General features: G+C 68.2%; 54 protein-coding genes, 1 tRNA gene and 2 pseudogenes (1 of these 57 only partly in view). 25 read left to right on the forward strand and 32 right to left on the reverse strand.

Annotated elements, in window-relative coordinates; all coding sequences use genetic code 11:
* The 4 genes and pseudogenes from E1H18_RS23460 to E1H18_RS23475 form a co-directional block, all read left to right on the forward strand.
* Nucleotides 1-345: pseudogene (locus tag E1H18_RS23460) on the forward strand (P-type conjugative transfer protein TrbL); the annotation flags it as partial.
* Nucleotides 346-348: 3 nt separating this feature from the next.
* The gene (gene trbF, locus E1H18_RS23465) at nt 349-1,032 is read left to right on the forward strand and encodes a conjugal transfer protein TrbF (RefSeq protein ID WP_172273692.1); all 684 of its coding nucleotides are present in this window, start codon (nt 349-351) and stop codon (nt 1,030-1,032) included.
* On the forward strand, nt 1,029-1,892 hold the full coding sequence (gene trbG / locus E1H18_RS23470; protein WP_172273695.1) for a P-type conjugative transfer protein TrbG: 864 nt from the start codon (nt 1,029-1,031) through the stop codon (nt 1,890-1,892). The genes trbF and trbG overlap by 4 nt, the downstream gene beginning before the upstream one ends.
* Nucleotides 1,889-3,043: a TrbI/VirB10 family protein gene (locus E1H18_RS23475; protein ID WP_172273698.1), complete on the forward strand. Its 1,155-nt coding sequence runs from the start codon at nt 1,889-1,891 to the stop codon at nt 3,041-3,043. The genes trbG and E1H18_RS23475 overlap by 4 nt, the downstream gene beginning before the upstream one ends.
* Here the strand turns inward: E1H18_RS23475 and E1H18_RS23480 are convergent.
* Complete coding sequence (locus tag E1H18_RS23480) at nt 3,040-3,990, reverse strand: LysR family transcriptional regulator (RefSeq protein ID WP_172273701.1); 951 nt, start codon at nt 3,988-3,990, stop codon at nt 3,040-3,042. The two genes, E1H18_RS23475 and E1H18_RS23480, sit on opposite strands and share 4 nt — an antisense overlap.
* A gap of 140 nt (nt 3,991-4,130) precedes the next feature.
* Here E1H18_RS23480 and E1H18_RS23485 point away from each other — a divergent pair, with 140 nt between their 5' ends.
* The 7 genes from E1H18_RS23485 to E1H18_RS23515 all read left to right on the forward strand — a co-directional run bounded on the left by E1H18_RS23485 (nt 4,131) and on the right by E1H18_RS23515 (nt 13,480).
* Nucleotides 4,131-5,045, forward strand: coding sequence for a HEPN domain-containing protein (locus E1H18_RS23485; protein ID WP_172273704.1), 915 nt, complete (start codon nt 4,131-4,133; stop codon nt 5,043-5,045).
* 192 nt (nt 5,046-5,237) lie between these two features.
* Nucleotides 5,238-5,801, forward strand: coding sequence for a hypothetical protein (locus tag E1H18_RS23490; protein WP_172273707.1), 564 nt, complete (start codon nt 5,238-5,240; stop codon nt 5,799-5,801).
* Nucleotides 5,798-7,153 (forward strand): DNA sulfur modification protein DndB, encoded by a 1,356-nt coding sequence (locus E1H18_RS23495; RefSeq protein ID WP_172273710.1) that lies wholly within the window; start codon nt 5,798-5,800, stop codon nt 7,151-7,153. Before E1H18_RS23490 ends, E1H18_RS23495 begins: the two co-directional genes overlap by 4 nt.
* A gap of 92 nt (nt 7,154-7,245) precedes the next feature.
* Nucleotides 7,246-8,418, forward strand: coding sequence for a cysteine desulfurase family protein (locus tag E1H18_RS23500; protein ID WP_172273713.1), 1,173 nt, complete (start codon nt 7,246-7,248; stop codon nt 8,416-8,418).
* Nucleotides 8,419-8,427: 9 nt separating this feature from the next.
* The gene (locus E1H18_RS23505; protein WP_172273716.1) at nt 8,428-9,339 is read left to right on the forward strand and encodes a DUF4007 family protein; all 912 of its coding nucleotides are present in this window, start codon (nt 8,428-8,430) and stop codon (nt 9,337-9,339) included.
* Nucleotides 9,336-12,644 carry an ATP-binding protein gene (locus tag E1H18_RS23510; RefSeq protein WP_172273719.1) on the forward strand — a complete coding sequence of 1,103 codons (3,309 nt, stop codon included), beginning with the start codon at nt 9,336-9,338 and terminating at the stop codon, nt 12,642-12,644. Before E1H18_RS23505 ends, E1H18_RS23510 begins: the two co-directional genes overlap by 4 nt.
* Nucleotides 12,641-13,480 carry a phosphoadenosine phosphosulfate reductase family protein gene (locus E1H18_RS23515; protein WP_172273722.1) on the forward strand — a complete coding sequence of 280 codons (840 nt, stop codon included), beginning with the start codon at nt 12,641-12,643 and terminating at the stop codon, nt 13,478-13,480. The genes E1H18_RS23510 and E1H18_RS23515 overlap by 4 nt, the downstream gene beginning before the upstream one ends.
* A gap of 6 nt (nt 13,481-13,486) precedes the next feature.
* On the opposite strand, the gene E1H18_RS23520 is transcribed toward E1H18_RS23515, so the two are convergent.
* On the reverse strand, nt 13,487-14,020 hold the full coding sequence (locus tag E1H18_RS23520; protein ID WP_172273725.1) for a GNAT family N-acetyltransferase: 534 nt from the start codon (nt 14,018-14,020) through the stop codon (nt 13,487-13,489).
* Between the two features lie 856 nt (nt 14,021-14,876).
* Between E1H18_RS23520 and E1H18_RS23525 the strand changes: the two genes are divergently transcribed.
* The 4 genes from E1H18_RS23525 (at nt 14,877) to E1H18_RS23540 (ending at nt 22,010) form a co-directional block, all read left to right on the forward strand.
* Nucleotides 14,877-15,425, forward strand: coding sequence for an RNA polymerase sigma factor (locus tag E1H18_RS23525; RefSeq protein WP_172273728.1), 549 nt, complete (start codon nt 14,877-14,879; stop codon nt 15,423-15,425).
* Nucleotides 15,422-16,414, forward strand: coding sequence for a FecR domain-containing protein (locus E1H18_RS23530; protein WP_172273731.1), 993 nt, complete (start codon nt 15,422-15,424; stop codon nt 16,412-16,414). Before E1H18_RS23525 ends, E1H18_RS23530 begins: the two co-directional genes overlap by 4 nt.
* 124 nt (nt 16,415-16,538) lie before the next feature.
* Entirely contained in the window at nt 16,539-19,550 is a 3,012-nt protein-coding gene (locus E1H18_RS23535) for a TonB-dependent receptor (RefSeq protein WP_241736179.1), read from the forward strand.
* Between the two features lie 15 nt (nt 19,551-19,565).
* Nucleotides 19,566-22,010: a prolyl oligopeptidase family serine peptidase gene (locus tag E1H18_RS23540; protein ID WP_172273734.1), complete on the forward strand. Its 2,445-nt coding sequence runs from the start codon at nt 19,566-19,568 to the stop codon at nt 22,008-22,010.
* Here E1H18_RS23540 and E1H18_RS23545 read toward each other — a convergent pair.
* From E1H18_RS23545 to E1H18_RS23555, 3 genes are all read right to left on the reverse strand, one after another.
* Entirely contained in the window at nt 21,914-23,674 is a 1,761-nt protein-coding gene (locus E1H18_RS23545; protein WP_172273742.1) for an asparagine synthase C-terminal domain-containing protein, read from the reverse strand. The genes E1H18_RS23540 and E1H18_RS23545 overlap by 97 nt on opposite strands.
* An 11-nt stretch (nt 23,675-23,685) precedes the next feature.
* Entirely contained in the window at nt 23,686-24,291 is a 606-nt protein-coding gene (locus tag E1H18_RS26995; RefSeq protein WP_206679126.1) for a lasso peptide biosynthesis B2 protein, read from the reverse strand.
* A 489-nt stretch (nt 24,292-24,780) separates the two neighbouring features.
* Nucleotides 24,781-25,413 carry a GntR family transcriptional regulator gene (locus E1H18_RS23555; protein WP_172273753.1) on the reverse strand — a complete coding sequence of 211 codons (633 nt, stop codon included), beginning with the start codon at nt 25,411-25,413 and terminating at the stop codon, nt 24,781-24,783.
* Nucleotides 25,414-25,729: 316 nt separating this feature from the next.
* On the opposite strand from E1H18_RS23555, the gene E1H18_RS23560 reads away from it, so the two are divergent.
* The gene (locus E1H18_RS23560) at nt 25,730-26,314 is read left to right on the forward strand and encodes a hypothetical protein (RefSeq protein WP_172273756.1); all 585 of its coding nucleotides are present in this window, start codon (nt 25,730-25,732) and stop codon (nt 26,312-26,314) included.
* Here E1H18_RS23560 and E1H18_RS23565 read toward each other — a convergent pair.
* The 12 genes and pseudogenes from E1H18_RS23565 to E1H18_RS23615 form a co-directional block, all read right to left on the reverse strand.
* Nucleotides 26,309-28,135: a DUF3363 domain-containing protein gene (locus E1H18_RS23565; RefSeq protein WP_241736180.1), complete on the reverse strand. Its 1,827-nt coding sequence runs from the start codon at nt 28,133-28,135 to the stop codon at nt 26,309-26,311. The two genes, E1H18_RS23560 and E1H18_RS23565, sit on opposite strands and share 6 nt — an antisense overlap.
* 94 nt (nt 28,136-28,229) lie before the next feature.
* Entirely contained in the window at nt 28,230-28,829 is a 600-nt protein-coding gene (locus E1H18_RS23570) for a lytic transglycosylase domain-containing protein (protein WP_172273759.1), read from the reverse strand.
* Entirely contained in the window at nt 28,826-29,329 is a 504-nt protein-coding gene (locus E1H18_RS23575; protein WP_172273762.1) for a S26 family signal peptidase, read from the reverse strand. The genes E1H18_RS23570 and E1H18_RS23575 overlap by 4 nt, the downstream gene beginning before the upstream one ends.
* The gene (locus E1H18_RS23580; protein WP_172273765.1) at nt 29,326-29,796 is read right to left on the reverse strand and encodes a DUF2840 domain-containing protein; all 471 of its coding nucleotides are present in this window, start codon (nt 29,794-29,796) and stop codon (nt 29,326-29,328) included. The genes E1H18_RS23575 and E1H18_RS23580 overlap by 4 nt, the downstream gene beginning before the upstream one ends.
* Nucleotides 29,793-30,020, reverse strand: a complete 228-nt coding sequence (locus E1H18_RS23585) for a hypothetical protein (protein WP_172273768.1) — start codon at nt 30,018-30,020, stop codon at nt 29,793-29,795. The genes E1H18_RS23580 and E1H18_RS23585 overlap by 4 nt, the downstream gene beginning before the upstream one ends.
* The gene (parA, locus tag E1H18_RS23590; protein ID WP_172273771.1) at nt 30,017-30,655 is read right to left on the reverse strand and encodes a ParA family partition ATPase; all 639 of its coding nucleotides are present in this window, start codon (nt 30,653-30,655) and stop codon (nt 30,017-30,019) included. Before parA ends, E1H18_RS23585 begins: the two co-directional genes overlap by 4 nt.
* A 227-nt stretch (nt 30,656-30,882) precedes the next feature.
* Nucleotides 30,883-31,701, reverse strand: a pseudogene (locus E1H18_RS23595) (replication initiator protein A); the annotation flags it as partial.
* A gap of 2 nt (nt 31,702-31,703) precedes the next feature.
* Nucleotides 31,704-31,976 (reverse strand): AlpA family transcriptional regulator, encoded by a 273-nt coding sequence (locus E1H18_RS23600; RefSeq protein WP_172273777.1) that lies wholly within the window; start codon nt 31,974-31,976, stop codon nt 31,704-31,706.
* Nucleotides 31,977-32,217: 241 nt separating this feature from the next.
* Nucleotides 32,218-32,847: a DUF2285 domain-containing protein gene (locus tag E1H18_RS23605; RefSeq protein WP_172273780.1), complete on the reverse strand. Its 630-nt coding sequence runs from the start codon at nt 32,845-32,847 to the stop codon at nt 32,218-32,220.
* Nucleotides 32,780-32,980 (reverse strand): transcriptional regulator domain-containing protein, encoded by a 201-nt coding sequence (locus E1H18_RS27435; RefSeq protein ID WP_370526583.1) that lies wholly within the window; start codon nt 32,978-32,980, stop codon nt 32,780-32,782. The genes E1H18_RS23605 and E1H18_RS27435 overlap by 68 nt, the downstream gene beginning before the upstream one ends.
* Before the next feature lie 108 nt (nt 32,981-33,088).
* Nucleotides 33,089-33,355, reverse strand: a complete 267-nt coding sequence (locus tag E1H18_RS23610) for a DNA -binding domain-containing protein (protein ID WP_172273783.1) — start codon at nt 33,353-33,355, stop codon at nt 33,089-33,091.
* A 113-nt stretch (nt 33,356-33,468) separates the two neighbouring features.
* On the reverse strand, nt 33,469-33,831 hold the full coding sequence (locus tag E1H18_RS23615) for a DUF736 domain-containing protein (protein ID WP_172273786.1): 363 nt from the start codon (nt 33,829-33,831) through the stop codon (nt 33,469-33,471).
* 297 nt (nt 33,832-34,128) lie between these two features.
* On the opposite strand from E1H18_RS23615, the gene E1H18_RS23620 reads away from it, so the two are divergent.
* Nucleotides 34,129-34,530 (forward strand): helix-turn-helix domain-containing protein, encoded by a 402-nt coding sequence (locus E1H18_RS23620; RefSeq protein WP_206679128.1) that lies wholly within the window; start codon nt 34,129-34,131, stop codon nt 34,528-34,530.
* A 46-nt stretch (nt 34,531-34,576) separates the two neighbouring features.
* Here the strand turns inward: E1H18_RS23620 and E1H18_RS23625 are convergent, their stop codons facing one another.
* Complete coding sequence (locus E1H18_RS23625) at nt 34,577-34,891, reverse strand: DUF736 domain-containing protein (RefSeq protein ID WP_172273792.1); 315 nt, start codon at nt 34,889-34,891, stop codon at nt 34,577-34,579.
* A gap of 238 nt (nt 34,892-35,129) precedes the next feature.
* On the opposite strand from E1H18_RS23625, the gene E1H18_RS23630 reads away from it, so the two are divergent.
* Nucleotides 35,130-35,510 (forward strand): DUF736 domain-containing protein, encoded by a 381-nt coding sequence (locus E1H18_RS23630; RefSeq protein WP_172273795.1) that lies wholly within the window; start codon nt 35,130-35,132, stop codon nt 35,508-35,510.
* 97 nt (nt 35,511-35,607) lie between these two features.
* Here E1H18_RS23630 and E1H18_RS23635 read toward each other — a convergent pair whose 3' ends face one another.
* Nucleotides 35,608-37,680 carry a ParB N-terminal domain-containing protein gene (locus E1H18_RS23635; RefSeq protein ID WP_172273798.1) on the reverse strand — a complete coding sequence of 691 codons (2,073 nt, stop codon included), beginning with the start codon at nt 37,678-37,680 and terminating at the stop codon, nt 35,608-35,610.
* A gap of 495 nt (nt 37,681-38,175) precedes the next feature.
* On the opposite strand from E1H18_RS23635, the gene E1H18_RS27000 reads away from it, so the two are divergent.
* Nucleotides 38,176-40,191 carry a hypothetical protein gene (locus tag E1H18_RS27000; protein WP_172273801.1) on the forward strand — a complete coding sequence of 672 codons (2,016 nt, stop codon included), beginning with the start codon at nt 38,176-38,178 and terminating at the stop codon, nt 40,189-40,191.
* A 68-nt stretch (nt 40,192-40,259) separates the two neighbouring features.
* On the opposite strand, the gene E1H18_RS23645 is transcribed toward E1H18_RS27000, so the two are convergent.
* From E1H18_RS23645 to E1H18_RS23660, 4 genes are all read right to left on the reverse strand, one after another.
* Nucleotides 40,260-41,009 (reverse strand): HIRAN domain-containing protein, encoded by a 750-nt coding sequence (locus E1H18_RS23645; RefSeq protein WP_172273804.1) that lies wholly within the window; start codon nt 41,007-41,009, stop codon nt 40,260-40,262.
* A 1-nt stretch (nt 41,010) separates the two neighbouring features.
* A complete protein-coding gene (locus tag E1H18_RS23650; protein WP_172273807.1) occupies nt 41,011-41,955 on the reverse strand; it encodes a HipA domain-containing protein in 945 nt (314 codons plus the stop codon).
* 80 nt (nt 41,956-42,035) lie between these two features.
* A complete protein-coding gene (locus tag E1H18_RS23655) occupies nt 42,036-42,335 on the reverse strand; it encodes a hypothetical protein (RefSeq protein ID WP_172273810.1) in 300 nt (99 codons plus the stop codon).
* 277 nt (nt 42,336-42,612) lie between these two features.
* Nucleotides 42,613-42,689, reverse strand: a tRNA-Arg gene (locus E1H18_RS23660).
* Between the two features lie 233 nt (nt 42,690-42,922).
* Between E1H18_RS23660 and ggt the strand changes: the two genes are divergently transcribed.
* Entirely contained in the window at nt 42,923-44,668 is a 1,746-nt protein-coding gene (ggt, locus tag E1H18_RS23665) for a gamma-glutamyltransferase (protein ID WP_172273813.1), read from the forward strand.
* Here ggt and E1H18_RS23670 read toward each other — a convergent pair.
* The 6 genes from E1H18_RS23670 to E1H18_RS23695 are packed head-to-tail and all read right to left on the reverse strand — an operon-like array spanning nt 44,665 to nt 49,049.
* Nucleotides 44,665-44,883, reverse strand: a complete 219-nt coding sequence (locus E1H18_RS23670; protein ID WP_172273815.1) for a hypothetical protein — start codon at nt 44,881-44,883, stop codon at nt 44,665-44,667. The genes ggt and E1H18_RS23670 overlap by 4 nt on opposite strands.
* 14 nt (nt 44,884-44,897) lie before the next feature.
* Nucleotides 44,898-46,388 carry a sensor histidine kinase gene (locus E1H18_RS23675; protein WP_172273817.1) on the reverse strand — a complete coding sequence of 497 codons (1,491 nt, stop codon included), beginning with the start codon at nt 46,386-46,388 and terminating at the stop codon, nt 44,898-44,900.
* A gap of 9 nt (nt 46,389-46,397) precedes the next feature.
* Nucleotides 46,398-47,147, reverse strand: coding sequence for a TVP38/TMEM64 family protein (locus tag E1H18_RS23680; protein WP_172273820.1), 750 nt, complete (start codon nt 47,145-47,147; stop codon nt 46,398-46,400).
* Nucleotides 47,144-48,202, reverse strand: a complete 1,059-nt coding sequence (locus E1H18_RS23685) for a quinone-dependent dihydroorotate dehydrogenase (protein WP_172273823.1) — start codon at nt 48,200-48,202, stop codon at nt 47,144-47,146. The genes E1H18_RS23680 and E1H18_RS23685 overlap by 4 nt, the downstream gene beginning before the upstream one ends.
* On the reverse strand, nt 48,199-48,543 hold the full coding sequence (locus E1H18_RS23690; protein WP_172273826.1) for a DUF952 domain-containing protein: 345 nt from the start codon (nt 48,541-48,543) through the stop codon (nt 48,199-48,201). The genes E1H18_RS23685 and E1H18_RS23690 overlap by 4 nt, the downstream gene beginning before the upstream one ends.
* Nucleotides 48,540-49,049, reverse strand: coding sequence for a histidine phosphatase family protein (locus E1H18_RS23695; protein WP_172273829.1), 510 nt, complete (start codon nt 49,047-49,049; stop codon nt 48,540-48,542). Before E1H18_RS23695 ends, E1H18_RS23690 begins: the two co-directional genes overlap by 4 nt.
* A gap of 75 nt (nt 49,050-49,124) precedes the next feature.
* Between E1H18_RS23695 and E1H18_RS23700 the strand changes: the two genes are divergently transcribed.
* From E1H18_RS23700 to E1H18_RS23710, 3 genes are read left to right on the forward strand one after another with little or no spacing between them, the layout of a single operon-like run.
* Entirely contained in the window at nt 49,125-50,279 is a 1,155-nt protein-coding gene (locus tag E1H18_RS23700) for a homoserine O-acetyltransferase (RefSeq protein WP_172273832.1), read from the forward strand.
* 5 nt (nt 50,280-50,284) lie between these two features.
* Complete coding sequence (metW, locus tag E1H18_RS23705; RefSeq protein WP_172274465.1) at nt 50,285-50,944, forward strand: methionine biosynthesis protein MetW; 660 nt, start codon at nt 50,285-50,287, stop codon at nt 50,942-50,944.
* Nucleotides 50,941-51,720: an endonuclease/exonuclease/phosphatase family protein gene (locus E1H18_RS23710; protein WP_172273835.1), complete on the forward strand. Its 780-nt coding sequence runs from the start codon at nt 50,941-50,943 to the stop codon at nt 51,718-51,720. The genes metW and E1H18_RS23710 overlap by 4 nt, the downstream gene beginning before the upstream one ends.
* On the opposite strand, the gene E1H18_RS23715 is transcribed toward E1H18_RS23710, so the two are convergent.
* From E1H18_RS23715 to E1H18_RS23725, 3 genes are all read right to left on the reverse strand, one after another.
* A complete protein-coding gene (locus E1H18_RS23715; RefSeq protein WP_172273838.1) occupies nt 51,677-53,188 on the reverse strand; it encodes a phospholipase D-like domain-containing protein in 1,512 nt (503 codons plus the stop codon). The genes E1H18_RS23710 and E1H18_RS23715 overlap by 44 nt on opposite strands.
* 111 nt (nt 53,189-53,299) lie before the next feature.
* Nucleotides 53,300-53,644 carry a P-II family nitrogen regulator gene (locus E1H18_RS23720; RefSeq protein WP_172273841.1) on the reverse strand — a complete coding sequence of 115 codons (345 nt, stop codon included), beginning with the start codon at nt 53,642-53,644 and terminating at the stop codon, nt 53,300-53,302.
* 124 nt (nt 53,645-53,768) lie between these two features.
* Nucleotides 53,769-54,560 carry a class I SAM-dependent methyltransferase gene (locus E1H18_RS23725; RefSeq protein WP_172273844.1) on the reverse strand — a complete coding sequence of 264 codons (792 nt, stop codon included), beginning with the start codon at nt 54,558-54,560 and terminating at the stop codon, nt 53,769-53,771.
* Between the two features lie 67 nt (nt 54,561-54,627).
* On the opposite strand from E1H18_RS23725, the gene gloB reads away from it, so the two are divergent.
* The gene (gloB, locus tag E1H18_RS23730; protein ID WP_172273847.1) at nt 54,628-55,377 is read left to right on the forward strand and encodes a hydroxyacylglutathione hydrolase; all 750 of its coding nucleotides are present in this window, start codon (nt 54,628-54,630) and stop codon (nt 55,375-55,377) included.
* A gap of 2 nt (nt 55,378-55,379) precedes the next feature.
* Nucleotides 55,380-55,677: the 5' portion of a cupin domain-containing protein gene (locus tag E1H18_RS23735; RefSeq protein WP_241736181.1), read on the forward strand. It continues 167 nt past the right edge of the window; the window shows 298 of its 465 coding nt (coding positions 1-298); the start codon lies at nt 55,380-55,382; the stop codon falls past the right edge of the window.

Consider the following 55,677-nt stretch of genomic DNA (forward strand, 5'->3'; position numbering starts at 1 on the left):
GGGACCGCCCGGGGCGCCGCCAGTCTGGCCGGCGCCACGGTCGGGGCGGCCCAGAGTGGCGGGGCGGCGGGCGTGGCCAAGGCCGCCGGCGGCGCGGCTGTCAGCCCCCTGCGCCGCATGGCCCAATCCCTGGGTCAACGGTTCGAGTCCGCACGCCAGCAACACACTTCGTCGGGCGCGCCGCAGCCAAGCCCCGAGGCCCCGCCGCCGGCGCAAGGCCAACCGGCCTGGGCCCAGCGCCTGCAGCAGCGCCAGGCCATCGCCCACGGCGCGACCAGCCTTGGCCATGCCGCCGCGTCCGGCCAAGCCGGCGGCGGCGCCTCGGTCGATCTTTCGGAGGAGTAAGCGATGTTTCGACGGCCGGAGATCCGCTACGGGACCACGCCCGAGCCCGACACACCTTACCGCCGGGCGCGGCAGGCCTGGGACGACCGCGAAGGGCGCCTAGCCGTGACCGGCCGGCGCGCCTGGGCGGTGGCGCTGGTGCAGGGCGGGGTGATCGCGGTCCTGGCGGGCGCGCTGGTGTGGCAGGGCGCCAGGGGCCAGGTCGTGCCCTGGGTCGTGGAGGTCGACCGGTTCGGCGAGGCGCGCACGGTGGGTCCCGCGACGGCCGATTTCAAGCCCAGCGACTTCATGATCGCCGCCCGGCTCGAGCGCTTCATCGAGGAGGTTCGGTCGGTGTCGTCTGATCCGGTGGTGGTCACCGACAACTGGCTGTCGGCCTACCGCTTCACCACCGACAAAGGCGCGGCGGCCCTGACCGCATACGGCAAGACCAACGACCCGCGCGAGCGCGTGGGCAAGGAGCAGGTGTCGGTCGACGTCACCAACGTCCTGCGCGCCTCGCCGACCAGCTTCCGCATCGCCTGGACCGAGCGCCACTACCAGGACGGGGCGCTGGCTTCGACCGAGCGCTGGTCGGCGATCCTCACCCTGGTCGACCGGCCGACCAAAAACGTCGACCGACTAAAGGCCAACCCCCTCCACCTCTATGTCGACGCGATCGACTGGTCCAAGGAGATGACCCCATGACCGCCGCCGTCCGGGGGGCCGCGGTCGCCGCGGTCCTGTCGCTCATCACCGCCAGCAGCGCTGCGGCGGCCCCGTCATCCGGGCCGCCCACGCCGGTCGCCAAAGCCAACGCCGCCGCCCGCGTCCAGCCCCGGCTCGACAGCTTCCTGGGCGCGATGCAGCGCTTCGCCTGGAGCGAGGGCGGCCTCTACCAGATCTACACCGCGCCGGGCCGGGTCACCGACATCGTGCTCGAGCCCGGTGAGCAGTTGGCGGGGCCGGGTCCGATCGCCGCCGGCGACACCGCCCGCTGGGTGATCGGCGACACCGAGAGCGGCCAGGGGCAAGCCCGGCGCGTGCATGTCCTGGTCAAACCGACCCAGGCGGGCCTCGCCACCAACCTCGTCATCAACACCGACCGCCGGACCTATTATCTCGAGCTGCGGTCCGGGGCGGCCACCTACATGGCCTCGGTCGCCTGGACCTATCCCAGGGACGCATTGATCGCCCTGGCCAAGCCCATCGGCCAGGCCACGCCACAACCACCGACACCACCAACCCCGCCGACGCCGCCTGCCGCCGATCTGGCCCGCCTCAACTTCGATTACCGGATCTCCGGCGACAAGGTCGGCTGGCGTCCGCAGCAGGTGTTCGACGACGGCGCCAAGGTCCACCTGGTGTTCCCCGCCCAGATCGGCGCCGGAGAACTGCCGCCGCTCTTCCTGCTCGACGCCGCCGGCAAGGCCGGCCTCGTCGACTACCGCATCAAGGGTCGCCAGATCATTGTCGACCGCCTATTCGACCGGGCCGAGCTTCGGCTCGGCGACAAGCGCTCGGCGCGGCGGGTGCGGATCGAGCGGGTCGGGAGCCCCGCGCCATGAGCGGGCCCGACCCGACCGAAGCTGCGGCCAAGGCGGCCGTGCGCCTGCGCGCCGCCCCGCCCAGGGTCGCGCGCTTGTCGCGGGTGGCGGTCGCCGGCCTCGCCGGGCTCGGCGCGGCCGGGATCGGCGCGGCCTTGGCGCTGGCGCTGCAGCCCCGTGCGCCGAAGCCGGTGGTCATCAAGGCCGACGAGACCGACGGGCGTGCGCCCCAAGCCGTGATCACCGGTCCCAGGACCTATGCCGACGTGCCCAAGCTCGGCCCGCCGCTGCCCGGCGATCTTGGCCGCCCGATCCTGTCGGCGCAGCAGCGCGGCGAGGTGATCGCGCCGCCGCCGATCGGCCAGGCCCCCGCTGATCCAACGGCCGACGCAAGCCGCCAAGCCCTGGTCGCCGCGCGCACAAGCGCCGTCTTCAGCCGCACCAGCCCAGCCGCGACGCCGGCCATGACTCAGCCTGCCCCCATGCCGCCGCCGGCTATCCCAGCCCCGGCGTCGATACCGCCCCTCATCCAGCCCGCGACCACCGATGCGCGCCGGGCCTTCCTGGACGCCCGAAACGCGGCGCCGACCACCAGCGCCTTTCGACCGCAGCCGCCAGCCGGGCGACGCGTGCTGCTGGCCCAGACGATCATCCCCGCCGCCCTGCTGACCGCCGTGAGCTCGGACCTTCCCGGCGCCGTCTCGGCGCAGGTGACGCGCAACGTCTATGACAGCCTGACCGGGCGGGCCGTGCTGATCCCGCAGGGCGCCAAACTGATCGGGAGCTATGACAGCCAGGTCGCGTTCGGCCAGAAGCGGGTGCTTCTGGCCTGGGACCGGGTGATCTTCCCCGACGGCCGGTCGCTGCAGCTCGACCGCCTGATCGGGGCCGACGCCACCGGCCGCTCGGGCCTCGTCGACAAGACCAACGCCCATTGGGGCGCCATGGGCAAGGCCGCGCTGCTCTCCAGCGTGTTGGGCGTGGGCGCGGCGCTGGGCCCCGAAGACGACAGCGACATCGCCCGGGCCTTGCGCCAGGGCGTACAGGACACCGTCAACCAGACCGGCCAGCAGGTGGTGCGCAAACAGCTCGACGTCCAGCCGACCCTGACCCTGCGCGCCGGCCTGCCGCTCACGATCCTGGTGACCCGCGACATCGTCTTCGACGATTAGGCCACGCCGGGAAGTAGGGCCAGGAGCTGGCGCACGACCGGCTTCTCCGGCCGCCGGCCCAACACCGCATCAAAGCCCAGGAAGCTCCGGGCCAGCGGCCGGTAGACCACGCCGGTGGCGCGGCAGGCGTCCCCCTCGCCGACGAGGCCAAGACCTTGGCCCAGCGCCACCAACCGCGCCAAGCTGGCCGGCGCGCCCGCCCGGCCAAGCATCGCCGCCGATCCCAGACGCCGCGCGGCGAGGTCTCGAACAAGGCCGGCGATCGGCTCGACGACCAGAAGCCGACGCCCGGCCAGGTCGGACCAGCAGAGGGACGTGGCCTCGGTCATCGGATCGCCGATCGGCACGGCGATCACCAGGCGCTCGCGCCAGGCCGGCGTCGACACCAGGCCGGCGGGCGGGGTCAGTAGAAAGGCGAGATCGAGCCGCCCCTGACCCAGCGCAGCCGCCAGAACCTCGGCGCCGCCCTCGACCAGGTCGAGCGCCAAGTCCGGTTCGACCGCCACCAACTGGCGAAGGAGATCCTGGAGGACGCCGCCCCCGAGGCCAGCCAGTATGCCGACGCGCAAGGTCGCGTGGTCGGCGCGTGCGGCCTCGGTCGCGCGATCGACGGCCAGGTCCAGTTCGCCGACGGCGCCCTGGGCGCCCCGCACGAAATCCTCGCCGGCCGACGTCAGGCGCACGCCCTGGGGTCCGCGTTCGAAGATTGGCGCCCCGAGACGACCTTCCAATTCCTGGATGCGGCGCGACACGGCCGACTGCTGGACACCCAGCCGTCGCGCCGCCCGCCGAAATCCGCCCTGCTCGGCTGCCGCCAGCACATAGCGCAGGTGGTGCAGGCCAAGCCCGGCCCGGGCGCTGGCCTCACCCTGGTCGATGGCGGCAAGATCCGGCGCGGGCATCGACACGCAGAGCTCGGGCTGGCGGCCGAACTGGCCGCAAGCCATGCAAGCGCGCCAACCTGCGCACCGCCACCCTATAGAACGAATATAGACAGAATATTCGCCCGCCCGATGCAACGAACAGTGGCGCCAACCCAGCCCGACGCCCTAGACTCCCAGCCTTATCGCCAAACGACCACGGCCCCATGAAGACCTCGCTCGACCACCTGCCCGCCGCCAAACGTAAGGAACTGGACTTCGTCGTCCAGACCCTCCGCGACGGCTTCGCGCAGGCCGTCAGCCGACGAACAATGCCGCGGTTCCGGACCGGCAAAATCCTCAAGATCATCCTCTTCGGAAGCTATGCGCGCGGCGACTGGGTCGAGGATCCCAAGGGCCGATACTTCTCGGACTACGACATCCTGGTCGTGGTCAACCACGACGACCTGACGGACCTGGAGAAGTTCTGGGGCGCACCGGACGAAATCCTTTTGAGGGAGCTGGCCTCCGGCGAGCGCCTGCGCACTCAGCCCAACTTCATCATCCACAGTCTCGACGATGTGAACCAGCAACTCCGCCTCGGCCGCTACTTCTTTACGGACATCCTGAGAGACGGGATCACGCTTTTCGAGGAAGACGGTTTGCCGTTCGTTAGACCTGAGGCTCTATCGCGGCAGGACGCCTATCGCGAAACTAAGAGCTATTTCGAAAAGTGGTCTGTGCGTTCGGAAAACTCTCGTCTTCTAGCCCAAGATGCCCAAGCCAGAGAGATGCCAAACGATGCGGCTTTCCTTCTGCATCAGGCAGCCGAGCGAGCCTACCATGGCCTGATACTGACGCTCACCCTATACAGCGCTAAGACACATCGGCTGAACCTTCTGCGTGATCGAGCAGAGGCGATGGATCAGCGGCTAGTTGGCATTTGGCCCGGTTCGAATAAGTTCGAGCGCCAAGGCTTCGATTTGATCCGCCGAGCATATGTTGAAGCGCGCTATTCCGACTTCTACGAGGTTTCGGCCGAGCATCTTGCCTGGATGAACGATCGAATCATGAAGCTGCAGGACGTCGTCCAAACGGTTGCCGCCGAACGGATCGAAGCACTCCGTGACGCCGCAACGTAACCTAGGTGGCGCGGAATGACTGGAGCCATGCCTACACCACCCAACGCAGGCACCAGAACTCAAGCTGCGCTCGATCCTGCCCGGTTTCGCCTTGCAAGGTGAAGCTATGTAACGATAGTGCAGGGCAACGCTTAGTTGTGGTAAGGGGATGGGGGAGGCGATTTGACGAGTGCCCAAGTGGTTCGAGAGGCATTGGCGCGCCATCGCGATCAAGACTCAATCGCACTCAACATCCAGTTTCCAATAAACTGGCAGTTAGATGCCGATCTATGTGGCGTAATTCAGGGTGATCTAGATCGTATCGGCCCTTGGGAAAGCTACAAGGCGACGCCGACCCTGACGAACCACATTCCTGCGGTGTCGGGTTTGTACATGTTTGTATTTCGCTCACATTTCAAACTCTCGCTGGCGGCCGAAACAGCTCATACGCCACTTTGGGTGATGTACGTTGGCCGGGCCGGGGATGGGTCTAGCAAGCAAACGCTTAGAGACCGCTACCGAAATGACTACGCCAAGCATGTCGGGGGCGATCCGGAACAACTTTGGGATGACGCGCCGAAGTTGAACCGCGCAGCAGCGCTGAAGAAGTATCTCTCCCTTTGGCCGCTTGAATACTGGTTCCTGCCAGTCGAAGACCGCACGGCCATTCCCGATCTTGAAAAACGGCTCATCAGGCTCTTCGCCCCGCCACTCAACAAGATCGGGCGCCTACGAGTCCGCACAAGAGAAATGCCAGCCTTCAAGGTGCCACAATGACAAACAAGACCTTCATACCAGCATTTAAGGCTAGCGTTGGGGACTGGGAGTATTACATTTGCATTATGAAATATGCAGAGGTTGCCCGCCAAGTCGATTTTGCCTACGAGCTGGGAGGCAATTCAGATCTAAATACAATGATTCAGCGCGGCCTTGGCGATAGAACAGAGGCAATCAAGAAATATCTTCTGAATTCCGAGCATCGTTTTCTCGGCGCCCTGATCGTAGCGGCGTGGGGCGGGGCGCCATCGTACCTTGAAGTGTCGATGGAGGATTCCGACGGTGTACTTTCTGGAATTGATCGACAGTTCGGCGTCCTGACTTTTGACGGAACCCAGCAGTATTTTGCGCTCGACGGTCAGCACCGACTGAAGGCGATCAAAGAGTCTATTAAAGTAAATCCAGAACTTGGGCGCGAAGATATTTGCGTAATCATGGTCTCTCACTTCGACTCTGCAGAAGGGAAGATCCGCACCCGACGCCTATTCACTAACATCAATAGAAATGCCAAAGCGACGTCAAATGCAGAGAATATCGTGCTTGACGAAGACGATGGTGCCGCGATTCTGACCCGACGGCTCCTCACGGAGCACCCGTTCCTTTCACGGAAGGGCGTCGTGAAGGTATTCACCAGCGTTGGCGATGAAGGCGTTCTGAAGCTCGCAGCCGGGAACGTCCCTCAAGGCGACAAGCTGGCCTTCACCACAATTGCCAACCTCTACGACATTGTGCGCACGCTGAGCTTTGACCTTGACCCCTCAATGAAGAAGCCTCAGGCCCGCCCGTCTGATGAGGTTCTTGAGGCCTCCTACAGCGTTATCGCCTCTCGACTCGACGACATCATTAAGGCCGCGGGCGATGTGCGCACGCCACTCGATGCAGAGACGAGCGCCAAGGATCTCCGCGCCCCCAAGGGCAAAGAGGCTACCGGATCTCCATTTATGCGGCCGGTAGTGCAGAAGGCCGTCGCGCGGGTCGTGTCGGAGATTGCCTCCCAAGGCGCCCTTGCATGGCCCGAAATAATGAAGCGCTTGGCGGGCCTGAAATGGCGCATTGGTGAAGGCCCCTGGCTCTCAGTCTTCAATGCAACCAACGGCAAGATGATTTCTGCGAAGGAGAACGCAGAGCTCCTGCGCGACCTCCTGTATGTCCACCTGGCCGCGCCGAGCAAACAGGCCATCGTCCGGGCGCGCAAGCAGTATAAGGAGCTGAAGGGCTCGGCCTATTCAGTGAGCGAGGAAGAGCTCTTGAAATCGCTGACCCCGCACACTGAGGGAAAGATCGAGGTCGCCTCGCTCGTGCCCGAAGCCGCGCCTGCCGGCGCAAGCGATGAAAGTGAGGGCGAAGCCTAGGCCGTCACGTTCATTGACTGACCTGATGGCATTGGCCGGCCGGCGCGTTCGACCTAGATATGGGTTTTCCGCGTCGGCCGGGGTTTCGTCGAATGAGTTCCACCGGAATTTTCCTGGATGCGCATGCCACAACGCCGATCGCCAAGGAGGCGCTAAGCGCTCTAGTTACGCAGCTGGGCCAGCCAGGCAATCCACACTCCCCCCACGCCGCCGGCGCCGTGGCCCACGAGGCTATCGAAACGGCGCGTAAGGCCGTGGCTGAGTTGATTGGGGCTGCGCCAGGCGAGATCGTCTTCACCTCCGGCGCCACTGAGGCGAACAACATCGCGATTATCGGTCTTGCCAGAGCTTCACGCCACAAGAGCTCCCGCCGAACTATCGTCACCAGCGCAATAGAGCACCCCTCCGTCCTGGAAGCCTCTGAGGCGCTGACGAAGGAGGGCTTCACGCACCTCATCGCTCCAGTCGGTGAAGATGGACGCCTGGACTTGGACGCGTTCGGGAACATGGTCGGCGACGACGTTCTGCTGGTCAGTGTCATGGCCGCCAACAATGTCAGCGGCATTATCCAACCCGTGCAGGAGGTGGCCGCAATCGCGCGAGCTGCCGGCGCTATGATCCACTGCGACGCCGCCCAAGCTGGCGGTCGGCTCGCTCTCGATGTGTTCGATCTCGACGTCGACCTCTTGAGCCTCTCGGCTCACAAGATGTATGGGCCGCCAGGCGTAGGCGCGCTCTATGTTTCGGCTGCGATCCCCACCCGCCCCGATCCCATCGTTTTCGGCGGAGGTCAGGAGCAAGGACTTCGATCTGGAACTGCACCGGCGGGCCTGATAGCCGCCTTCGGCGTGGCCGCGCGACTCGCGCTCGCTCAGCGCGAAGAGGACGCACTTCGTCTTGCCACCCTCACAAATCGCTTCACCGCGGGTTTGGAAGCCCTGCAGGTCCGCTATCGGCGGATCGGGACCGACGACCGACGATTGCCTGGAAGTTTGAATATTGCCTTCGACAACTGCGACGCTCAGGAACTAACCGAGCGGCTTTCAACGATTGTAGCCATATCCACTGGCTCAGCATGCTCATCAGGCCAAATATCCACATCCCCAGTTCTCGATGCTATGAGACTACCTCAGTCACTCAAGCGATCATCAGTACGAATTTGCTTCAACAGATATTCTACAGAAGCCGACGCTGACAATTCAGCGCTCGCCCTATCGAGGGCGCTTCGCGAGATCGAGGTTGCAACTGGGAGCATCGCCCAGTAGCATTCCCGTATGAGGGACGCCTTTACAGAATCCGACACGCGCGGCGCGTTCGCGGGGCATGAAACGTTCCCACTGCGCCTGCTATGGCTCAAGAAGGCCTACAACGTCGCTGAAGACGGCCTGCCGTCAAGAACATTTCAAGAACCCGATGCCATTGGCCGGTTCGGCGTTGGCAAAAACATGGCTATGTCGATACGCTTTTGGGCCCTTAGCGCCGGGGTTCTAGAGGAATACCAAGGCCGGCTCAAGCCAACGGAATTTGGCCAACTCATACTCTCCGACAAGGGATTGGATCCCTATCTGGAAGAGCCGGCGACAATCTGGGCGTTGCACGCTCACTTGGCAGGGCAGCCTCTGCCGTCGACGACGACCTACTTCGCGTTCAGCGGTCTGAATTTGCAGGAGTTTGACGCCGCCACCCTCGTTTCGGAGCTTGAAGCCGTCGTGGCGAAGAGGGGTTGGCGCGCGACATCCGGCACCTTGAAGCGTGACGTGGAGGTTCTGCTGCGAGGCTACGTTTCCCGGACAGACGCCAATGAAGACGCCGTCGAGCCGCTGATGGCAGAACTTGGCCTCATCCGAGAAACGCGATCGGGAGGGTACTTCGAGTTTGTCAGAGGGCCCAAACCCTCCTTGCCTGACGGCGTGTTCGCCTATGCCTTGGCCCGCTTCTGGGAACGGCGACATCACGCTTCACCGACACTCTCGGTCGAACAAGCGTCCTACGGTCCTGGCTCACCCGGCAGGATCTTCAAGCTTGGCGAAGACGACGTCGCCGCACGCATGTCCCGTGTCGAGGCTTATACGAATGAGGCCTGGCGCTTCACCGACACCGCCGGCCTTCGGCAAATTCAGAAGATCAAAGATATCGACCTCATGAGCCTTCTGCGGTCAGCCTATCACCCAAAGGGCACGGCGTGAGCCGCCTAAGCGACATCGTTCGCGTCGATGGGCGCTTCCAGAGGTCGGCGCGGATCGACGCCGACCTCAAGGGTTTTCCGCCCCTCGAAGGCTACGTGCTGCAGGCAAGCGTCGAAAAGGCCTTGGATGGCATGGCGGCCTCCATTGCGGAGGCTGGCCGGACCGCCTTTACTTGGACGGGCCCCTATGGTGGGGGTAAGTCCAGCGCCGCCCTATTGGTCGGCAGCCTTGTGGCTGGCGACTGCGAAGCGAGACAGCTTGCGCGCTCACTCGCTGGCCAAGCGCTGACCCAAGCCTTCGAGCGCGCATTCGTTGAAACGCATGGCCCATGGTCGGTTGTCGCCGTCACCGGCCGGCGCGCGAACCTGCGTGAGGAGCTCGCATTGGCCGCCGGCGAAGCGCTCGGCTGGTCTAAGGCCGAGGCGGCGGCTGCATTTAAGGACGACCGCGCCTTGGTCGATAGCCTCGCCAAAAGCGCGACGACGCGCGGCGGCGTGCTGCTGATCATCGACGAACTAGGTAAGTTTCTGGAATACGCGGTCGCCGACGGTGGTGACGTCCACTTACTACAGGATCTGGCTGAACGCGGCGATCGCAGCGATGGTCGCCTCGTCACCATCGGCGTCCTTCATCAGAGCTTCGCGCAGTACGCCGCGCGGGCCGGGCGTGACGCTCGCGAAGAGTGGGCCAAGATCCAAGGGCGCTTCAAAGACATCCCTTTCCTCTCGGCGACTGACGAAACGGTCAGCCTGCTTGGGCGGGCCATCCGTTGCGACGACGACAGGCGTGATGATGGTTTGGCGCACTCGGTCGCCGAAGCGATCGCCCTGCGACGGCCGGTGGACCCTCAAGCGCTCGGCAAGGCTTTGCATGAGGTTTGGCCGCTTCACCCCATCACCGCCCTGCTCCTCGGCCCACTCTCCCGACAGAGGTTCGCCCAGAACGAGCGCAGCGTGTTCGGCTTCCTCAGCTCAGCCGAGCCCAAGGGATTCCAAGAGCACCTAGCGACTGTTGATGGGAAAGCGCCAGACGCGCTCTATGGCCCAAACCTGCTTTGGGACTACCTGATCGCGAATTTCGGCGTCGCCCTGACGGACGGCGCCGATGGCCGACGCTTCTCCTTGGCGTTGGAGGCGATAGAGCGCGCTGCGGTTCGTGGCGCGGCGCTGCACACTCGGCTCATCAAGACGATCGCCCTAATCGAGTTTTTCCGAAACGGCAGCGGTCTCGCCGCCGCCGATGACATCCTTGCGCTCTCCTCCCCCAATGACAGCCCCGCAGCGGTGAAGTCGGCGCTGACTGATCTCGTTGAGTGGGCGATCCTGATCCGGCAACCGCGTCTGGGGGGCTATGCGCTTTTCGCCGGCAGTGACTTTGATCTGGAAGAAGCGATCGAGCGCGTGCGCGCTCCACTCGACCGAGACACCGCCGCGAGCCTCCCGACTCGGGTGGGGTTTGGCGCCGTACCGGCCAAACGTCACTACTTCGACACCGGGGCGCTGAGGAGCTTCGAGCCCCGGATCCTTTTGGTGGGCGAGAGCGAAGTCGGCAAGGGCGGGGATCATTCCCGACTTATGGCCGAGATCAAGCGAGGCGGTGACGGGCATCGCCTTTTGTTGGTGATGTCGGACGAGAGCGCCTCGTCACAGGAAGTCGAAGCCGTGGCCAGCGCCTTGGCCCGAAAACTGTGGGACGACGACGTCGTTGTCGCCATCGGCGCGGCCACCAGTCCTGTTCCTTTGAGAGCCGCCGCCACTGAATTGGTGGCGATCGACAGGTTAGCGCGTGACCATCCCCAGCTCGAAGGCGACCGGATCGCTCGGCGCGAAATCGCGGCAAGACGCTCTGCCTTGTTCGATGACGTTAACCGACAGCTCACTTCAGCGTTCGAGACGGCGAAGTGGAAATTCGGCCCTGGTCCGCATAAGGCGCTGGACAAGCAGTCGCTATCTTCGTTGGCCTCGGCGGTTTGTGACCTGGCCTACAGGGATGCGCCCAAGCTTCACAGCGAACTGTTGCAGCGAGAGCGTCCATCTTCCAGCGCCATGGCCGCAGTGCGCGACCTCGGCCACGCGATGATCCTCCACGCCGATGCGGCGCACTTGAACATCGATGGATATCCCGCTCACCGCGGCCTCTACATGACAGTTCTGGAGCCATTCGGCCTTCACCGACACCTGGAGTCGGGATGGCGGTTCACGGACCCGAACGTCGATACCGCAGCGGGAAGAAGTCTACTTCCAGCTTGGGATGTCGTCGCCGAGACCCCCGAGTGCAGTCTAGATGAGATCTTCGACCTCTGGGCCAAGCCGCCCTTTGGCTTGAAGCGCGGGGTCATGCCGATCTTGGCGCTGGCATATATCTTGGCCAAGCGCTCAGCGTTGGCCGTCTACGTCTCGGACATCTTCCAGCCTGGTATCGAGCCGCTCCTATTCGATCGGATCCTGCAGAACCCCGCCGAGATCCGGATCAAACACATCGACCGCACTCAGGACGATGTGAAGGTCCTGAAGGTGTTGGGCAAGGGCTTGAGCTTGAAAGTCGGCGCCTCGTCCTTGGAGGTCGCCGCCGGCCTTTATCAGCGGTTCGAGGCGCTGCCCCTCTACAGCAAGCGCACACTGCGCTTGCCTGCTGAGGTGCGCGCCGTGCGCGACGTAGTGTTGAAGGCCAGCGACCCCGAAGCCCTGCTCTTCCGCGACCTCAAGCCTATTCTCGCCAAGAATCCAGCCGTCGCCCTTTCGGCGCTGGAAGCCTGCGAAGCCGCATATGGCCGCTTGCGCTCGGACTTGGTCTTGGCGCTGCAAACCGCCCTGGCGGCGCCAGCCGATTTCGCGGATCTTGGCGCGCGCGCGGCCAACGTCGTCGATCGCACAGGTGATCTGCGCTTTGACGCCTTCGCCAATCGGGCGGCGGCGTTCGAAGGTGGGTCAGGCGACATCGAAGGTCTTGCCAGCTTGCTGGTCCACAAGCCCGCCCATAGCTGGACGGACCGTGAGCATGATCAGGCCTTGATGGAGCTTTCAAAGCTTGGGCGGCTGTTCCGGGAGACCGAGGCCGTGGTGGCAGTGCGCGACCGTCGAAAGGGCGGTGAAGCCCTTGCCGTGGTGGTCGGCTTTGACCCGGAAGTCCCCACGCTCGTAAGGTCCTTCGAGATTACGGCGGCGCAGAGCCAAGAGGCCGATGAATTGGCTTCACAGCTGATCGGCCTTCTCGGCCAGGTCGAACGCTCTGGTGATGTAAACCTCGCGGCTCTCGCCCGCGCCGTGCAGCGGTTGAACCTGATCCCAGAGACGGAGGCCGTATGATTGAGCGGCATATCTTGGGCGTATCGGGGGGCCGTGACAGCGCGGCCCTGGCTGTTTGGATGCGTGAAAATCGCCCGGACGTCGACCTTGAGTACTTCTTCACCGATACGGGCAAAGAGCTTCCAGAAGTCTACGATTTCCTGGACCGGTTGGAAGGCTTCTTGGGCAAGCCCATCGCCCGGCTGAACCCCGACCGAGATTTCGATTTCTGGCTGAAGGAATACGGCAATTTCCTTCCATCGCCGCGCACGCGCTGGTGCACCAGGCAGCTGAAGCTGCGCCCCCTTGAACAGTGGCTCCGCGACGACCTCGAGGCCGGGCAGATCATCAATTCCTACGTTGCAATTCGCGCTGATGAACCTTCACGAGAGGGCTACCAATCGACCCACGAGAATATGCGCGTGCATCTGCCACTACGCGATGCCGGCATTGACAGACGTGGTGTGATCGAATTGCTGGAGAGCGCTGGCGTGGGCGAGCCGGCCTACTATCAATGGCGCTCGCGGTCGGGCTGCACGTTCTGCTTCTACCAGCAGAAGATCGAGTGGGTGCGCTTAATGCGCCAACATCCCGAAGCCTTCGCCGACGCCAAGAATTACGAAAAGACCGCACACGCCAACGGCACACCGTTCACCTGGAGCCAAGGCGAGAGTCTCGAGGAGCTGGCACAGGCCGAACGCGTCGCCGCCATCGAGTCAGACTTCAAGAAGCGGCAAGAGCGCTACCTGGCGCGGCGCCCGCGCAATCCCCTGGCCAGCAAAACACTAGAGCCAAGCATCGACGACATATTCGGCATCGATGAGGCGTCAGCCGGCTGCGTCATTTGCCACAAGTAGATGGGCTCACTGGGCTTTGTGTAGGTCGAGATACATGACCGGCTCGAGCCGCGCACGGTTCTCGCCAGTGTCGACCAAGGTAAAGCCGCATCGCTCGTAGAACTTGATGGACTCAGCCTTGGAATCCACCACGACAAAGCGGCAACCAATGGCGGGACAGATCTCCGCCTTGGCGATGCCCTGAGCGAAATTGACAAGATGCACGCCAAGGCCCTGACCGCGGTAGCGATCATCGACCAGAAGGCGCGCGATCTTCACAGCTGGATAGGTATCGTAGGGAAAATGCAGGCCATCCTCGCGGACCAACTCCGGACCAGAGGTAACCTCACTGCAGACAAGTGTAACGTAGGCGGCCGACCGCTTGTGAACCCTGTCATGGACTACGTAGGTCCGAGCCAAGTTCTCAGCCTCATACTTTTTGGCGTTCTTGCGGGCGAAAAGCTTCAGCGGCGTGAATCGTTCGTGGCCGGCTCTCATCGACGTGAAGGAGTCGTCGGGCTGCAGAGCGCGTAGCTCGAACGCGTCCTCAGCCTCGTCCACAGCTCAACGTTACTTCGTCTTCACGGTGTTGAACGTCAGCTTACCGCCCTGGCTCCGGAAAGACTGGACCAGCTCAACCCCGCGCTCGACATTGTCCTTCGCATTGGCCTTAGGCCGGCCAAAGGTCACTTGGCGTTTGAACTTCTTCGCATCGTCCCCGGTCAGAGACACCCGACCAAATGCGTTTGAATGAATAGCCATAGGATGCCTCCTTTCTACGGCGCGACCGTGCAGATCAACGGCTGAAGTGTCAACGCCCATACAAGCCGCCAAGTGCCAACTTGGGGTTAAATCGTGCGAATTTAAGAAGCCTGGGTTGAAACAAAATTCCAAATTTATCGCGCCTGGGCTGGAATAATTTTCCCTTGGCGAGCTTCACGAGAACAGCCCGGTCACGCGCCTTGGCAAGCCGGGCATCAATCGTGCACATGACGCGACAGCTTGCCGCTGCCGTCCGCCAAACCTAGGCTCGTTTTGCGGGCGCCGCCCTATAGGCGCCGATCTGGAGCCGGGGGTCATCGGCGGCGGTCGGCGCTGAAGTCGGCGGGCCTTCGCCATCGCAAGGTTTCCAACGCCCGCCCCTTTTCCTCCTGGATGGCATTTTCGCCTAACAGCGATCTGCGCCTTGCGCCGCTGGCCCGATTGATTCACGCTTCCAGCGCCGGCGCCGATGCGCGCGGGTGGGGCGTGGAAACCCCGTGCGATGTCTAAGAGCCATAGCGGCGCGCCGATCACAGCGGCGCGTCGATAGCGCCCATGCCCCCGGGTCGCGTCCCCGTGTCCGCAGACTGCGGCCACGCGCCCTTGTCCGCCCCTGCGTTTCCGAAACCGCCCCGTTGCACCGACGGAGTAGGCGATGGACCCCAAGCTTCCGCGCGTCGCGACCCAGCCCGAGGGCGGCTGGGACGAGCGCGACGACCTGGATCGGCTCTACCGGCGCTATGCGCCTTGGCTGGGGGCGATGCTGCGCCGGCGGTTCGGTCGCGGGATCGAGGCCGACGCCGATGACCTGGTGCAGGAGACCTACGCCCGGCTGGCGCCGCACGACACGGCCCGGATCGAGCGCCCGCAGGCGCTGCTGATGCGCGTGGCGTCCAACCTCGCCACTGATCTCCTACGCCGGCGGGCGGTCCGCACCCGGCACGCCCAGCAGGTCCAGCGCGAACCAGATACCGCGCAGGCGGCGGCCAGCGCTCTGGACATCCTCTTGGCCAAGGAGGCGATCCTGCAAATCCCCGAGCCCTATCTCGACGTCTTCGTCTTGAGGCGCTTTCATGGATTGACCTATGAACAGATCGCCACACGCTGCGGTTTAACCGTAAAGAGCGTAGAATGGCGTCTGGCGCGGGCGGTAGAATACGCCCTCGCAGCGCAGGCAGGACTGAGCGGAAGAAGCGACAGATGAGTCTTTCGACTGTCCCGACGGACCAGGCCAGGCGGGAGGCGACCGAGTGGTTCGCCCGCCTGAACAAGCGCGACGTCCCGCTCGCCGAAATGCAGGCCTGGAAGCTCTGGCTTGACGCGCCGGGCAATAAGGCCGCCTACGACGAGGTCGATGCGTTCTGGCGCAAGAGCGAAGGGCTCAAGGACGATCCTGACATCAAGGCCGCCGTCGCCCGCGCCCTTGGCCGCGCCGCGCCGCCCGCCGCCAAGCCGTATCCGCGGGGCTTGGCCGCAGCGCTCGCCGTCGGGGTGGTGGCGGCTGTCGCCGGCGGCTACGCGCTCTTTGCCCCTAAAGTCTATTCGACCGGCGTGGGCGAGCAGCGCACGATCCAGTTGGCCGACGGCTCGACCGTCGTGCTCGACACCGACAGCCAGGTCGCCGTCCGGCTGACGGGCGCACGACGCGACATCCGCCTTGGCCGCGGCCAGGCTCTGTTCGACGTAGCCCACGACCGCCGCCGGCCTTTCGTCGTGACCGCCGGCGCCACCTCGGTCACGGCCCTGGGCACACGCTTCGACGTCCGCCGCGAGGCCAGCGGCGCCACCGTGACCCTGGTCAGCGGGTCGGTGGAGGTCCGACAAGGGTCGGCGGCGCAGGCCCAGCAGATCTGGCGCCTGACGCCCGGCCAGCGCGTGGCGACGGAGGCCGCCGCCGAACGACCCAGTTCCGTGGATGTCGACACCGCCACCAGTTGGGCCTCAGGCCGGCTGGTCTTCCGCGCCGTACCGCTGCGGGCGGCCGTGGCGGAGTTCAACCGCTATGAGCGCCACAAGATCGAAGTCGCGGAGGGTCCCGTTGGCGACGCGTTGATCAGCGGGGTCTTCGCGATCGGTGACAGCGACAGCTTCGTCGGCTCGGTGGCCGACCTGCACGACCTCACCGTCGTGCGGTCCGACAAGGACGGGACCGTCCGTCTGGCCCGTGCGGGAGAGAATGGCGGCGCCCGGTAAGTTTTTTCGTCGCATCGCCAGGGAAGCGGCCGGGGTGACGCGTCAATGCCCTGACGTCTTGCGCCGTGCACAGAAGATCCGTCCCACGACGGACGCCGCCGCAGCGTCAAAGGGGGTCCCTTTCATGCTGCAGCCTTCCCTTCGCCGCCGGTTGCTGGTCGGCCTGGCCACCACCGTCTTTCTGGCGCCGGCGCTGATCGCGCCCGTCTCGGCCGCGCCCCAGGAGGCGGCCCAGACGATCGTCTTCGACATCCAGCCCGGCACGCTGGACGCCGCCCTGATCGCCTTCGCCACCCAGAGCGGCCGCACGCTCGCCTATGCGCCCTCGCTGGTCGCCGGACGCCCCTCCGAGGGCTTGCGCGGGCGCTTCACGCCCGAAGCGGCGCTCGACCGGCTGATCGCCGGGGCCGCCATCGACGTCCGCCGCCGCGGGGTCAAGGGCTTTGTGCTGAAGCCCCGAAGGAGCGGCCTTTCACCGATCGCTGCCCCGGAGGCGCCCGCGCCGATCGAAGGCGTCACCGCCGAGGAGCCGAGCCAGCTCTCCGAGATCGTGGTGACCGGGTCGCTGATCCGCGGCCCGGCCCAAGGGGCCTCGCCGCTAGTGACCGTGTCGCGCGACGACCTTGACCGCACCGGCAAGTCCACCGTCGCAGACATGCTGACCGACCTGCCCCAGGCTTTCGGCGCCGCCGCGTCCGCCGACACAAACCTCGCCAATACCGACGGCACCGGCGCCAATCCGTCGGTCTCGACCGGCGTCAATCTTCGCGGCCTGGGCGCCTCGGCGACCCTGGTCCTGGTCAACGGCCGACGGATGGCCGGCAGCGGACTGATGGGCGACTTCGCCGACGTCTCCACCCTGCCGACCGCCGCCGTCGACCGCGTGGAGATCCTGCTCGACGGGGCCTCTGCGCTCTACGGCTCCGACGCGGTCGGCGGCGTGGTCAACGTCATCCTGCGCAAGGATTTCGACGGGGCCGAGACGCGGCTGCGCGTGGGAGGTGCGACGGCGGGCGGCGCATCCGAGCGGCAGTTCGCCCAGACCCTGGGCAAGACCTGGGGCTCTGGCCACGCGCTGATCAGCTACGAACACTGGCGTCGCGACCGGGTGGCGAGCGCCGATCGACCCTATGCGGCCGACGCGGACCTGCGCCCCTTGGGCGGGACCAACCGCCGGTTCTTCTACAGCCACCCGGGCAACGTCCTGCAACTGGTCTCCGGCAGCTACGTGCCGACCTGGGCGATCCCGTCTGGTCAGCCAGGGACCGGGCTCACGCCGTCCAGCTTCCAGGCCGGCGCGGTGAACTACGAGAACCAACGGGCTCAGACCGACATTCTGCCCGAGCAGAACCGTGACGCGGTCTACGCCGCCTTCGGCCAGCAGCTCGCCCCGCGTCTGGAGATCGGCGGCGACCTTCGCCTGGCCCGTCGCCAATTTTCCTTCGCCCTGCCCGGCACGGTGAACATCTTCACGGTCAGCCGCGCCAATCCCTATTTCGTCTCGCCCAACGGCGCGACCTCCAACGCCATCGGCTACAGCTTCACTGACGAGCTTGGCCCGCTGCGCGTCCGCGGCGACTCCACCGGCGTGGCCGCCTCGCTCGGGGCCGAGATCGATCTGGGGCGATCCTGGCGCGCCAACCTCTACGGGGCCTATGCCGAGGAGGTCGCGCGCCGCGATGGCACGCACCGGCTCAACACCCGGTTTCTGGCCGAGGCCCTGGGCAATATCGCCGATGATCCGGCGACCAGTTACAGCGCCGCCCGCGACGGCTACTTCAATCCGTACGGCGACGGCGGCGCCAACAGCCGGGCCGTGCTCGATTTCATCGGCAGCGGCTATCTGCTCACGCGCTACGTCAGTACGGTCAAGACGCTGAACGGCCAAGCCGACGGCACGCTGCTGACCCTACCGGGCGGTCCGGTCAAGCTGGCCGTCGGCGGACAGTATCGCCGGGAGCATTTCGACACCCGCACGATCTCCTTGAGCTCGCGGGCGACCCCGACCACCACCCTGACCGGTCCCTTCGACCGCGAGATCCTGGCCGGCTTCGCCGAGTTGCGCGTTCCGCTGGTCGGCCCCGAGAACGCCCAGCCCGGCGTGCGGCGTCTCGATCTGTCCCTGGCCGGTCGCGTGGAGCGCTATGACGACGTCGGCACGACCCGCAATCCCAAGATCGGGGTGGTCTGGTCGCCGATCGAGGCGCTGAACGTGCGGGCCAGCTACGGAACCTCCTTCCGCGCGCCGTCCCTGCCCGAAGTGTTCCAACCGCAGGACGGTGGGCCATCGTTCCTGGCGGCGGGGGCGACGACCAAACTCGTCCTGCTCCGCTTCGGCGGCAATCGTGACCTGTTGCCCGAGCGCGCCCGCTCATGGACGGCGGGGCTGGACTACAGCAGCGTCCGCTGGCCGGGGTTGCGACTGTCGGCGACCTGGTTCGACACCCGCTTCAGGGGCCAGATCGGCACGCCGGTGGCTGAGAACATCAGCAATGTCCTCGGCAACGCCGCCTATGCGCCGTTCGTCCAGACGCTCGACCCCGCCAACCCAGCCGATCAGGCCAAGGTGGCCGCCCTGCTCGCCGGCACAACCAGCGCCGCGCTCTATCCGACGACCGCCTACACCGCGATCGTCGACGCCCGCTACGTCAACACCGGCGGGCTGCACGTGCAGGGGCTGGACCTGACCGTCCGCTACGGCGCGGGCCTTGGCGGCGGCCGGCTCGACCTCACGGCCAGCGCCAGCTACCTGTTGGACTACAAGCGCAAGGTGACGCCCGACGCGGCGTGGCTCTCGCTGCTTGATCAGGCGCGCCAGCCCGTCGACCTGCGCGGCAAGCTGGGCGCGACCTGGACGCGCCAGGCCTGGTCGGTCACCAGCGGCCTCAACCATGTCGACGACTATCGGACGCCCGTGGGCAAGCCGATCGACAGTTGGACCACGATCGACGCGCAGATCACCTGGCGCGCCCAGGGCGCAGGCTGGAGCCAGGGCCTTTCAGCGGCGCTGTCGGTCCAGAACCTCTTCGACGCCGATCCCCCCTTCTACGACGACCCGCAAGGCGTCGGCTACGACACGGCCAACGCCGATCCGCTGGGCCGTTTCGTCTCGCTGCAGCTGACCAAGCGCTGGTAAGGCGAGGGCTTTTTCATGATCGCCAAGTCCCCATGGACGGGCCGCCTCGGCGCGGCCTGCATGGTCCTGGCCGCCACCGCGGCCGGAGCCGAGCCCCTGACCCTCGATCGCCTGCTGAAGCTAGAAGATCTCGGCGCGACCGTCCTGGCGCCGGGCGGGCGCTATCTCGTGATCGAGACCCGTGCGCCCTACGACCAGGCGCCGGGTTTCGACTTCGAGACGCCGGACGCCCGGATCGGCCGTCTGATGGTGGTCGACCGCGTCAAGGGCGGCGGCCCGCGGGCTCTTCTGAGCGCCGATCAGCGGAGCGGTTACACCGCCGGCCCCTTCTCGCCCGACGGCCGCCGGATGATCGTCTCGCGCTGGCGCGAGGGCCGCTGGACGACGGGGGTGGTCGAACTGACGAGCGGCGCGGTGCGTTGGTTCGACTTCGGTCTGGAGTCGCCCGAGTACGGCCGAAGCCTGCAGTGGCTCTCGGACACCGCTTTCATTGCGATCGGACGCGATCCCGAGGACCTGCCCCTGAAGCTTAAGCTGGGCTCGCAGAATCAGGCCCGCCTCAGCGCCCTGTGGCGACGCCAAGCCGAGGGCCGCATCGCGGCGATCACGGTCGTCGGCAGCGGCCGGGCCCGCCGCCCCGAGCCGCTTGGCAATCGCCGGCTTCTTAAGGTGGACGCTGTTACAGGCGTCTCGAAGGCCCTGGCGACGGGCGGGTTCTTCGACATCGAGCTCTCGCCCAGCGGCCGCTATCTGGCGGCCCTCGAAGAGGCCGAGCGCATTGATCTCGTCGATAGGCCGGCGGTGCGGATGATGGCACCGAGCCGTCGACGAGCCCTGTCGGTGGTCGACCTGCGGACGGGGGCCGTCGAGGCGATCTGCGCCACCTGCACCACGCTGATCGAACCGATGGTCTGGTCGCCGGGCGCCGATCGCCTCCTGGTGTTTCAGCACGCGGCCGACAGGCCAGAGACGGAGGGCGCCCTGGTGGTCGTAGATCCGGCCCGCCGCCAGGTGGAGGCGCTGACCGCCACACCACAGCCGGACATGGACTATGGCTCGGAGGGCGCGGCGCGGGTCCGCGCCGACTGGATGGGCTCGCATCCGATCCTGCTGGGCCGCCCATCGACCGCCGCAAGGAGCGACTGGTACGATCTGTCGGGGAGCACGCCGGTGAACCTGACCTCGGTCCTGCCCTCCGGCGGCGCCAGTCTGGCCTTCGACATGGCTGGGGGAACCTTCGCGCTGTCACAGGGCCAGACCTGGCGCCTGGACGGCGCTGGCGGGGCTGTGAAGCAGCCGGCGACCGGCTCGGCATGGTTTCGGCCCGGAATGTTCGGACTTGGCGTACGGCCGGCGTCGGCGCCCTGGCGCGCGGCCGACCTGCGCCTGCGGACGGAGACGGGGCTCTCCGACCTTAGAGGACGAACACTCGCCCTGCCGCAAAGCGCCCGTCCCCTGGCCGTGATCGGCGAGGAGACGATCGTCGAGCGCCGTCCGCCCAGCGGCGTCGCAGGCATCGAGGTCGTCGAGCCTTTGGGCGCGAGGAAGACGCTGCTGGCGGTCAACAGCGATCTCGCCGACGTCGAGTTTGGCGCGGTGCGCACGGTCGAGACCCGCGCCTGGAACGGCCAGATCCTGAAGAGCTGGATCTATTTGCCGCCGGGCTGGCGCCCGGGGCGCAAGCCCCCTCTCGTCGTCATTCCCTATCCAGGATCGGCGCCGCAGTCCTTTCCCTTCCGCTTCACCGTGCGGACGGGCCTGCTTACGCCTAGCGCGGTTCTGCTGGCCGCCCAGGGCTATGCGGTGCTCATCCCGGCCTTGCCGCGCGACCGGGGGCGCGGCGAGCCGGGCGAGGACCTCGCCCAACAGATCCTCGCCGCCGTGGACGCCGTCGTCGACCAGGGGCTGGCCGACCCCGATCGCCTGGCGCTGTGGGGCCATAGCTTCGGCGGCTATGCCGGTCTCGTCACGGCGACCCAGACCCATCGCTTCAAGGCGATCGTCGCCCAGGCGGGCCCCAGCGACTTCGTCGCCAACTGGGCCAGCACCGACCCCTATTTTCTGACCGCGCCGGAGGACGGCGCCCCCAGCCCCAATATGCTCGGGTTCAACGAGACCGGCCAAGGCGGCCTGAAGGGGCCGCCTTGGCGGGAGACCGAGCGTTACCTGCGCAACAGCCCCCTCTTCCAGGCCGACAAGATCAGCACGCCGATGATGCTGGTCTATGGCGAACAGGACTTCGTGGCGCTCGCGCAGGGTCAGGCGATGTTCAACGCCCTCTATCGGCAAGGCAAGGACGCCACCTTGCTGACGATGTTCGGCGAGCGTCATCTGCCAGCCAGCCCCGCGACTATACGGGCTCTCTACGCCGAGGTCCTGCCCTGGCTGGCCGATCGGCTGGCCGCGCCGGCGCCTGGACAGGCCGCGGCTTCAAAGTCTGCGATCCGGCCTTCCCAGTGACGGACGTAAGCTTCGAGGGCGACGATCTGGAAGAGCCTGGGATAGTCGCCTTCGTGGATCATTCGATCTGGATCGAGGAAGCGCTCGGTCGCCGCGCGGTCGAGCACGCCCGCCTGAGCCAGGCGCCCGTCCAACAGGAAGGGCGTCAGGACGTCGAGGCTGCGAAGGACCATCCGCCCGTAGTAGGCGGTGAGATCCCCCTTCGAGCGCCGTGTCCGGACGAACTCGGGGATCCGATCGGAGAAGACGTCCCGCGCAAGACTCCTGCCACGACCGCCCCGCGCCAGATCGATAACCGGCGCGGCAAGGGCCGCCTCGAGCACCGGCTGGTGGAGCAGGGGGTGGATCAAGTGGGCGCGCGCCCCGCGTAGGCTGGCCCCATGGAAGAGCTGTGAACGGATCAGGCTGGAGATCTGGCGCTGCTTGGCGGGGGCGACGGCGGTGTCGAGCCAGGGATGGACGTCTGGCGTCGGTGTTTGGGGCCGCCAGGCTTCCCGCACCGCTTCGCCGAGCAGCGACCAGACCGAGCAGCGGTTCCAGCGCGCGGCGTCTTCGAGCTGGCGCCAGAGGGGATCGGCGCGGGGCCGCCGCGCCCAGCGACCCCAGAATTCCGACCCGACGCCGCGCGACGGGCTTTGGAAGAAGATCATGTCTCCGCCCTGCCCCGTCAGCAGGCGATCCACGCCGAAACGCTCGGCCAGATCGGCTTGCGTCTGGTCGTAATGGCGGTCGATAGCGGTGTTGGAGGGCCGTACGCCGATCGGCATGGACGCCAGCTCTCCGGCGCCGATCCGCAGTTCCGGCTTTACGACTTCGAGCAGCTCGACCCCGGCTTGGGCGGCGACCGCACGGGCGAAGCGCCGCTCGTCGCCGCCGGGATCGTCGATGTGGAAATGGACGAAGCAGGCGCGTCCCACGGCGCCGAGCCGCGCGAGGGTTCCGGTGACGATCGCCGAATCGAGTCCGCCGGAGATCTCCACCAGCAGGCGGCCGGCGGATCCGCCTTCCGCCGCGAGGCTTTCCTCGACCGCCTCGGCCATAGCGCGGCGCGAGACGTCATAGGAACAGTGAGGCTCGAGGGCGAAGCGCGCTGGATGCCAAACCACGCGATCGACGGTCTTGCTCGCCAAGCGCCGCGAGGTTCCGGGAAGCAGTTGCGAGACGCCGAGGAGGCCCAGGCTCGGATCGGTTCCGCTCTCGTCCCGCAACATGGCGGCGACGCCCGGCCAGTCGATGGCCAGACCGCGCGGCGCCATGACCGCCGGAAGATCGGAAGGCAGCGCCGAGCCGGCGAGCCAGGCCGAGGACGAGGACCAGGTCAAGCAATCCAGATGTCCCGAGGGATCGCGAAGAAGCGCCCGCTCCTCGGGGAAGATGGCGACGTAGCGTCCCCAAAATTCCTGAACGAGACGATCAAAGCGCGCGTCAAGCGCCTCGCCGTCCGCATGCCGCAAGGCCAGAACGGGATCGGCCTGGCGGCCACTGCCCCGCTCGAAGAGTTCGCCCACCACCCAGCCGCCGGCGACATCGCGTACGCGAACTTCGCCGCGGACCCAGAGATCCGTCGCCTGGTGCGAGCGCGCCAGCCGCCATCCCTGGGCCAGGAGGGCTCGATGCGCCTCGGGTTGGCGCTGCCCCAGGAACCCGAAGCGGCCCTCGACCAAAAACGCGTCCATCAGACGGCCAGGATAGGGGTGAAGCCCGCCAACCGATCGGCGGTGTCGTCCAAGGCCGTATCGCCGACCTGCAACCAGCAATGCGCTTGGAATGGCCAGGTGCGCACGCCGAACATCCACCTGGCGTCATGTCCTCGCCAGCGAAGAATCCGAAGCAGGAGGAAGGCGCGGTAGAGGCAAACGCCTTGGAACGGCAGCCAGGGCAGGATCTTCTCGAAGCTCGCGACGAGCCCCTTCAAGTCCTCAGTGACGTCGCTGGCCAGCTCAGCCTGGCGCCGGCGGCGCGCCTGCGCGAGCAGGCGATCGAAGGGCAGGACGTGATAACTGAAGGCCATCGTCGTCCATCCGGCCAGGATCAGCAGGATATCGCGGGTCGCGACCCGTTTGGCGACACGCAAGGCCAGGTCCCGGCTTGGCAGGCTGGGAGGATCGGCCTGCAGCCTGGGCGCCGGAGTGAGGAAACCCGCCTGTTCGAAATCCTGGGCGAGGCCCGGGTCGTCGAACACGACGCCATCTGAGCCGACACTGAGGCCAGCGGCGGCGTCCGGAAGGCAGAAATAGGCGTTCTGACGAGTGTCGAGAACCACGACGTCCGCGCCGATCACGGCGAGGTGGATCTTCGGCGAGAGGTATGATGTCACGACGAGCCCCAAGAAAATGGCGGCGTCGGCCGGCCGACGCCGCCGAACGCGTCAGCCCTGCTGCTCGAAGCGGTTCGAGCCCAGTTCCGCGCCGATGCCGACTTCGCCCTTGGTCAGGCGCTTGGCGTCGCCCAGGCGGACGAGGCGGGTCTTGGTTTGCTTGGTCATCGTCGTCTCCTTGACGTCTGATCCTGGAGGAACGGGCGGTCGCCAGGGACCGCCCTAGACTGTCGGCCAGCGCCGGACGCCCTGGGATCAGGGCAGTTCCTTGCGCATGGTGCCCAGCTCGGCGCCGACGTCGATGTCGCCCTTGGTGAGGACCTTGGCGTCGCCGACACGGACAAAGCGGACCTTACGGCTCTTGGTCATGACACGCTCCTTCAGGAGAAAAGCCGCGTGATTGCGGCCCTTCATCAAGCGCATCGGCCGATCGGCATTGGCAGTATATTGCAGCTATAAGGACGCTATATTTTCACCCGCCCGCAGGGCGCGTGCGATATCGGCGGCTTGGAGAACGCGCGCGCCATGCAGCCGGACTAAGCATACCGCCGTTCTTTCGCGATCGGACGCGGCTTCGCCAAGCTCGGCGATCTCCTCGGCCAGGGCGAAGACCCGAGCTTCCACGCGGACGCAGGGGGCCAGGCGCTCGCCGACCTGACGGTAGGCGTCGAACAGGGCGCGGTTGCCAGCCCTGGCTACGATCCAATCGAGGCGCTGCGTCAGCTGACTTTGCAGAGGCAGAGCCTGGTCCGCCGATCCAGGCGGCGAGATCGATGCGGTCTCGCCACCGCTGGCGAGCGCCTCCACGAGGTAGAGGCGTCGCAGGCCGTAGAGTTCGACGAGATCGGAGACGTCCAGGCGCGGTGCGAAATAGCCTCGGCCGCGGCGGTCCTCGATCAGGCGCTCGCCCGCCAGTCGCGACAGCGCCTCGCGCACGGGCGTGGCGCTGAGGCCCAGGTCATGGGCCAGGTCGGTGATGGTCAGGGGCTCGCCCGACACGAGACGGCCGCTCCGCAAGCGATCACGCAGGGCGTCCAAGGCGGCGCTGAATGGATCCTGGGGCTTCCCAAACGCGCTAATTCTCACGCGGACCTCCCACAGGGAGATCGCACGCCAGAATTCGCCACCGCTCTCCACAACTCCTAAATAGTCTTAAAACACACACAATGCAACTATAGGATATCTGTTTAGCATTATAAAGAACGACGTATTATTTATGCGCAGTCGCGCAATTTTTCTGCGTTATTTTGTTATGTGAATATTTACTAGGCGCAGCTTCGATAAACTGCCCCTATGGCACGCTGAACCTGTCCGACGGTCGGGCGGCAACCCTGGCGCTTGCGGCTTCCGCTACACCGCCAAGCTTTGTTACACCTAGGGTAGATCAGTATGCGTGGGTTGGATGAGCGGTAAGGATCCCGACGACAAGCAGCGCTCGACCCTCTTGTCGCGCGCCCTGCGGGCGGTCCGCGCCATCCGCAAGGTCAAGCCCCGGGCCCTGGCCGCGGCCCTCGGCCTGTCGTTGCGCGGCTACCAGAATTTCGAGGCCGGCGGCGGCCAGCTCAACATCGAGCACATCAAGGCCTTCGCCCAGGCCAATGACGCCGACCCGTTCGGCATCCTGGCGGCCGTTCAGATCGGCAGGCCCGAGTTCGCCGCCTGGGTGGCCCAGAACAAGGCGATGATCGCGTTCATGATCACCCTGGAAGAGTTCGTCGACAACACGGGCGAGGCCATGGTCCGGCTCGAGACGACGACCTGGGTGTCGGCCTATCGCGAGATGTTCAAGGGCCTGTCGGAAAAGGCGCTGGCCGCCAAAGCCCAGGACGAGGCTTGGCTGGCCGAGAACGCCCCGCGGCTTGGCCTGGGCGGCGCGCTCTCGACCACCGGGCGTCTTGAAAGGGATGAGTCGGCCAGGGATGAACGCGACGAGAGCGGCGAGGACGAGATCGGCGAGACCCCGAATCCTCCAGGCGAGGGCTCATAACCCAGGTCCCAGCGAGCGCCCCAAGGACCATCGCATGCCGCCGGGCTCCAGCACCCCGCTGACCCGTCGTCCTAGATGGCCCTCCAGGGCAGGCCGCCACGGCGCCAACTGGAAGCCAAGACCATCGTCGAGGACGGCGAAGCGCCCCGAAGCCAGATCGACGCGGCGCTGGTAGGCGCCAGCCACCGTCTCGCCGGGGAGGACTGATCGGACCGGCCGACCAGTCTCGTGCGCCAGCTTGGCGGCGGCCAGCGCCAGTTCTTCGGCCTGCAGGGTTGCCAGAAGGGCGGGAACCGGGACCAGGCGGCCCTCGCGCTCCGACGCCAAGCCCCGGCGCACCAGGACGCCCGCCCGCCTGGCCATGGCCTGGGCCGTTTCGCTCGCAAAGCCGCCGGCGCCGTCGTCGGGGGTGCGCTTTAGAACCTGGCGGTCGAGCCAGGTCGCGCCGTGGGCCTCGACCTGGGCCTCCAGACCAAGGTCGCTGCGGACGGCCAGGGCCTGGCGCGCGGCGCCGTCGCGGTCGGTGTAGGCGCGCAGTTCGACGATCGCCCCGATCGGCGCGTCGGTGGCCGCGGCGAGATCGGGGACGGTGATGTGGTGCTGGCGCCCATCGAGGCCATCGATCAGGACATAGGCCGAACCGGCCAACTCATCTTGCAAGCCGCGTTCGACCAGCCGCCCGGTGACCGGAAGAGCCGAGTCCTGGCGGTGGATGACCAGGCGCTCAGGCGTGGGATGGCGGCCGCCGCGGGTCATGGCCTGGTGGTAGGTCTTGATGATGTCGCCGCGCAGGGCCAGGTCCCGCAGGCGAGACTCGACATCCTGTGCGATCCGCCAGCGGCCCGGTCCTCGGGCCTCGGCCAAGCCTAGCTTTTCGAGATGGGCCGCGCGCCCCAGGAGCCGCGCCTCGTCCCGGCCGAAGTCGGCGCGGCGGCGCAGGTCGACCAAGCCGTCGCCAGGGTCGGCCGCCGCGACCAGGGTCCGATCGAGGCGCGTCCAGCGGTCGGCGGTGACATCGGCGTCGCGGGCAAGGTCGATCTGGCGCTCCGTCCGCGGCCCCAGTTCCAGGGTGGCCAGGTCCTCCGCCCGCTGGCGCAGGCCGCGGGCGATGTAGTCGCCGGCGATCACCAGGTCCTTGCCGTCGTCGGCGCGCCCGCGGACCAGGACATGGAGGTGGGGGTTGTCGGTGTTCCAGTGGTCGATAGCTACCCAGTCGAGGCGCGTTCCGAGATCCTGCTCGGCGCGCCCCATGAGGTCGCGGCAGTAGGCGCGCAGGTCGGCCAACTCGGCGGCGTCCTCGGGCGAGACGATGAAGCGGAAGTGGTGGCGGTCCCCCTCGCAGCGCTCGGCGAAGGCGGCGACGTCGGCGTCCGCCCCGCCCGCGTCGAACATGCGGGCGGCGGTCTCGTCGTGGGTCACGCCCTCGCGCTGCAGATAGGCGATGTGACGGGCCAAGGGCGCGGCGCGGTAGCGGCCCCCGGACTGGCGCACGATCCGCGACTTGACCACCACCCGGCGCCCCGCTTCTGCGCCGCTCCTGGCCCTGCCTGCGCCGCGGGCCAGGCGTCCGTCCGACCGCCCGGGTCCGCCCGCGCGACGGTCTGGCCCGGGGTCGGAAGCTGCTTGCACGGCGCGGCGCACCTGCCCCAGGAAGCAGACCGGCTTAGCCGTGCGATCGCCTCCGACCCGGCCTGGGCGCAACAGGAAATCGTCGTCGAATTCGCTCATGGCCAGGCCGACGGCGCTGCGGCCATTGAAAACACTGGCAAAGGCCTGGGGACCGCCAGCCGCGCGCAGGTGGCGATGGCGCAGAAACCCCAATCCAACCAACACCTTGCCGCCCGACCGACGGCGCGGCTTTTATCTGGCCATCCCCGCCGACCCCGCTGGAACCCGCCCCTGTCCGCCATGCCGCTCACTGCCCAGCTTCCCGGCGCACCGTGAAGACCCGCTCGCCGCCGCTGGACGCCGGCCCGCCCAACGCCGTGACGCCGGCCGCACCCAGCCCCTGGGACCAGGCCGGCGGAAAGAGCCCTGCGGCGCGCCAGTCGGGACGGACCGGGCTCGCCGCTCCCTGCATTCCCGAAAGGCGGGCGACATAGAGGCGCGTCTCCAACGGCAGGGGCCTGCCCGCGAGGCTCGCCTCGTAGCGCGCGGGTCCGGCGTTGTAGGCGGCCAGGAAGCCCGGTGCGCCGTAGCGGTCGAGAAGCTCGCGCAGGTAGGCCGCGCCCGCGACGATGTTGTCGGCTGGATCGAAGGGATCAGCGCCGAGCCCCAGGCGCGAGCGCAGGTCCGTCCAGGTGCCTGGCATCAGCTGCATCAGGCCCATGGCGCCGGCCGGCGACACCGCCCCGGTCCGGCCGCCGCTCTCGACGGCGATGACCGCCTCGATCAGGTCGGCCGGCAGGGCAAAGCGCGCAGCGGCTGCCTCGACGTGGGGCCGCACGCCGTCCTGCGCCCGCGCCGCGCCCGCCGCCAGGACGAAGACAGCCAGGGCCAGGCCCAGGCGCCTCATCGCGCCGGCTCGGGGCTTGCGACCAGGAGCGGCCGGGCGCGGGCCAGGACCTGCGCCTGCCCGGTCGGCCCGAAGTAGCGCCCGTCCAGACTGCCGGGCGCCGGGGCGAGCAGCAGGATCTCGCCAGGTCCCAACAGCCGGCAGCCGCTCCAGGCCGGCAGGGCCCGGCCATGGGCGTCGACGTCCAGAGCCCGCGCGGCCAGGCGGCCGTCGATGCGGAGCTCGCGGCCCGCGAGGCAGACCGACTGCCCCGCGACGGCGCCCACGGGCTTGATCAGGGGCACGCCGCGTGGCAGCCAGCCGCCCTCGTCGAGGAAGGCGGCCAGCGCCGGGTCCGGGCGCACGACGAGCAGGTCGCCGACATGGGCGCGGCCGGGCGGCGAAAGACCGTAGAGGCCCACGGGCACGCTGGCGGTCGTGTTGAGCAGCAGGCGCGGGGTCGGCGCCGCGGCGAGCGCCAGGCAGGCGACTCCCCCGGCGACGAGGACGGCGCGCCTCATGGCCCCACCTTCTGGCGCAAGCGCCAGGCGCGATGGCGGCGGGCGTCGTAGGCGCGGGGCGCCAGGCCAGCGCAAAGGCGGTTGTGCACATGGCGCCAGTGGTCGGGCGCGATGGCGTGGGGCGCAAAGCCCGCCGCCTCGATCGCGTCGATCACCGCCAGGCCGCGTTGCACCCGCGTCCAGCCCTCGACCAGGACCAGGGCCTGCGCGCCGGAGCGCACGCCCGGCAGGGTGATGCAGGCCTCGCCCGCCCCCGGCGCCCGGATGACCTCCAGCGCCGATGTGGTCGTGCCGTACGGGCCGCCCGTCCAGCGCACCCGGGCCAGCACCGCGCCGGGACAGAAGACCAGGGTGCGGCGCCGCCGATCGCGCAGGATCTCCTCGCGCGGCTGGCCAAAGCGCAGCCACTCCTCGACCCGCCCGCGCCACCAGGTGATGTCGACCTCGGTTTCGACAGCCCCCGTCATACGCGCGCCTCCGGGAATTCCCGGCCGAGGAGCTCGCGGAGCATGTCGGCCACGGTCTGGCCGCGCGCGAAGGCCGCGATCTTGATCCGCCCGCGGCAGGCGGGCGTGACGTCGATGGTCAGGCGGGCGGTGAACGGGCTTGGCCGGGCGCCTGGCCGATCGGCCTCTTCCTGGACCCAGGCCTCGGCGCCAGGCGGACGGGCGGCGAAGGGTTTGCCGCTCATCGCCCCAGCGCCTCGATCTCGGCCGCGACGGCGGCCACCTCGGCGGCGGCGGGCCCGTCGGGATCGAGTTCGCCGGCGACACGGCCGGCGGCCATCGCCTGAGCGAACAGCACCCGCTGGCCAATCGTGCCGCGTAGGGCGCCGGTGTCCTGCAGGGCCAGGGCGTCCTTGGTCTCCCGGGCGATCACCGTGCGGGCGGCGCACCGGTTGAGCAGGAAACGGGCGCGCAGGTCCGGCCGGTAGACGCGGGCTTCGCTGAGCAGCCGCAGCATCTCGGCCGACGCCCAGCCGTCGAGCGGCGAGGGCTGTACCGGAATGACCACGAGGTCGGCGGCCAGGAGCGCCGAGCGCAGCAGAGACGCCACGCGCGGCGGGCCATCGATAATGACGTGGTCGGCGGCGCGCGCCAAGTCGGGCGCTTCGTGGTGGAGGGTGTCGCGCGGCAGGCCCACCACCGCGAACGCGCGGCCATGGCCAGCGTGGCTGCGCGCCTGCGCCCAGTCGAGGGCCGAACCTTGCGGATCGGCGTCGACGAGCGTCACGCGCCGCCCCTGGGCGGCCCAGCAGGCGGCGAGGTTGAGGGCCAGGGTGGTCTTGCCGACCCCGCCCTTCTGGTTGAGGAGCGCCAGGATCAACGGCCCGCCTCCGGCCCGGGCAGGCCCGCGCCCAGGACGGCGGCCGCCAAGAGGTTAGAATCGGGGTTAGAGTCCAAGTTAGGCGTGGCGCAAGCCGTTGCAGGACAAGGTCTTTCGAGCGTTCCGTGCGCCTGATCTCCCGATAGCGCTGCGCCCGATGTCACGATAGCCGGTGCGCCTGATATCCCGTGCCCCTCCACAGGCCGGTCGAGCGCGATCTCGACGACCAGAGGCAGGATCCGCAGGCGCTCTTTCCCCTGCGCGCGCTCCAACATCAGGCGGTAGCCCGGCAACGGCTGACGGCGAACGATACGGCGGATGTCGAGAGCGAAGTCGGAGGGGCGGGCCAGGCTGCCGGACTTGTGGTGGAGGTGAGCCAGCTCGAACACCCAGCCGCCCACCTGGCGGCCCGCGTGCTTGCGCGCCACGCGGTAGAGCCAGCGCTCGATCCCGCCGGTCAGCCGGAAATAGTGCGGGTCGATGCTCAGGACGAGCGAGCGGTCGACGACGCCGCGATAGAACCAGTCGGGCAGGACGATCTCGACGCCCTCGACCCGGCCGGCGCGGCTGCTGCGTTCCTCCCACTCGTTGATCCATGAGAACTGCTGGCCGCGCCAGTGTTCGCCCTGCCGAATGGTGGTCGCCACGACCGTCGACTGCAGCCGGCGTAAGGCGGCCTTGAAGAGGCGATACTCGGTCGCGCCGGTCGCACGGCCGACGCCGGTCAGGAGCTGGAAGGGCGTGAAGCGCAGCCGGCGCGAGGTGCGAAGGCCGCGATCCTCCGCCTCGACGATCTGCGAGGCGGCCCAGATCAGCACGTCGGCGTCCCAGATGGTGGCCATGCCGTGTTCGGGCAGGCCGTGGACGCAGACCTCGATCCCGCCGGCCCGATAGAGGATGGGGCTCACGCGGCGCGACTTCGACAGCGAGAAGAACGGCCGCTCCATGAGGTCGCGCTGGTCGCGGGGCCGCGCGTCCCCGGCGACGACGATGAAGGGATCGAGCCGCCCGTCAGCCTGGGGGTCGAACAGAGGGGTCTTGGCCATGGTCAGGCCTGGTCCGCGAGGGGCGCGAGCGGATGGCGCTTGGCCGGCAGGACCTCGCCGACGCCGGTATCGGTCGTGGAGACCCGCGCGCCGCGATCGGCCCAGGCCTGCAGGTCGTCGATGGCGTAGAGGACCCGCCCACCCAGCTTCCGGTAAGCCGGGCCGGTCCCGTAGGTCCGGTGCTTCTCGAGGGTGCGGTGCGACAGGCCCAGATAGGCGGCGGCCTGCTGGGTGCGCACGAAGCGTGGCACGCCCGGGATCGGCGAGGCGGGCATTGGCGGTCTCCCTGGTCTTGAGGCGCGGGACCGGATGGCCGTGCGCGGACCAGGGGAAGCTGGCGAAGCCGCGGCCGGGCCAGGGAGTGCGAAGGCGGCGGCCTGAGAAACGCCCCCCGGGCCGAGGGCCGCTTCAAGGTGGGTATGCCCGCATTGGCGCCCGGTCGGTACGGGCGAGCCCACGCCCGCCGGAAGCCCATGTCCGAAATATGCCTACAAATTTCGGACAGCTCGGCCGTCCCTATCGGTCGCCCAAAACCCTTGCCGCGCCCAGCAGGGACAGGTAGCCGCCCTGGGCCATCGCCCCGCCATCGCGCACCAGCCTCAGGGTCGCGTCGCGTATCGATGAGGTCTTCCAGGGCTCGGCCGCGACGCGAGCAGCGCCGAACAGGACAGAGGCGATCTCGCGATAGACCGCGCCGCTGGCGCGGGCGTCGAGCGCCCGCAGCATGGCGGCCATCCGCCGTCGACGCTGGCGCGTGATCGGATCGGGCGGCGGTTTGCGGCCTTCGAGATGGCGCGCCAGCCGGTCCAGGGCGCGAAGGCGGGCGGGCGTCGCCGCGTCGAGCGGGACGACTGCTTCCAGGGGGCGACGCGGATCGGGATGCTCGCCGCGCAGGGCCAGGCGGATCTGCTGGCCGTGTCCAGACGACCAGCGCGCGCGTCCTGCCGCGTCGAGGTCGGTCGCCAGGAGGCGCCACCCTGGGGTCGCGCCCGAGGCGACGGCATCATGAGAGGTTGCCTGCAGTTCGATCAGTTCGGCGTCGACTTCGGGACGCCACCACACCTGCGCGCGGTCGGCTTCAAGCGATGGATCGACGGGGAAATCGCAGCCCCCAGCGTGCGTCGAGACGCTGGGCGTCTCGCCCACGGCTCGCGGTCTGGAAGTCGTTCTGATAATCTGGGTTGCGACGAAGATATTCCCAGGCCAGATCCGCCCCGGACAGGTTGTCGACGTAGCCATAGGCTTCAGCGGACCGCCACCGAGAGGTGTCTGGCGACATGAGAACCTCCGACGAAGCTCACCCTAGATTGAGCTGACGGTCGGTTCTTTCCGTGCACGGACGCGGCGGGAAGCATCGGTCCCGCGATCGCCCGATGCCGTGGCGGCATCACCCTTGGGATCTTCCCTTCAAGAGATGCTTGTAGCCGGCGCGGGCCATCCAGCGGGCGCGGTCGAGGTGAATGTCGTGGATGCGGCGGGCCCGTCCAGGGTCGACCGCTACGTCGAGCTCCAGGATGATGGCCGCCGCCTCGCGCCAGTCGGCGTGGGCGGCGGCGGCGTCCAGCAGGCGCAGATAGACCAGCAGGTGGGCCTGGTCGTAGGGCGTGACTTCTGGGTCGTCGATCGGCGTGTCGCGCAGGTCGCCGTGGCTCATGGTGTTCCTCCCCCGCCGGAGATCCTAGAGGATCGCGCGGGTCGGGGGGCGACGTCGAAGACGGATCGGGCGATGCGTTCGTGGCATCACCCCTCGCGCCTCCAAGCGCTCGGTCAGGTCGGTGGGCGCGGCCTGGTGTCGTCGGCCGGCTTGTCGCCCGCGCGCTCCGGCGCCCGATCGGCCTTCTGGCGGATCCAGACCAGAGGATGGGGCTCCTCGCCCGCCATCAGCCGGGCGTTGACCGGTTCGGACCAGGTCGGGTCGTCGAGCTCTACGTTGAGGATCGCGCCGCTGGCCGGGTCGAGCGGGCGCCAGGCCGCGCCGCATTCGTTGTCGCCGACGTAGGCCCGGAAGGCCGGGGCGCGGGGCGAGAGCCGATCGATCGGCACGAGCCTCACGGCCGCGTCGATCTGCAGGGTGGAAAGGCGGCCGACGAAGGTTTGGCCGTCGCGCCGGAAGTAGCCGATGGTGGTCATGGAGCCTCCTTTGGGCGGGGTGCGGCGACGCGGGGGCCAGGTGGGGGAGGCGCGCGCCGCCGCTGCGTTCCGGTAGGGAGCGCAAGGCCGCCCGAGCGGATCGGACGACACTGCGACGATGTTGGCCGCGCGGCCGGACCTCAAGGGGCTCGCCATCCGCGTGCGGCAAAGACAGGCGCTGGCGCGCCCTGGCGAAGACGCGCCGGCATGGAGGGATCCGTACGAACCAGGGATGCGCGGGGGCTGGCGCGTCAATGCACCCCGACGGCGCCGGCCGTCGCCGTCCCGGAGCCCCCCTTGCAGCCGTTCCCCGCCCCGCATCCCGTCGACGTCCATGTCGGCGGCCGCCTCCGCCTGGCCCGCACGCTGAAGGGCTGCTCGCAGGAGACCCTGGGCCAGTCGATCGGCGTCTCGGCCCAGCAGGTCCAGAAGTACGAGAGCGGGGCCAACCGGATATCCGCTTCGGCGCTTTTCCGGCTTTGCGGTTTTCTGGGCCGGCCGGTCGGCTGGCTGTTCGAGGGCCTGGATCCGACCGGACCGGAGCCTGGCTGCCCGGCGGATATTGTGGCGGCCCTGATGTCCAGCCGCGAAGGCGCGCAACTGGCCACGGCCATGGCGCGGCTTTCGCCGGTCATGCGCCGCAAGGTTCTGGCCGTGGTGAAAGCCTTCCTGCCCGACGAGCCAAACGCCGTGGACTAAAGGCCAGAAGCGAGCGGGACGCCCCTTGCGGGGCGTCCCTTAGGCGTCAGTCGGCCTTGGCGGCGCTGCGCGACCAGACGAGGGTGTGCACGCCGTCGATGACCACCAAGGCGGCGTTGACCGGCTCGCCGAAGCTGATGTCGTCCAGCTTCATCGACAGGTACTCGTTGTTGTCCTTGGAGGTCTTCTTCCAGGCTGCGCCCAGATCCGCGCCGTTGGCCGACACCCGGTAGTCGGGACTGCGCTCGCCGGTCTTCTCGACGGGCTGGATGCGGACGTTCTTGACGTTGAGGGTCAGGGTGCGGATGGCCCCCGAAAACGAACCGTCGGCGTTGGCGGTGAAGGTGCCGATCGTAGCCATTGGAGTCTTCCTTGTCGTCTTCGGGCCGCGACCATCGCGACCTCGATGGCGATCCTTTGGACCGGGGAAGACAGGGGACCGGCAGCGCGCCGTGCGCGCCCGAAGGCTTGCCGAAGGACCGACGACGTCGGGTTTCTTGCCTCGCGAGGAATGGCGGCGCGCCGCCAGGGGAGGAAAATCGAAAGACGAGGTTGCCGGGCCTCCGGCCCCGGTCAGATCGGGCCATGAGAGATCGCGGATGGACGCCCCTGGAGGCGGGCGGGAGACTTCGAACGCTACGATCGGCACCTTCACCGCCAACGCCGACGGTTCGTTTTCGGGGGCCATCCGCACCCCAGCCTCGCCGACAGGACCGCCCGCATCGCCGCCTGCGACACGGCGCTCGCTGTCCCGACTACCGGGTGTCGGCCGAGGGTGCGGACGCGCGCGCGGCCTGGCGGAAGCCCGGCAGGGGCGACGGCGAATTGTCGATGACGCGGGCGACACCGGCTTCGGCGAGCCGGTCAACGCCGCCCTGGCGGTCATCGGCGGCGTGCGCACCCTGGTCTGGTCGCGCAGCGCCGCCAAGGCCGGCCGACGCCCAAGGGGCGCCACGGACGGGGCGTCCCTCCCGTCTTGAGCCCTTCGACCACACGAAGACGCGGCCGATCCCGAAAGGATCGGCCGCGCCGACGTCAAACCTGCTGGGGGCGGATAGCGTCCGCCCCCAGACCCGATCAGGCCGCCACGTCCGCCGCCTCAGGCTCGAGCGCCGACCCGGATACTGCTCCGGGCATGGCCTGGGCCTCGCCCGCCCCGGCGTTCAGCCACGGCAGGGCGCGACCGGGCGTGCGCAGGCAGGCCGGGAGCCACCGCGCCGCGATCAGCTGGGGCTCGGCGGCCTCGACCATCTCGGTCTTCTTGAGACCGGCGAGGCGCTCGCCCGCCTCGGCGGACACCCCCTCGGCGACCGCATCAACGATCTGCGCCTTGGTGACGGCGCCAAGATAGCGAGCGGCGGTCGGCGACCACCAGTCGCTCATGTCGAGGTCAAGGGCGCTCGCCAACCGGTCGGCATGCTTCCAGGCCATCGGCCGATTGTCCCAGCCACGCACGGCGTCGAGGCTGAGACTGACGCAGTGGGCCATCAGGCCCATGCGGCTGTCGGCGTCGAGGCCAACCACGAAGTCCCAGTAGGCCTCGGGGTCGTCGGGCATCTGCCGCGCCCACATCTCATGGCGCTCGGCGTTGGCGCGCGCGGCAGGGGCGTCCTCGACCCCCTCGCCGTCGGCGGCGAGGTTGCGCGAGCCAAGCCGGATGTCGAGGCACGAGGCATAGCCGCCGACGCCCCGGAACACCCTCAGCAACAAGGCGTGGGTCAGGGCCACCAGGGCGAGGTCGGGGTCCTGCGCCAGGGCGTAGCGCAGGGCGGTGCTGCGATGGGCGGTGAGGTCGGCGCGGATGCGCGGCGAGATCGGCGCGTTGGCCTCCCCCAGCGGTTCCTCGATCTCGCTCCGCTCGTCGTCCTCGCCGTCCTGTTCGGTGTCGTCGTCCTCGCCGGGGTCCGGGCCCATCGCATCCGGCGCCTCAATCTCGGCCGGGGGCTCGTCCTCCGGCCGTACATAGCCGCGCTCAACCCGCGTCTCGCCGTCACCGCCGAGGACCACGAAGGCGCCGGCGCGCGCCTTCTCCTGCAGATCGAAGCCGTAGGTCTCGGCCAGGGCGTCGAGCTGAACGTCGATCTCAGCGAGGCGCGCTTGCGCCGCCTCGGGCAGGTCGGCGAGATCGGGATAGCGCTCGATCAGGCTGTCGCGTTCGGCATAGAGCGCCGAGCGCTGGGCCTCTTCCTCGGGCGCACGGGGCAGCGCGCGTTCCCAGATGCGGCTGCAGCCGTGGTCGTAGGGGTAGGCCAGATAGGCCGCCGTCCATTTCCAGCCCTCGGCCTCGCGGAGCGCGACCGCCTCGGCCTGAAGCTTCTCGGCGACGAGACGGTCGAGCAGGGAGACGTCCTCCAGCCAGCCCTCGCCCGCCTCGGTGAAGAGGTCGACGAGGAAGGCGCCGCCCGCCGCGACATAGGCGTCGACGCCGACGAAGCGGACGCGGGGATCGTCGGCCGGGACCTTCGCCTCGGTCATCGCCCGGCGAATGGCGTAGGTCTGGCGCTGGTGCGGTGCGAGCTGGGCGTAGACCTGCATCTGCCGGTCGGGGTCGGGGCTGACCGCGAAGGCCATGACCTGCTCCAGCGTCAAGCCGCCCTCGCGGTAGATGTCGAGCAAGGCCGGAGCGACGGCGCCCATGCGCAGGCGCTGGCGCACGGCCTGGGGCGAGACGCCCGACCGGGCGGCGATCTCCTCGGCGCTGTAGCCCTTGCGCTCGGCGAGGTCCTTCCAGGCCTCGAACTGGTCGGCCGGGTGCATGTCGCGGCGCGAGGTGTTCTCGTCGAGGGAAATCTCGCCGGGGTCGTTCAGGGTATCGACCACGCAGCGCACCGGCTCGTGCTTGCTCAGCAGCTTGCGCTTGGCCAGCAGCCGCAGGGCTTGGCGGCGGCCTTCGCCGATGGTGACGAGGTAGTAGCCGCTGGCTTCGCCGCTCTCCTTCACCTCCGGCTCGACCACCAGGGGCTGGAGCAGGCCCTTGTAGCGGATGCTGGCCGCGCGGGCCTCGATGTCCTGGGCGGTGTGGCTCACGCGCCGGACGTTGCGCGGCGAGGCCTTGAGCTTGTCGAGGGCGATCTCCAGGACCTCGCCGGTCTGGATCACGGGTCGCTCGGCCTTGCTGGTGGCGGGGGCGGTCTGGGCTTGTCGGGTCATGTCTGCCTCCTTAGGGCTGGTCGCAGGCGCAAGGCGCGCCTGCGGCCTTGCCCGTCGGCGAGACCGGGGGTGCAAACGGAGGGGCGGCTTCGCGGGGACCCGGCTGCAGGGCGTCGGGGCACGATCTGGCGTGGCGGAGGGTCGCGCCCGAAGCTGGGCGGAAGCCGATCCGAAGTGCGCTAGGGGCGGAGCCCCAAGTCCTGCGCGCCCGCAAGACGGGCGCTCATGACAATGAAGCCTGTACAGGAGCCCGCGCACCGCGCGGGCGGGAGGCGGCGTCGAGCGGCCGGCGGCGCCCGAAGGCGCCCGCGAGGGTCGCGCCCGAGGGAGCGGCGAAAGTCGCGGGACCGAGCGTGACCGCCGGCTGCTCTCCGGCCCGTGCGAATGCCAGGCGCGAAAGCGGCTGGCGAAAGCCTCTCGCCCACGCCAGGGAAAATGGCCCCTTGGCGCGTCTAGCCGCGGCGGACGAACCGTTCCGCGCGTGATCCCAGTGAAATGACCAACAAATCAAAGCCGCCGCGCAAGGCGGCCCAAAAGCGTGCCTCCAGCCAACCAAGCGCCAACCAGACAAGTGAAGGCGTAAAACCGCAGAGGCGTAAAACCGGATATCCGGCTCGCCCCGTCATCGCCTACCCGAAGGCGCTGTGGGACGAATGGGAGGACCCGCCGACCTTCAGCCAAGCGCTGGACCTGCACATGCGCCGGCACGGCGACACTGGCTACGGCCTGCGGCGCGCGGCGTGCGAACGCGGCGAGACGATCGAAACGACCACGTTCACGGCTTGGCGGCGGGGCGCCAAGGCCCCGCGCGGCGCGGCGTCGCTGCGCATCCTGGCCGCGCTTGAACGCCGCTGGAAACTGCCGGCCGGCTACTTCCAGGACAAGCTCCCTCATCCAGGCCGCTACATCACCACCGAGGCCTGCTTGCCTCTGCCCATGTCCGAACGGCGTCGGATGGCCTGGCATCTGCCCGACGACTTCGCCCAACTCCCACTTTCAAAGCGTCAGGAGATCGAAGCCTGGGTTCGGTCGGTGATCCTGTCCGGCCACACCGACTACCGGCGCTACCAGTCCGAAGCGATGAAACAGCGGTTCGCCTTCCAATTCTCAGGCCAGGGCGGCGCCACCGAATTGGCGGCGGGCTCACCGCTGGAAGAGCGCCTGGCCGATCCTGGTCACCGGCGGATCGGCCGCCCACTGGGCGCGGCGCCTGCCCCCGCCCAGCTCGACGAGGAAGCCAGCGATCTCCTGGCCTTCAAGACTGCTACGCTCACCTCACGGGGCCGCCGGCGCAACGGCGTCTGGAACAGCGAGACTGCGGCGCAGAAGATGGAGCACCTGGGCCTCATGATGGGCGCGCTTGCCGCGTGTCCCGAGGGCGCGGTGCGAGGATACGGCGCGCCGGTCGAAAGCGTCAGCTTCGGCCTGCTCGTCCTCCCGGCGGTTTGGGATTGGTACCTGGAATGGCGCGAAGGACGCCGCGGCTTCTTCACCCAGTGGGAAACCGAGATGCTGACGGTGGGAGCCTCGCTCAGTCGCCGCGAGACGGGATGGCTGCGCCAGACGCCACGACTGGCCGATCGGCTGCGCCCGATCGAGGGCTTGGTGTCGGCGGCGGATGTCCGGGCGGCGTCGGAAGACTGGGACAACGCCTGCGATGCCCAGCACCGGCACCTTCTCCTACGCGCCAAGGAGGTCGCCCGGGTCGCGCGAATCCACCGCGATCCGTTCGAGCCCATTCTCCCGATCCTCGAGGCCGACAGCCCTGTGGGCGAGTATCGCAAGATCACCGAGGAAATCCTCAGGCGGCGGCCAGATAGCCGGCTCTATCCGACGGCGTCCGCCGAGGCGACGCGGGCCTTCCTGATGCTTCGGCTCGGCCTGCACCTGGGCCTTCGCCAGAAGAACCTGCGCCAGCTCCTGACTTGCCCAAAGGACAGGGCGCCGACGCCAGAGCGTCAGCTGGAGGCGCTTAAGCGCGGCGAGCTGCGCTGGAACGCGCGCGACAACGCCTGGGAGGTCCTGATCCCTGCTGCGGCCTTCAAGAACGCGGGTTCGTCCTATTTCCGCAAGAACCCTTTTCGGCTGGCCCTGCCAGACCTCGGCGGTCTCTACGCCGAGATTGAGGGCTATATCGCCCGCGATCGCCCCGTCCTGCTCCGGGGCGCGCCCGATCCCGGCGTCTTCTTCATTAAGACCATGAAGGCCAAGAGCAAGGTCGCCGAATACGACCAGAATACCTTCTATGAGGCCTGGCGCCTGGCCATCCAGCGCTACGGGATCTTCAACCCCTATACAGGGCGAGGCGCGATCGAAGGCCTGCTGCCGCATGGCCCGCACAATGTTCGCGATGTTCTAGCCACCCATGTCCTAAAGCAGACGGGCTCCTATGAGCAGGCCAGCTACGCGATCCAGGACACGCCGGACACGATCGCCGAGCACTACGGCCGCTTCCTGCCGCAGGACAAGGCGGCGCTGGCCGCGCAGGTCCTGAACCAGGTTTGGGCCTAGCAATTGGCCGCATGTGGCCCGTTAAGCCGTGGAAGCGCGGACAACTGGCCAAATGCGGCCAGCAAGCCTTAGGCGGCCCTTTGGCCCTGGAGCGGCCGAACGCGTAGGAATGCGAAGGCGCGAGGCTTCTCGGGCGTCCCGTTCAGCCGCAGCAGCCAAGCCTGGACTTGGCGCGAGCGAAGCCACTGCCCGACGACCGTCGCCTGCAGGCGATTGACGTGCCCGATGAGTTCGCCGTTCGCTTCGAGACGGATGGCGTTGGGATCGTGCTCATTGGTCGGATCGGGGACGAGACCAAGCTCGCCGCCTTCGATAAGACGCTCGCGGCATCCAACGTTATGGCGGTGACCGGCGATCTCGAAGACAAGGTCACGCTCGACCTCGTCAGCGTCGAGGGGATCGATGAGCGAGAAGCCGTCACCGGGAAGTCGGGCCTCGGTCAGGCCGAGCAAGGCGAAGTCGCTGAAGTTGGAGGTCGGCCTGACCCGGAAATGCTCGAGGTAGCGCGAGAAATCCGAGCGTCCCCGCGGCGGCAGTCGGCGCATGAAGGCGTCCATCACCCCGTTGGCGAACACGCCCTGCTCGGCGACATCAAAGGCCGGATAGCCGAAATATCCGCAGGCGCGCAGGTCGTCGCGCGTACGCCCGCCGTTGAGCTCGGCGAACTCCGCCCCATCGAAATAGCGGAACGTTCCGCCGGACCCCGCCCGGCTCAGCTCGCCAACGGCCCAGCGCACGCGGTCCTTTTGCTCGACAGGAGCCTGCCAAGCCAGGATGAGCCTGTTGGGCTCTCCGATATGCTCGATCCAATGCTCCATCTCAGGCTCCGATCGCCGCAGCGATATTGTCTCGGCGCGTCTTGACTTGTGCGACGACGAATTCGCCGCGGGCCTGCGAGAACGGGACGGGGAAGTCGAACTGGGCCGCCCAATCGACCACGCTCTCAATCCGCGAATCTCGTAACTGAATCACGTTCCGCATCGCGCCGCCAGAGGCTCCGTAGACGCGCACGTACTGCTCGCAGAGCGCAACGTGTTGCGCACTGGCGTCGTTGCCCGACAGCCATCCGAAGTGGTGTCTTCCACGCGCGATGAACTCGCCGAGTTTCCTCGGGTTGGCGTATCGCGCCAGTTCCTGCTCGCGGATGAGAAACCCGAGGCTAGTGCCGTTGTCGAAGGCCGGCGCGAGCGCGTACTTGGCCTCGCCCGGGACGGACTGGTCCACCAGGAAGCCCCAGTTCTCCGAGTGCCGGTCGGTGTTTCCGATCAAGGCGTCGAAGGCGATCGTGCGGCTCCACCAGTCTTTCCAGTCGGGCACCTGGTGCTTGCGGGTGAGCTGGACATTGTCGTGCAGGCTGCCCCGGCGAAGATCGACGGGGATGCCAAGGCCCTGGAAGCGCTCGATCGCGTGGACGAAGCGCAGCGGGGGCCACTCCCCTCCGAAGAAGAACTCGATGAGCACCCCAGGGCTATCGTCCACCGGGTCGTAGGCGACGAAAGCCGGCGGCACCGGCACGCCGAGGCCTCGCGCCAGCTCGTAGGCGATGACCTCCGACCAGATCTGCTGGGCCTTGCTGCCGGCCGGCTCCTTGAAGACGTAGCGGTGGCCCGGGATCAGGTAGGGGTGCGGTGCGGGCGTCGGACAAATGACGATGCGCTTGGGCTTGGCCCCTTGCGGTCCGAACGGGAAGTCCTCGTCCGGCAGCCAGCCGGCGATGGACACGACCTCGTTGGCCGGTTGGGGAAGGCGGTGCTCGACGGCCATGGGCTGCAGTTAGAGGTCATGGACGAGTCTCGCAACCGCGAGGCCGGCGGCGGACACGTCTTGCGGGTGGGCGCGGAAGATCACCACCTGCGACCGTAGCGACCGGGGGGCACCAATGAAAGAAGCCCAAAGGGGTCGACGACTAGGATTTTCCCCACGCCGTTCTCGGTGGCTCGCGACTGCGCCTGGAAGAGCGCGTCACGGGCGGGAAGCTGGAATCCGCTGAACGCCAACGGCGCCGTATCCTCAGCGGCGGGCGCAATCAGGTCCATGTCGAGGTCGGCCAGGATAGCCCCGGTGGACGGGTTCGTGCCTACGATCAGACGGTAATAGCGCTCGCCCGGGGACAGAACCTGCGGGTCATAGACGAGTTCGGCCATCGGAAATCCGGAAGGAGGCGAAGGGAGAGAGACACCTTGCCCACTTCACACGTCAAATCCGAACGTTCGCCGCCGCACGCTCCGAATCGGAATGTTGGCCGCTTCAGCGCGCTCCGGCGCGTGGAGAATGACCGTCGGGCGATGGCGAAGCCGAGGCGGTTGCGGCGAGACGGCGCGTACAGGATCGTCGCCCCTGACTAAACCCCTGACTAAACGCGCGCGCAGTCAGGGGTCGCCCCCGCCAAGCGGGCCAACTAATTGATTTTATTGGAGAAAATGGCGCGCCCGGAACGATTCGAACGTCCGACCCTCAGATTCGTAGTCTGATGCTCTATCCAGCTGAGCTACGGGCGCGCACTGCCTTGCGGCGAGGCGGGGGAAATAGCCCGTACATTTCGGGGACGCAAGCCCGGTTTTTCGGAAAGTGTGGAAAACTTCGCGCAACGCCGTTCGATCATGGAGCAGCCCACCCTGGTTAAGCCGCCTTCAGAGGATCTGAGCGTGACAGTCCGGCATGATTGGTGTCCATGAACCCTCTCATTTACGGAGCGACGGGCAGGTCGTTCCGCCGTGCACGAGGATCCCGTATGCGTCGTCTTCTGTCGCCTTCCCTGCTCGCCCCCTCCCTGCTGACCCTGGCGCTGCTGGCCCCGGTCGCCGCGCAGGCCGAGTCGATCCCGCTGGCCCCGACGCCCGCAAAGCCGGTCTCAGCCTCGACGACGGCGAAGGGCATGGTCGCGGCGGCCAATCCGCTGGCCGTCGAGGCGGGCCTGCGGGTGCTGCGCGACGGCGGCTCGGCGGTCGATGCCGCCGTCGCCATCCAGGCGGTGCTGAGCCTGGTCGAGCCGCAGAGCTCGGGCCTGGGCGGCGGCGCGTTCATGGTGTTCTACGACGCCAAGACCGGCAAGGTGACCGCCTATGACGGCCGCGAGAAGGCCCCAAACGGCGCGGGGCCGGACATGTTCATGGGCGCGGACGGCAAGCCGCTGCCGTTCGTGACCGCCCTGCTGTCGGGCCGCTCGACCGGCGTGCCCGGCGCGGTGGCCATGCTGGCCCATGCCCAGAAGGCGCACGGCAAGTCGCCCTGGAACACCCTCTTCAAGGACGCCGAGACCCTGGCCGCCGACGGCTTCACGGTCAGCCCGCGCCTGGCCGGCATGATCAACGGCCGCTCGCCCCAGGCCGGCCAGCCCGACGCGGTCAAGTACTTCACCAAGCCCGACGGGACCCGCTACCAGGCCGGCGACGTGCTGAAGAACCCGGCCTATGCGGAAACCCTGCGCCGGCTTGCGGCCGAGGGTCCGTCCGCCCTGTACGAAGGTCCGATCGCCCAGGCCATCGTCGACCGCGTCCACGAGGGCGAGCTGCCGGGCAGCATCAGCCTGGAAGACCTCAAGACCTACAAGCCGCGCGAAGCGGCCGCCCTGTGCCGTCCGTGGAAGGTCTATCAGGTCTGCGTGCCCAATCCTCAATCGTCGGGTCTGGCGATCATCCAGGCGCTGCAGATGCTGGAGCACACCGACATCGGCAAGCGCGGCCCGACCGATCCGGTCGCCTGGACCCAGCTGGCCCAGGCCGAGCGCGTCATGTACGCCGACCGCGACCGCTATGTCGGCGACCCGGACTTCGTCACCGTGCCGGTCGCCGGCCTGCTGGATCCCAAATACGTCGCCCAGCGCGCCAAGCTGATCACCGACACCGCCGGCGCGCCGCCGCCGTTCGGCCACCCCAAAGGCGCGCCCAAGGTCGGGGTCGACCTGACCCAGGAGCCGGGCGGCACCACTCACCTGGTCGTGGCCGATCCGCAGGGCAACGTGGTGTCAATGACCACCACGGTAGAGAGCATCTTCGGCAACGGCCGGATGGTGGGCGGCTTCTTCCTCAACAACCAGCTGACCGACTTCTCGTTCACCCCGACCGAGAAGGACGGCGCCCCGGCCGCCAACGCCATCGCGGCGGGCAAGCGACCGCGCTCGTCGATGGCCCCGCTGATCGTTCTGGACAAGAAGGGCAAGTTCCTGGCCGCCGTCGGCTCGCCGGGCGGCAACGCCATCCTGTCCTACAACCTCAAAGCCATGGTCGGCCTGTTCTACTGGGGCCTGAACATGCAGGAGGCGGTGTCGCTTCCCAACCTGGTGGCGCGCGGCGAGAACTTCTCGGGCGACGCCGACCGCTTCGGTCCCGCCATGCTGGACGCGTTGAACAAGCGCGGCGTGAAGGTGCGGGTCGGCCAGCTGGAGACCTCGGGCCTGCACGGCGTCATCGTGCGTCCGAACGGCGTGCTGGAGGGCGGAGCCGACCCTCGCCGCGAAGGCGTCGCCAAGGGCCTCTAGAGGCCGTCCAGGCCCGCCTCGACCTCGGCGCGGGAGAAGACCTCCTCCTGGCCGTCCTGCAGCAGGTCGGCGGCGGCGGCTTCCTCGACCGCGACCATCGCGGCGACGCGTCGCAGCGCGGCCGAGGCGTCGGGGGCCTCGACGGTGATCTCGTGGATCGGCAGGCTGTCGGGCGAGGCGCCGAGCTTCACGGCGATGGTCCAGGTCGTGGTCATCAGCGCCTCCTGGGTTATTCGGCGGGCGCGTCCGCCTGATCACCGGCTTCCGGCAGCGCCTCGGGAACGCCGGCCAGGTTAAGATCGAACACCGAACCGCCCGGTCCGGTTTCCACCAGGGTCAGGTCTCCGCCGTGACCCTGGGCCAGCTCACGGGCGATGGCCAGGCCCAGACCGGTGCCGCCGCGCCGGGCCGAGCCGACGAAGGGCTGGAAGAGATTGGCCCGCGCCCGCTCGGGCACGCCGGGGCCGTCGTCCGACAGCCGCAGGATGCTGTGGCCGTCGGCGCGACGCAGCTCGACGAACACCTTGCCCTTGCCGCCGCGGTCCGGCGCGCCCTCGATGGCCTCGCGGGCGTTGCGGAACAGATTGGTGAGGATGCGGTGCAGCTGGTCCGGGTCGGCCTGGACCTGGGCGCGCGGGTCGATGACCGTCTCCAGCGCCACGCCTTGCGGCGTCAAGCCAGCGTCCTCGGCGGCCATCTCCAGCGCGGGGCGCAGCGGCGTGATGCGGACCACCGGCGCCGGCTCCTTGGACTTGCCATAGGCCATGACGTCCGAGGCCAGGGTAATGGCGCGGTCCAGAGCCCGTTCCAGACGCGGCAAGGCCTGGGCCACCTTGGGGTCGCCCAGGGCGGCCAGGCGGTCCGACGCCATCTGGGCGCTGGTCAGCATGTTGCGCAGGTCGTGATTGATCTTGGCCACCGCCTCGCCCAGGGCCGCCAGGCGGGCCTTGGACGACAGGGCGGCCAGCAGGTCGGCCTGCATGCGGTCCAGTTCGGCCTCGGCGCGGCCGATCTCGTCGCGGCGCTTGGACACCACGATGCGGGCGGCCGGATCGTCGGGGTCGCCGCGGAAGGCTTCCATGGCCCGGGTGATGCGCTGCATCGGACGGACCAGGAAGATGTTCAGGAAGGCGTAGACGAACAGGCCCGCCAGCGCGGCGACGAAGACGGTGACGCCGGCCAGACGCCAGAAATAGCTGACCAGCTGAGCCTTCAGCGGCGCGTCGGGAAGCACCACCTCGACGAACTCGGCCTTGCGGTAGCGCGGCTCGGCCATCACGCGAACCATGCTGCCCTTGGGGCTGGTCAGGGTGAAGAACGGGGCGGCCAGCCACGAGCCGGGGTTCTGGCGGCGCAGGTCGACGAGGTACGGGACCTTGAACGGCTCCTTGGGCGGCAGCACCAGGCGGCGCGCGCCGTCGGCCTGGACGGCGACGGTGACGGCGCCGGCCTGGTCGAACATCTGGTTGGCGACCGCGTCGCTGACCCGCAGCTCGGGATCGGACTCGGCGATGGTCGAGGCCAATTCGCCAGCCCGCACGCGGTCCAACAGCCACTGCTCCTCATAGGCCGCCAGGGTCGGCGGTACGATCAGCAGGCCGCCAAACGCCACGACGATGGCGGTGAACAGCAGCAGACGCGCCGACAGGCCGCCGGGCCACGGAAAGCGTCTCCGAGGCGGGGCGGTGTCAATCACGGGCGGCGAAACCGTTTCGACCATCCGGGGCGGCTACTTCTCGTCCAAGGGCATCGGCAAGGGCGCAGCGTTGCGCCCTTTGCGCCAATGGCGCCACAACGGCGGCAGAAAGGCCAGAACGCCCATGCCGATGATCGGAAGATAGATCCGCGGCGACAAGAGGGTCTCGATGCTGACGTCGCCGCCCCTCGCGAAAATATGGCCCAGCCCCGCGCCGATGCCGGCATAGACGAACGAACTGGGCGCCATGCCTAAGAAAGAGGCCGGCAGGAAGGTCCGGATGCGGAGGTTCATCACCCCCGAGGCGATATTGACGATCAGCAGCGGAAAGGCCGGGATCAGACGCAGAGTCAGAAGGTAGGCGAAGGCGTCCTGCTTGAAGCCCGCCTCGGCGCGGGTCAGGAACGCGCTGGGCTTGCGCCGCAGAGAGTCGCCGAAGGCGGTGCGGAACACCAGATAGGTGACGGTTGAACCGCCGGTGGCCCCGGTCACGGCCGCGAAGCCGCCGGCGATGGGGCCAAACAGGAAGCCGGCGCTCAGCGACATGATCAGGGCGCCGGGCAGCGACACCGCCACCAGGCCGACATAGAGCGCCAGATAGATCGCCAGGCACTGCAGCGGCTTTTCGGCGGCGAAGGCCTGCAGCTCGGCGCCGCGGGCCCGCAGTTCGTGCAGGGACAGGTGCTCGGTCAGGCCGCTGGCCAGAACCACCGCGAACAGGACCACGATGACCGCGAGCGGCCCGAAGCGGCGGAGCAGCAGCAGGGCCTTGTCACGGGTCATTTCTGGCCGACCGCGTCCTCGACCGCCGCAAAGCCGTCGGCCCGCAGGCGGGCGGCCAGGTCGCGCTTGATGCGGGTGACCAGGCCAGGACCGCCATAGACCAGGGCCGAATAGAGCTGCACGGCGCGAGCGCCGGCGCGGATCTTGGCATAGGCCCCGGCGCCGTCGGCGATCCCGCCCGCCCCGATCAGGGCCACGCGGCCGGCCGCGGCGGCGTGGAAGCGGGCCAGCACCGCCGTCGAGGCGTCCAGCAGCGGCGCACCTGACAGGCCGCCGCCCTCGCCCTTCCGCGCCGACTTCAGGCTGTCGGGGCGGGCGATGGTGGTGTTGCTGACGATGATGGCGTCCAGGCCCGCCCCGACCACGGCCTCGACGATGGCCTCGACCTCGCCGTCCTCCAGGTCGGGGGCGACCTTCAGGAAGATCGGATAGTCGCGGCCCGAGGCGATCTTCAGGGCTTCGCGGGTCTCGGAGATCCGCCCAAGCAACTCCTCCAGCGCCGCCTTGGTCTGCAGGGCGCGCAGGCCCGGCGTGTTGGGCGAGGAGATGTTGGCGGTGAAATAGTCCGACAGGCCCCACAGGCGCGACAGGCCGGTGACGTAGTCCTGGATGCGGTCGCCGGCGTCCTTGTTGGCCCCGATATTGGCGCCGACGACGCCGCCTTTGTCCTTGCGGGCCGAAAGTCGCTGGACGAAGGGCTCGAGGCCGCCATTGTTGAAGCCCATGCGGTTGATCACCGCCTGGTCTTCGGTCAGGCGGAACAGGCGCGGGCGCGGATTGCCCGCCTGGGCCAAGGGCGTGACGGTGCCCGCCTCGACGAAGCCGAAGCCGGCGGCCAGCATGGCGTCCGGAACCTCGGCGTTCTTGTCGAAGCCAGCGGCCAAGCCCACGCAGTTGGGCAGATCAAGGCCCGCCAGGCGGATCGCCAGGATCGGATCGTCCGGCCCGCCCTCGCGCGGACCCAGACCCCACTTCAGGCCGCGGATGGCCCAGCCGTGCGCGTCCTCGGGATCGAAGGCGTGCAGGACCCGGGCGGCGACGTCGTGAAGGCTCATGCGAGATGGTCGCTCAGTTGGGGCACGCCGTCGGCGTCCAGGGTCAGATCGTCTTGGGTCAGCACTTCGCCGACCAGCAGGGGGCGATAGAGGTGTGGGAACAGGGCTCCGCCGCGCGAGGCTTCCCACTTCAGAGCCTCGCCCAGGCCCTCGGCCTCCACGCCCAGCAGGACGAGGTCGGCCTGGTCCTTGAAATACTTGGCGGCGGTTTCCTGGGCCTGATCGTGGGCCGACAGGTGAATGTAGCCGTCCTGATGATCGACGGCCGAACCCTCGAACCGGCCGGCCGCCTTGGCGGCGTCCCACTCGGCGCGGGACAGGATCTTGTAGATCAGGGTCATTCGCCGCCGGCTCCGCCGTTTTCGCTCACGAAGAGAATGTGTTCCAGCACCGGGGCGCTTTCCCCGCGCCAGACGAAGGTCACGACCGTCGAGGTCGGGAAGCGGCCGCGCAGCTTGTTGATCTGGATCGGCGTCGCGCCGGCCTGCACCGCCAGGCGCAGGGCCAGTTCGTGCATGCCCGGATTGTGGCCGACAATCATCACCGTGCCGTCGGGGTCGTGATCCTCGATCGCCTGGGCGATCTCCTCCGGATCGGCGTGATAGAGGTCGCGCAGGTGCTCCAGCCTGGCCTGCGGGAAGCTGGCGGCGACCTCGTCGGCGGTCTGCCGCGTGCGGCGCGCCGAGGAGACCAGCATCAGGTCGGGCGTGTAGCCCAGCCCGGCCAGCACCCGCCCCATGACGGCCGCGTCGGCGCGACCGCTGTCGGCCAGCGCCCGCTCGAAATCGCCGCCGCTTTGGGCGTGCCGCTCGGCCTTGCCGTGGCGCATCAGGATCAGTCGGTCCATGCGCCCTCCATAGCCGTCCCACGCGCCATCAGGAAGTCGGGTTGACACGTTGTTCGCCAAGCGCTCCAAGGCGACATGGCTGCGCTCGATCTGTTCACACCCGTCCTGTCCGGCGGGGGAACCTGGCGGTTTCCCGCGAACGAACCCTTGCGGCTCGATTCCGGCGGCATGATCGAAGGGCTGGAGGTCGGCTACCAGACCTACGGGACCCTCAACGCCGACAAGTCCAACGCCGTCCTGATCTGCCACGCCCTGACCGGCGACCAGTATGTGGCCTCGCCGCACCCGACCACGGGCAAGCCCGGCTGGTGGCTGCGGCTGATCGGCCCGGGCAAGCCGCTGGATCCCGAGCGCCACTTCATCATCTGCTCGAACGTGATCGGCGGCTGCATGGGCTCGACCGGTCCCGGCTCGATCAATCCGGCGACAGGCAAGGCCTATGGCCTGACCTTCCCGGTCATCACCGTGCCCGACATGGTCCGCGCCCAGGCCATGCTGGTGAAGGCGCTGGGCATCGATACCCTGTTCGCGGTGATCGGCGGCTCGATGGGCGGCATGCAGGCCCAGCAGTGGGCGGTGGACTATCCCGAGCGCGTGTTCAGCGTCGTGGTGCTGGCCTCGGCCTCCCGGCACTCGGCCCAGAACATCGCCTTCCACGAGGTGGGCCGCCAGGCGATCATGGCCGATCCCGACTGGCGCGGCGGCGCCTATGCCGAGCAGGGCGTCCAGCCCGGCAAGGGCCTGGCCGTGGCCCGGATGGCCGCCCACATCACCTATCTGTCGGAACCGGCCCTGCAGCGGAAATTCGGCCGCGAGCTGAAGCGTGACGGCCTGTCGTGGGGCTTCGACGCCGACTTCCAGGTCGAGAGCTACCTGCGTCACCAGGGCGCCAGCTTCGTCGACCGCTTCGACGCCAACAGTTATCTCTACATCACCCGGGCCACCGACTATTTCGACATCGCCGCCGCCCATGGCGGGGTGCTGGCAAAGGCCTTCACCCGCGCCCGCGACGTGCGGTTCTGCGTGCTCAGCTTCTCCAGCGACTGGCTGTATCCCACCGCCGAGAGCCGCCACCTGGTGCGCGCCCTGACCGCCGCCGGCGCCCGCGCGGCCTTCGCCGAGATCGAGAGCGACAAGGGCCACGACGCCTTCCTGCTGGACGAGCCGGTAATGGACGCGGCGCTGGAAGGCTTCCTGGCCTCGGCCGAACGCGATCGGGGACTGACGTGAGCGATATCGCCATCCGCGAGGACTTCCGCGAGATCCTGCGCCTGGTGCGCCCCGGCGCGCGGGTGCTGGACGTCGGCTGTGGCGAAGGCGTGCTGCTGGACCTCCTGGCGCATGAGAAACAGGTCGACGCCCGGGGCCTGGAGATCAGCGCCAACGGCGTGGCCGCCTGCATGGCGCGGGGCCTGTCGGTCGTGCAGGGCGACGCCGACCAGGACCTGGACCACTTCCCCGACCGATCCTTCGACTACGCCGTACTGTCCCAGACCCTGCAGGCGACGCGCAATCCGCGCCACGTGCTCGACGAGTTGCTGCGCATCGCCGACCGGGCCATCGTCTCGTTCCCCAATTTCGGCCACTGGCGGGTGCGCTGGTCGCTGCTGAGCCGTGGCCGGATGCCCGAGACCAAGGCCCTGCCGCTGCCCTGGTGGGCGACGCCGAACATCCACCTGTGCACCCTGGCCGACTTCATGGCCCTGACCGCGGATCTGAACCTGCGCGTCGACGCCTGCGCGGCCTTCGCCGGCAACGGCCCAGCGCGGTCGATGAACCCCACCGGCGCGCTGGAAAACTGGCGCACCGAGACCTGCCTGTTCATGCTCAGCCGCAACGGCGGCGTCCCGAGCAGGGAACTTCCGACCGCTTCGGGCGATCTCTTCGACGGATGAAGACCCTGCGTCTGATGACTTACAACGTCCACCGCTGCGTGGGCACCGACCGCAAGCTCGATGTCGAGCGTGTGGCAGAGGTCATTGCGGCCGAACAGCCGGACGTCGTCGCCTTGCAGGAGCTGGACGTCGGCCGCATGCGCACCCGCAGCGTCGACCAGGCCCATCGCCTGGCAGAACTGCTGAAGATGACCTTCCATTTCCATCCGGCCATGACGGTCGAGGAAGAGCTCTACGGCGACGCCATCCTGACCGCCCTGCCCGAGCGCCGGATCAAGGCCAAGGAACTGCCGCTGTATCGCCGGGTGCCGGGCCTGGAGCCGCGCGGCGCCCTGTGGGTCGAGGTGGAGTTCGAGGGCCAGAAGGTCCAGATCATCAACACCCACCTGGGCCTGATCCCTCAGGAGCAGAAGCGCCAGGCCGCTGCTCTGTTGGGTCCCGACTGGATGGGCGACGATAAGTGGGTCGCCCCCGGCGTGGTGCTGGGCGATTTCAACGCCACGCCCTATTCGGCGACCTACCGGATGCTGCGTACGGCCCTGCGCGACGCCCAGGCGCCGACGCCGACCTGGCCGCGCCCGGCCACGGCGACCTTCCCGTCCAGCTTCCCGTTCATGCGCATCGACCACGTCTTCCTGACCAAGGGCCTGGAGACGCGCGGCGTGCGGTCGCCCTACGACGCTCGCGCGAGGCTGGCCTCGGACCACCTGCCGCTGGTGGTCGACCTGGAGATCATTCCTGCAGCCGCTCCGGCGGCAGGGGCGGCGGCTCCGTAAGCCGAGCGATGTCGCGCTTGAGGCGGGCGCGCCGGCCCCACGGCCGCCAGGCGTCGTCAGGCGCGATGGCGTCGCCCAGGCTCCAGTCGGCGATGAACTTCTCCACCCCGCTCAGCTTGCGGGTCGGCACCGGCTGAAGCCGACGCGGCGGCCCGCCCTTGACGTCCAGAGCGTTGATCGCCGCGCCCAGGCCGCCTTCGCGCTCCATCGTCGCCAGCACGTCGCCGGCCGAGCGGCCCACGAAGTGACCGACCAGCCGTCCCAGGAACGAGCTGATCGTCTCACGCTCGAAGTCGGAATGGCCCTCCAGCGCCAGGTCGCACTCGCTGTCCAGGCCGATCGAGCGATTGTTGAGATTGGCCGAACCGATCCGCAGCACCGTGTCGTCGATGATCGTGACCTTGGAGTGGACGATGATCGGCGCGCCCTTGGGCGTGTGGGCGCTGAAGGCCGAGAAACGCTTGTGGACGTCCACGCTGCGCAGGCGATTGATCGCCGCCGTGCGGGCGCTGTCCATGGTCATCTGGTCGAAATAGCTGGGGCTGCGCGCCGGGCCGATGGTGACGATCTCCGGCCCGTCCGGCTCGACCAGCCGCTCGGCCAGGGCCTCGACGATGATCGGCGAGGTCAGGTACTGGTTCTCCAGATAGATCAGCCGCTTGGCGCGCTTGATCGACGCCAGGTGCAGCAGCAGGCTCTCGATGATCTCGGGCCTGCCCTGCCAGGCGGCGGCGGTGCGGGCCACTGCGATCGGGGTGCGACGCAGGTCGGGGACAAGACCCTCGGGCCAAGGCGTCTCCTCGGGGCGTTCCGGACGCTCGATGTGTTCGCCGCCAGAGGTGCGCCAGCGGTCGATGAAGAGATCCGCCATCGCCTCGCCCGCCTTGCCGTCGACCAGCATCGCCACCTCGTGCCGGGGCGGATAGTGGCGACCCGTGGGCAGGCGGCGCAGCGGATTGTTGTCCAGGTGGCGCTGGTCGTCCCAGCGATCGACGCCGATGTCGCCGCCGCTGATCAGGGCGCTGACGCCGTCGACGATCACCGCCTTCTGGTGATGGCAGGCGCTGGCCGGCAGGGTGGCGTCCAGGCGGTACTTGACCCGCGAGCCGGCGAAGAAGGCGGCGCCGCGATGCGGGCCGAACAACTGGGCGGCGGCGATCGGGAACGGCATGTCCCAGGTCAGCACTCGCACGTCCAGCGCCGGGTTCAGCGCCGCCTGGCGTCGCAGGATTAGGCCGATACGGTCCGCGTGGGTCGGGTCCCGGCTCTTGCGCACCCGGTCGGGATCCAGCCGCGTCAGAGGATCGAACACCCAGGCCAGGATCCAGATCGACTTCCGCGCCGACAGGATCAGCGGCTTGAGCGCGTCGAACGTCTCGTCGTTGTCGATGAACAGGGCCGTGCGATCGGACGGCTCGACCCGCCAGCAATTATAGCCCGGTTGGAAGACGGAAGACCGCTGATCCATGTCGCCCCAAACGCCCGCACACTCACGCCCGTGAGCTACAGGAACGCGCGGAACCGTTTATGGCTCCGCTTGGCGATCCCGTCGCGTGAAAAGCGGAGCCTTAAGGGCGGTTCAGCCTGCGATGGCCGCCGCGTCGCGTTCGCCGGTGCGGATGCGCAGGGCCTGTTCAAGGTCCATGACGAACACCTTGCCGTCGCCGATCTTGCCGGTGTTGGCGGTGCGCTGCAGGGCCTCGACGACAGGCTCCAACACGTCGGTGGGCACGGCGATCTCCAGCTTGACCTTGGGCAGCAGCTTCACCTCGTACTCGGCGCCGCGATAGACCTCGGTCTTGCCCTTCTGGCGGCCATAGCCGCGCACCTCGGTGACGGTCAGGCCCGACGCGCCGGCCTCGGTGACGGCCTCGAGCACCGCATCCAGACGGCTGGGCTTAATCACGGCGACGATCATCTTCATGGCGCGGCTCCCGCCCAGAGCATTTTCCGATCCGAAGGGATCGGCGAGATGCTCCAGCTTTTTGATCTCGAAACGGTTGTTACGACTCCAAGCTAGGCGTCCGCGCGCTTCGCTCCAAGCCCGATCAGCCCTCGCAACCGCTCGGCGCCTGATGAACAGGCGCCGAATGTCCGTCGGTGTGGCGCACGGGTGTCGGTCCCGCCGGGCTGGGCAGCAGCACGCCCGGCGCGAAGACCCGCGCGCGCGCGCGATGGCCGCGCGGCTTGACCGCGAAGGTCTGCTTGATGGCCTCCATCAGGATCACCCCGGCGAAGCGCGGCCAGAGGCGGGCGCCGACCTGCTCGAAACCCTCCGCCCACGGCGCCATGGCGTTCATCGGCGGCACGTACAGCGCCCGGGTCCAGCCGGCCGGTTCCAGCTCGGCCTCGCGGATCAGGCTCTCCAGCTGGCTGCGACTGTAGGGCCGACCGTGACCGAACGGCGTGCGCTCCGCCCCGGTCCAGACGCCGTCGCGCGACGAGACCGCCACGATCAGGCGCCCCGTGGGCGCCATCACGCGGCCGATCTCGGCCAGCAAGGCGGCGGGATCGTCGGCTTCTTCGAGGGCATGGACGGCCAGCACCCGGTCGAACATCGCATTGGGCAGCGGCAACGAGGTCTCTTCCACCAGGCAAGCCTGGTTGCGGTGGCCATGCGGCCAGACCTCGACGCCCTGCTGGGCCGGCATGGCGGCGACAACGCGGCGGGCATTGGTGCGGGCCTTGTCGAGAAACGGCGTGGCATAGCCAACGCCCAGCACGTCGAGGTCGCGGGTGTCGCCCCAGGCCTCGTCCACCTTGCGCGTCAGCATCGTCCGCGCCGCGCGCCCCAGAGGGGCGGCGTAGAACGCGCGCAGGTCCAGCACGTCGCGGCGCATTGAGTCTCCTGGTAGGCAGGGCCATCTTTGTAGGCGCGCCAGGGCCGGCGCGATAGAGCAAGCGCCGATGACCCTTACCGTTCACCAGTTTCCCTGCCTGTCCGACAACTACGGCTTTCTGATCCGCGACGAGGCCAGCGGCCAGGTCGCCACGATCGACACGCCCGACGCCCAGGCGATCCTCGCCGAGCTGGACACCCTGGGCTGGTCGCTGGACCTGATCCTCAACACCCACTGGCACCCCGACCACGCCGGCGGCAACGAGGCCTTGAAGGCCGCCACCGGCGCGATCATCGCCGGACCGTCCGAGGTGACCCGCATCGCGCCGCTGGATCGCGTGGTGCGCGACGGCGACGTCGTCATGCTGGGCGAGACCCGGTTCGACGTGATCGACAGCGGCGGTCATACCTTGGGCCATGTCGCCTATCACGACGCCGCAGACGCCCTCGCCTTCGTCGGCGACACCCTGTTCGCGCTCGGCTGTGGCCGGCTGTTCGAAGGTACGGCCGAGCAGATGTGGGACTCGCTCTCGCGCCTGACCGCCCTGCCCGACGCCACCACGATCTATTGCGCCCACGAGTACACCGCCTCGAACGCCCGCTTCGCCCTGTCGGTCGACGACGATCCGGCGCTGAAGGCCCGCGCCGACGGCGTCTTCGCCGCCCGCGAGCGCGGCGAGGCGACCGTGCCGACCACCCTGGCCGTGGAGAAGGCCACCAACCCGTTCCTGCGCGCGCCTCTGCTGCGCCCGGACGCCGCTTCGCCCGCTCAGGCCTTCGCCGAGATCCGGGCCGCCAAGGACAGCTTCAAGGGATGACCATGCCCCCTCTTTCTGCGACCGCGCTTTCCGGCGACCTGGGCGCCAAGGAAATCATTCGGATGCTGGAGATGGCGCCGCATCCCGAGGGCGGCTGGTATCGCCGGACCTTCGAGGATGCTCCGGGCCCGGATGGACGCGCCCTGTCGACCTGCATCTATTATCTGCTGGAGGCCGAACAGATGTCGGCCTGGCATCGGGTCGACGCCGTCGAGACCTGGCACTGGTATGCGGGCGCGCCGATCTCGATCAGTCTGTCGCCGCCGGATGGCCAGGGGATCACCGCCCATGTGCTGGGTC

Source organism: Caulobacter sp. RHG1 (assembly GCF_013181195.1).
Taxonomy (GTDB): Bacteria; Pseudomonadota; Alphaproteobacteria; order Caulobacterales; family Caulobacteraceae; genus Caulobacter.

Coding starts and splice junctions, on each gene's coding strand:
- trbF (WP_172273692.1), top strand. CDS start 349: ATGTTTCGACGGCCGGAGATCCGCTACGGGACCACGCCCGAGCCCGAC.
- trbG (WP_172273695.1), top strand. CDS start 1,029: ATGACCGCCGCCGTCCGGGGGGCCGCGGTCGCCGCGGTCCTGTCGCTC.
- E1H18_RS23475 (WP_172273698.1), top strand. CDS start 1,889: ATGAGCGGGCCCGACCCGACCGAAGCTGCGGCCAAGGCGGCCGTGCGC.
- E1H18_RS23480 (WP_172273701.1), bottom strand. CDS start 3,990: ATGGCTTGCGGCCAGTTCGGCCGCCAGCCCGAGCTCTGCGTGTCGATG.
- E1H18_RS23485 (WP_172273704.1), top strand. CDS start 4,131: ATGAAGACCTCGCTCGACCACCTGCCCGCCGCCAAACGTAAGGAACTG.
- E1H18_RS23495 (WP_172273710.1), top strand. CDS start 5,798: ATGACAAACAAGACCTTCATACCAGCATTTAAGGCTAGCGTTGGGGAC.
- E1H18_RS23500 (WP_172273713.1), top strand. CDS start 7,246: ATGAGTTCCACCGGAATTTTCCTGGATGCGCATGCCACAACGCCGATC.
- E1H18_RS23505 (WP_172273716.1), top strand. CDS start 8,428: ATGAGGGACGCCTTTACAGAATCCGACACGCGCGGCGCGTTCGCGGGG.
- E1H18_RS23515 (WP_172273722.1), top strand. CDS start 12,641: ATGATTGAGCGGCATATCTTGGGCGTATCGGGGGGCCGTGACAGCGCG.
- E1H18_RS23525 (WP_172273728.1), top strand. CDS start 14,877: ATGGACCCCAAGCTTCCGCGCGTCGCGACCCAGCCCGAGGGCGGCTGG.
- E1H18_RS23530 (WP_172273731.1), top strand. CDS start 15,422: ATGAGTCTTTCGACTGTCCCGACGGACCAGGCCAGGCGGGAGGCGACC.
- E1H18_RS23535 (WP_241736179.1), top strand. CDS start 16,539: ATGCTGCAGCCTTCCCTTCGCCGCCGGTTGCTGGTCGGCCTGGCCACC.
- E1H18_RS23540 (WP_172273734.1), top strand. CDS start 19,566: ATGATCGCCAAGTCCCCATGGACGGGCCGCCTCGGCGCGGCCTGCATG.
- E1H18_RS23560 (WP_172273756.1), top strand. CDS start 25,730: ATGAGCGGTAAGGATCCCGACGACAAGCAGCGCTCGACCCTCTTGTCG.
- E1H18_RS23570 (WP_172273759.1), bottom strand. CDS start 28,829: ATGAGGCGCCTGGGCCTGGCCCTGGCTGTCTTCGTCCTGGCGGCGGGC.
- E1H18_RS23575 (WP_172273762.1), bottom strand. CDS start 29,329: ATGAGGCGCGCCGTCCTCGTCGCCGGGGGAGTCGCCTGCCTGGCGCTC.
- E1H18_RS23580 (WP_172273765.1), bottom strand. CDS start 29,796: ATGACGGGGGCTGTCGAAACCGAGGTCGACATCACCTGGTGGCGCGGG.
- E1H18_RS23585 (WP_172273768.1), bottom strand. CDS start 30,020: ATGAGCGGCAAACCCTTCGCCGCCCGTCCGCCTGGCGCCGAGGCCTGG.
- E1H18_RS23600 (WP_172273777.1), bottom strand. CDS start 31,976: ATGCCCGCCTCGCCGATCCCGGGCGTGCCACGCTTCGTGCGCACCCAG.
- E1H18_RS27435 (WP_370526583.1), bottom strand. CDS start 32,980: ATGTCGCCAGACACCTCTCGGTGGCGGTCCGCTGAAGCCTATGGCTAC.
- E1H18_RS23610 (WP_172273783.1), bottom strand. CDS start 33,355: ATGAGCCACGGCGACCTGCGCGACACGCCGATCGACGACCCAGAAGTC.
- E1H18_RS23615 (WP_172273786.1), bottom strand. CDS start 33,831: ATGACCACCATCGGCTACTTCCGGCGCGACGGCCAAACCTTCGTCGGC.
- E1H18_RS23625 (WP_172273792.1), bottom strand. CDS start 34,891: ATGGCTACGATCGGCACCTTCACCGCCAACGCCGACGGTTCGTTTTCG.
- E1H18_RS23630 (WP_172273795.1), top strand. CDS start 35,130: ATGGACGCCCCTGGAGGCGGGCGGGAGACTTCGAACGCTACGATCGGC.
- E1H18_RS23635 (WP_172273798.1), bottom strand. CDS start 37,680: ATGACCCGACAAGCCCAGACCGCCCCCGCCACCAGCAAGGCCGAGCGA.
- E1H18_RS27000 (WP_172273801.1), top strand. CDS start 38,176: ATGACCAACAAATCAAAGCCGCCGCGCAAGGCGGCCCAAAAGCGTGCC.
- E1H18_RS23645 (WP_172273804.1), bottom strand. CDS start 41,009: ATGGAGCATTGGATCGAGCATATCGGAGAGCCCAACAGGCTCATCCTG.
- E1H18_RS23650 (WP_172273807.1), bottom strand. CDS start 41,955: ATGGCCGTCGAGCACCGCCTTCCCCAACCGGCCAACGAGGTCGTGTCC.
- E1H18_RS23655 (WP_172273810.1), bottom strand. CDS start 42,335: ATGGCCGAACTCGTCTATGACCCGCAGGTTCTGTCCCCGGGCGAGCGC.
- ggt (WP_172273813.1), top strand. CDS start 42,923: ATGCGTCGTCTTCTGTCGCCTTCCCTGCTCGCCCCCTCCCTGCTGACC.
- E1H18_RS23670 (WP_172273815.1), bottom strand. CDS start 44,883: ATGACCACGACCTGGACCATCGCCGTGAAGCTCGGCGCCTCGCCCGAC.
- E1H18_RS23675 (WP_172273817.1), bottom strand. CDS start 46,388: ATGGTCGAAACGGTTTCGCCGCCCGTGATTGACACCGCCCCGCCTCGG.
- E1H18_RS23680 (WP_172273820.1), bottom strand. CDS start 47,147: ATGACCCGTGACAAGGCCCTGCTGCTGCTCCGCCGCTTCGGGCCGCTC.
- E1H18_RS23685 (WP_172273823.1), bottom strand. CDS start 48,202: ATGAGCCTTCACGACGTCGCCGCCCGGGTCCTGCACGCCTTCGATCCC.
- E1H18_RS23690 (WP_172273826.1), bottom strand. CDS start 48,543: ATGACCCTGATCTACAAGATCCTGTCCCGCGCCGAGTGGGACGCCGCC.
- E1H18_RS23695 (WP_172273829.1), bottom strand. CDS start 49,049: ATGGACCGACTGATCCTGATGCGCCACGGCAAGGCCGAGCGGCACGCC.
- E1H18_RS23700 (WP_172273832.1), top strand. CDS start 49,125: ATGGCTGCGCTCGATCTGTTCACACCCGTCCTGTCCGGCGGGGGAACC.
- E1H18_RS23710 (WP_172273835.1), top strand. CDS start 50,941: ATGAAGACCCTGCGTCTGATGACTTACAACGTCCACCGCTGCGTGGGC.
- E1H18_RS23715 (WP_172273838.1), bottom strand. CDS start 53,188: ATGGATCAGCGGTCTTCCGTCTTCCAACCGGGCTATAATTGCTGGCGG.
- E1H18_RS23720 (WP_172273841.1), bottom strand. CDS start 53,644: ATGAAGATGATCGTCGCCGTGATTAAGCCCAGCCGTCTGGATGCGGTG.
- E1H18_RS23725 (WP_172273844.1), bottom strand. CDS start 54,560: ATGCGCCGCGACGTGCTGGACCTGCGCGCGTTCTACGCCGCCCCTCTG.
- gloB (WP_172273847.1), top strand. CDS start 54,628: ATGACCCTTACCGTTCACCAGTTTCCCTGCCTGTCCGACAACTACGGC.